Source organism: Bradyrhizobium sp. 137, assembly GCF_023074095.1.
In the GTDB taxonomy this organism is placed as follows: domain Bacteria; phylum Pseudomonadota; class Alphaproteobacteria; order Rhizobiales; family Xanthobacteraceae; genus Bradyrhizobium.
In genome coordinates this window covers 1-57,465 of the sequence record NZ_JADPKU010000046.1, presented here as the reverse complement: position 1 = coordinate 57,465, position 57,465 = coordinate 1, and the positions used below count along the sequence as shown (strand labels likewise).

At 61.9% G+C, this 57,465-nt stretch carries 50 protein-coding genes, 1 tRNA gene and 4 pseudogenes (1 of these 55 only partly in view); 27 read left to right on the top strand and 28 right to left on the bottom strand.

The features are described 5' to 3' along the window. The 7 genes from IVA78_RS11875 to IVA78_RS11845 all read left to right on the top strand — a co-directional run. Positions 1 to 88 carry the 3' portion of an AlpA family phage regulatory protein gene (locus IVA78_RS11875; RefSeq protein WP_247460061.1) on the top strand. The gene continues 152 nt to the left of window position 1, outside the view, so only the last 88 of its 240 coding nucleotides appear in the window; the start codon falls outside the window, past its left edge; its stop codon occupies positions 86 to 88. A gap of 604 nt (positions 89 to 692) precedes the next feature. Further along, positions 693 to 2,033, top strand: a complete 1,341-nt coding sequence (locus IVA78_RS11870; protein WP_247460062.1) for a virulence-associated E family protein — start codon at positions 693 to 695, stop codon at positions 2,031 to 2,033. Between the two features lie 641 nt (positions 2,034 to 2,674). After that, positions 2,675 to 3,091 carry a hypothetical protein gene (locus IVA78_RS11865; protein WP_247460064.1) on the top strand — a complete coding sequence of 139 codons (417 nt, stop codon included), beginning with the start codon at positions 2,675 to 2,677 and terminating at the stop codon, positions 3,089 to 3,091. An 84-nt stretch (positions 3,092 to 3,175) separates the two neighbouring features. Further along, complete coding sequence (locus IVA78_RS11860; protein WP_247460066.1) at positions 3,176 to 4,063, top strand: HK97 family phage prohead protease; 888 nt, start codon at positions 3,176 to 3,178, stop codon at positions 4,061 to 4,063. 24 nt (positions 4,064 to 4,087) lie between these two features. Then, on the top strand, positions 4,088 to 4,300 hold the full coding sequence (locus tag IVA78_RS11855) for a hypothetical protein (RefSeq protein WP_247460068.1): 213 nt from the start codon (positions 4,088 to 4,090) through the stop codon (positions 4,298 to 4,300). Between the two features lie 1,226 nt (positions 4,301 to 5,526). Then, complete coding sequence (locus IVA78_RS11850) at positions 5,527 to 5,712, top strand: hypothetical protein (RefSeq protein WP_247460070.1); 186 nt, start codon at positions 5,527 to 5,529, stop codon at positions 5,710 to 5,712. A 389-nt stretch (positions 5,713 to 6,101) separates the two neighbouring features. Continuing rightward, entirely contained in the window at positions 6,102 to 6,932 is an 831-nt protein-coding gene (locus tag IVA78_RS11845; RefSeq protein ID WP_247460071.1) for a transporter substrate-binding domain-containing protein, read from the top strand. A 578-nt stretch (positions 6,933 to 7,510) separates the two neighbouring features. On the opposite strand, the gene IVA78_RS11840 is transcribed toward IVA78_RS11845, so the two are convergent. Further along, a complete protein-coding gene (locus IVA78_RS11840) occupies positions 7,511 to 9,040 on the bottom strand; it encodes an OpgC domain-containing protein (RefSeq protein ID WP_247465380.1) in 1,530 nt (509 codons plus the stop codon). An 856-nt stretch (positions 9,041 to 9,896) separates the two neighbouring features. Here IVA78_RS11840 and IVA78_RS11835 point away from each other — a divergent pair. Beyond that, positions 9,897 to 10,385, top strand: coding sequence for a hypothetical protein (locus IVA78_RS11835; RefSeq protein ID WP_247465377.1), 489 nt, complete (start codon positions 9,897 to 9,899; stop codon positions 10,383 to 10,385). Positions 10,386 to 12,718: 2,333 nt separating this feature from the next. On the opposite strand, the gene IVA78_RS11830 is transcribed toward IVA78_RS11835, so the two are convergent. After that, positions 12,719 to 13,714: a hypothetical protein gene (locus tag IVA78_RS11830; protein ID WP_247460078.1), complete on the bottom strand. Its 996-nt coding sequence runs from the start codon at positions 13,712 to 13,714 to the stop codon at positions 12,719 to 12,721. A 1,023-nt stretch (positions 13,715 to 14,737) separates the two neighbouring features. On the opposite strand from IVA78_RS11830, the gene IVA78_RS11825 reads away from it, so the two are divergent. The 3 genes from IVA78_RS11825 to IVA78_RS11815 all read left to right on the top strand — a co-directional run bounded on the left by IVA78_RS11825 (position 14,738) and on the right by IVA78_RS11815 (position 16,597). Further along, the gene (locus tag IVA78_RS11825) at positions 14,738 to 14,986 is read left to right on the top strand and encodes a hypothetical protein (protein ID WP_247419389.1); all 249 of its coding nucleotides are present in this window, start codon (positions 14,738 to 14,740) and stop codon (positions 14,984 to 14,986) included. Positions 14,987 to 15,118: 132 nt separating this feature from the next. After that, positions 15,119 to 15,829 carry a hypothetical protein gene (locus IVA78_RS11820; protein ID WP_247419392.1) on the top strand — a complete coding sequence of 237 codons (711 nt, stop codon included), beginning with the start codon at positions 15,119 to 15,121 and terminating at the stop codon, positions 15,827 to 15,829. Positions 15,830 to 15,913: 84 nt separating this feature from the next. Beyond that, positions 15,914 to 16,597, top strand: coding sequence for a hypothetical protein (locus IVA78_RS11815; protein WP_247419395.1), 684 nt, complete (start codon positions 15,914 to 15,916; stop codon positions 16,595 to 16,597). Between the two features lie 65 nt (positions 16,598 to 16,662). On the opposite strand, the gene IVA78_RS11810 is transcribed toward IVA78_RS11815, so the two are convergent. Next, positions 16,663 to 16,887, bottom strand: a complete 225-nt coding sequence (locus IVA78_RS11810; RefSeq protein WP_247298986.1) for a hypothetical protein — start codon at positions 16,885 to 16,887, stop codon at positions 16,663 to 16,665. Between the two features lie 233 nt (positions 16,888 to 17,120). Between IVA78_RS11810 and IVA78_RS11805 the strand changes: the two genes are divergently transcribed. Further along, positions 17,121 to 17,411: a hypothetical protein gene (locus tag IVA78_RS11805; RefSeq protein ID WP_247278935.1), complete on the top strand. Its 291-nt coding sequence runs from the start codon at positions 17,121 to 17,123 to the stop codon at positions 17,409 to 17,411. Positions 17,412 to 17,547: 136 nt separating this feature from the next. Here the strand turns inward: IVA78_RS11805 and IVA78_RS11800 are convergent, their stop codons facing one another. The 10 genes from IVA78_RS11800 to IVA78_RS11755 all read right to left on the bottom strand — a co-directional run bounded on the left by IVA78_RS11800 (position 17,548) and on the right by IVA78_RS11755 (position 28,516). Then, on the bottom strand, positions 17,548 to 19,464 hold the full coding sequence (locus tag IVA78_RS11800) for an ATP-binding protein (RefSeq protein ID WP_247465374.1): 1,917 nt from the start codon (positions 19,462 to 19,464) through the stop codon (positions 17,548 to 17,550). Next, on the bottom strand, positions 19,461 to 20,132 hold the full coding sequence (locus IVA78_RS11795; RefSeq protein ID WP_247419399.1) for a response regulator transcription factor: 672 nt from the start codon (positions 20,130 to 20,132) through the stop codon (positions 19,461 to 19,463). The genes IVA78_RS11800 and IVA78_RS11795 overlap by 4 nt, the downstream gene beginning before the upstream one ends. Before the next feature lie 562 nt (positions 20,133 to 20,694). Next, positions 20,695 to 21,897: an alpha/beta fold hydrolase gene (locus IVA78_RS11790; protein ID WP_247465371.1), complete on the bottom strand. Its 1,203-nt coding sequence runs from the start codon at positions 21,895 to 21,897 to the stop codon at positions 20,695 to 20,697. Positions 21,898 to 21,913: 16 nt separating this feature from the next. Beyond that, complete coding sequence (locus IVA78_RS11785; RefSeq protein ID WP_247276186.1) at positions 21,914 to 23,302, bottom strand: DUF4403 family protein; 1,389 nt, start codon at positions 23,300 to 23,302, stop codon at positions 21,914 to 21,916. 585 nt (positions 23,303 to 23,887) lie between these two features. After that, positions 23,888 to 24,754 carry a prolyl oligopeptidase family serine peptidase gene (locus tag IVA78_RS11780; RefSeq protein ID WP_247465367.1) on the bottom strand — a complete coding sequence of 289 codons (867 nt, stop codon included), beginning with the start codon at positions 24,752 to 24,754 and terminating at the stop codon, positions 23,888 to 23,890. 485 nt (positions 24,755 to 25,239) lie between these two features. Next, positions 25,240 to 25,458, bottom strand: coding sequence for a hypothetical protein (locus tag IVA78_RS11775; protein WP_247279734.1), 219 nt, complete (start codon positions 25,456 to 25,458; stop codon positions 25,240 to 25,242). A gap of 906 nt (positions 25,459 to 26,364) precedes the next feature. Then, entirely contained in the window at positions 26,365 to 26,640 is a 276-nt protein-coding gene (locus IVA78_RS11770; protein ID WP_247279732.1) for a glycosyltransferase family 2 protein, read from the bottom strand. 174 nt (positions 26,641 to 26,814) lie between these two features. Beyond that, a complete protein-coding gene (locus tag IVA78_RS11765) occupies positions 26,815 to 27,048 on the bottom strand; it encodes a hypothetical protein (RefSeq protein WP_247279731.1) in 234 nt (77 codons plus the stop codon). A gap of 893 nt (positions 27,049 to 27,941) precedes the next feature. Further along, entirely contained in the window at positions 27,942 to 28,241 is a 300-nt protein-coding gene (locus IVA78_RS11760; RefSeq protein ID WP_247279730.1) for a hypothetical protein, read from the bottom strand. Positions 28,242 to 28,431: 190 nt separating this feature from the next. Continuing rightward, positions 28,432 to 28,516, bottom strand: a tRNA-Leu gene (locus IVA78_RS11755). Positions 28,517 to 28,674: 158 nt separating this feature from the next. Here IVA78_RS11755 and IVA78_RS11750 point away from each other — a divergent pair. After that, complete coding sequence (locus IVA78_RS11750) at positions 28,675 to 29,214, top strand: disulfide bond formation protein B (RefSeq protein WP_247417842.1); 540 nt, start codon at positions 28,675 to 28,677, stop codon at positions 29,212 to 29,214. Between the two features lie 2 nt (positions 29,215 to 29,216). Here the strand turns inward: IVA78_RS11750 and IVA78_RS11745 are convergent, their stop codons facing one another. After that, positions 29,217 to 30,302 carry an AbrB family transcriptional regulator gene (locus IVA78_RS11745; protein WP_247279728.1) on the bottom strand — a complete coding sequence of 362 codons (1,086 nt, stop codon included), beginning with the start codon at positions 30,300 to 30,302 and terminating at the stop codon, positions 29,217 to 29,219. A 99-nt stretch (positions 30,303 to 30,401) separates the two neighbouring features. Then, positions 30,402 to 30,689 (bottom strand): PsiF family protein, encoded by a 288-nt coding sequence (locus tag IVA78_RS11740; protein ID WP_247279727.1) that lies wholly within the window; start codon positions 30,687 to 30,689, stop codon positions 30,402 to 30,404. A gap of 196 nt (positions 30,690 to 30,885) precedes the next feature. On the opposite strand from IVA78_RS11740, the gene IVA78_RS11735 reads away from it, so the two are divergent. After that, the gene (locus IVA78_RS11735) at positions 30,886 to 31,380 is read left to right on the top strand and encodes a hypothetical protein (protein ID WP_247279726.1); all 495 of its coding nucleotides are present in this window, start codon (positions 30,886 to 30,888) and stop codon (positions 31,378 to 31,380) included. Between the two features lie 47 nt (positions 31,381 to 31,427). Here the strand turns inward: IVA78_RS11735 and IVA78_RS11730 are convergent, their stop codons facing one another. Further along, positions 31,428 to 31,976, bottom strand: coding sequence for a TetR/AcrR family transcriptional regulator (locus tag IVA78_RS11730; RefSeq protein ID WP_247465364.1), 549 nt, complete (start codon positions 31,974 to 31,976; stop codon positions 31,428 to 31,430). Between the two features lie 115 nt (positions 31,977 to 32,091). Here IVA78_RS11730 and IVA78_RS11725 point away from each other — a divergent pair, with 115 nt between their 5' ends. Further along, positions 32,092 to 32,568 carry a PaaI family thioesterase gene (locus IVA78_RS11725; RefSeq protein ID WP_247279724.1) on the top strand — a complete coding sequence of 159 codons (477 nt, stop codon included), beginning with the start codon at positions 32,092 to 32,094 and terminating at the stop codon, positions 32,566 to 32,568. Positions 32,569 to 32,666: 98 nt separating this feature from the next. Continuing rightward, a complete protein-coding gene (locus tag IVA78_RS11720) occupies positions 32,667 to 33,326 on the top strand; it encodes a DsbA family protein (RefSeq protein WP_247279723.1) in 660 nt (219 codons plus the stop codon). Positions 33,327 to 33,404: 78 nt separating this feature from the next. On the opposite strand, the gene IVA78_RS11715 is transcribed toward IVA78_RS11720, so the two are convergent. From IVA78_RS11715 to IVA78_RS11705, 3 genes and pseudogenes are all read right to left on the bottom strand, one after another. Further along, positions 33,405 to 33,611 carry a hypothetical protein gene (locus IVA78_RS11715; RefSeq protein ID WP_027573305.1) on the bottom strand — a complete coding sequence of 69 codons (207 nt, stop codon included), beginning with the start codon at positions 33,609 to 33,611 and terminating at the stop codon, positions 33,405 to 33,407. Between the two features lie 82 nt (positions 33,612 to 33,693). Then, positions 33,694 to 34,765, bottom strand: a pseudogene (locus tag IVA78_RS11710) (phospholipase). Between the two features lie 22 nt (positions 34,766 to 34,787). Further along, a complete protein-coding gene (locus tag IVA78_RS11705) occupies positions 34,788 to 35,759 on the bottom strand; it encodes a S1C family serine protease (RefSeq protein ID WP_247417837.1) in 972 nt (323 codons plus the stop codon). Between the two features lie 294 nt (positions 35,760 to 36,053). Here IVA78_RS11705 and IVA78_RS11700 point away from each other — a divergent pair, with 294 nt between their 5' ends. From IVA78_RS11700 to IVA78_RS11675, 6 genes are all read left to right on the top strand, one after another. Continuing rightward, positions 36,054 to 37,472 carry a M20 family metallopeptidase gene (locus IVA78_RS11700; protein WP_247465361.1) on the top strand — a complete coding sequence of 473 codons (1,419 nt, stop codon included), beginning with the start codon at positions 36,054 to 36,056 and terminating at the stop codon, positions 37,470 to 37,472. A gap of 257 nt (positions 37,473 to 37,729) precedes the next feature. Continuing rightward, positions 37,730 to 39,520: a peptide ABC transporter substrate-binding protein gene (locus IVA78_RS11695; RefSeq protein WP_247279719.1), complete on the top strand. Its 1,791-nt coding sequence runs from the start codon at positions 37,730 to 37,732 to the stop codon at positions 39,518 to 39,520. Between the two features lie 26 nt (positions 39,521 to 39,546). After that, positions 39,547 to 40,506: an ABC transporter permease gene (locus IVA78_RS11690; RefSeq protein WP_247279718.1), complete on the top strand. Its 960-nt coding sequence runs from the start codon at positions 39,547 to 39,549 to the stop codon at positions 40,504 to 40,506. Then, a complete protein-coding gene (locus IVA78_RS11685; protein ID WP_247279717.1) occupies positions 40,472 to 41,389 on the top strand; it encodes an ABC transporter permease in 918 nt (305 codons plus the stop codon). Before IVA78_RS11690 ends, IVA78_RS11685 begins: the two co-directional genes overlap by 35 nt. After that, positions 41,389 to 42,384: an ABC transporter ATP-binding protein gene (locus IVA78_RS11680; protein ID WP_247279716.1), complete on the top strand. Its 996-nt coding sequence runs from the start codon at positions 41,389 to 41,391 to the stop codon at positions 42,382 to 42,384. The genes IVA78_RS11685 and IVA78_RS11680 overlap by 1 nt, the downstream gene beginning before the upstream one ends. Then, a complete protein-coding gene (locus IVA78_RS11675; RefSeq protein WP_247279715.1) occupies positions 42,381 to 43,349 on the top strand; it encodes a dipeptide ABC transporter ATP-binding protein in 969 nt (322 codons plus the stop codon). Before IVA78_RS11680 ends, IVA78_RS11675 begins: the two co-directional genes overlap by 4 nt. Positions 43,350 to 43,373: 24 nt before the next feature. Here the strand turns inward: IVA78_RS11675 and IVA78_RS11670 are convergent, their stop codons facing one another. The 8 genes and pseudogenes from IVA78_RS11670 to IVA78_RS11635 all read right to left on the bottom strand — a co-directional run bounded on the left by IVA78_RS11670 (position 43,374) and on the right by IVA78_RS11635 (position 52,916). Then, positions 43,374 to 44,021, bottom strand: coding sequence for an HAD family phosphatase (locus IVA78_RS11670; RefSeq protein WP_247279714.1), 648 nt, complete (start codon positions 44,019 to 44,021; stop codon positions 43,374 to 43,376). Between the two features lie 61 nt (positions 44,022 to 44,082). Further along, positions 44,083 to 45,986 (bottom strand): annotated as a pseudogene (locus IVA78_RS11665) (diguanylate cyclase). Between the two features lie 180 nt (positions 45,987 to 46,166). Beyond that, positions 46,167 to 46,388: a dodecin gene (locus IVA78_RS11660; protein ID WP_247279712.1), complete on the bottom strand. Its 222-nt coding sequence runs from the start codon at positions 46,386 to 46,388 to the stop codon at positions 46,167 to 46,169. Between the two features lie 129 nt (positions 46,389 to 46,517). Beyond that, complete coding sequence (locus IVA78_RS11655; protein WP_247279711.1) at positions 46,518 to 47,870, bottom strand: glycosyltransferase family 87 protein; 1,353 nt, start codon at positions 47,868 to 47,870, stop codon at positions 46,518 to 46,520. A gap of 569 nt (positions 47,871 to 48,439) precedes the next feature. Continuing rightward, positions 48,440 to 48,997 carry an HNH endonuclease gene (locus IVA78_RS11650; RefSeq protein WP_008543309.1) on the bottom strand — a complete coding sequence of 186 codons (558 nt, stop codon included), beginning with the start codon at positions 48,995 to 48,997 and terminating at the stop codon, positions 48,440 to 48,442. Positions 48,998 to 49,208: 211 nt separating this feature from the next. Continuing rightward, a pseudogene (locus IVA78_RS11645) lies at positions 49,209 to 50,185 on the bottom strand (peptidyl-alpha-hydroxyglycine alpha-amidating lyase family protein). A 139-nt stretch (positions 50,186 to 50,324) separates the two neighbouring features. Next, positions 50,325 to 52,085, bottom strand: a complete 1,761-nt coding sequence (locus tag IVA78_RS11640) for an NAD(P)/FAD-dependent oxidoreductase (RefSeq protein WP_247279710.1) — start codon at positions 52,083 to 52,085, stop codon at positions 50,325 to 50,327. Positions 52,086 to 52,268: 183 nt separating this feature from the next. Then, positions 52,269 to 52,916, bottom strand: coding sequence for a DNA-3-methyladenine glycosylase 2 family protein (locus tag IVA78_RS11635; protein WP_247279709.1), 648 nt, complete (start codon positions 52,914 to 52,916; stop codon positions 52,269 to 52,271). 180 nt (positions 52,917 to 53,096) lie between these two features. Here IVA78_RS11635 and gluQRS point away from each other — a divergent pair, with 180 nt between their 5' ends. Continuing rightward, positions 53,097 to 53,966, top strand: coding sequence for a tRNA glutamyl-Q(34) synthetase GluQRS (gluQRS, locus tag IVA78_RS11630; RefSeq protein WP_247465358.1), 870 nt, complete (start codon positions 53,097 to 53,099; stop codon positions 53,964 to 53,966). 90 nt (positions 53,967 to 54,056) lie between these two features. Continuing rightward, positions 54,057 to 55,337, top strand: coding sequence for an ATP-binding protein (locus IVA78_RS11625; RefSeq protein ID WP_247465355.1), 1,281 nt, complete (start codon positions 54,057 to 54,059; stop codon positions 55,335 to 55,337). Here the strand turns inward: IVA78_RS11625 and IVA78_RS11620 are convergent. After that, positions 55,264 to 56,157, bottom strand: a complete 894-nt coding sequence (locus tag IVA78_RS11620; RefSeq protein ID WP_247279706.1) for a YihY/virulence factor BrkB family protein — start codon at positions 56,155 to 56,157, stop codon at positions 55,264 to 55,266. The two genes, IVA78_RS11625 and IVA78_RS11620, sit on opposite strands and share 74 nt — an antisense overlap. A gap of 342 nt (positions 56,158 to 56,499) precedes the next feature. Here IVA78_RS11620 and IVA78_RS11615 point away from each other — a divergent pair, with 342 nt between their 5' ends. The 3 genes and pseudogenes from IVA78_RS11615 to IVA78_RS11605 form a co-directional block, all read left to right on the top strand. Beyond that, positions 56,500 to 56,694: a twin transmembrane helix small protein gene (locus tag IVA78_RS11615; protein ID WP_247279705.1), complete on the top strand. Its 195-nt coding sequence runs from the start codon at positions 56,500 to 56,502 to the stop codon at positions 56,692 to 56,694. Beyond that, positions 56,695 to 57,267, top strand: coding sequence for a cob(I)yrinic acid a,c-diamide adenosyltransferase (locus IVA78_RS11610; RefSeq protein WP_247279704.1), 573 nt, complete (start codon positions 56,695 to 56,697; stop codon positions 57,265 to 57,267). A 124-nt stretch (positions 57,268 to 57,391) separates the two neighbouring features. Then, positions 57,392 to 57,465: pseudogene (locus IVA78_RS11605) on the top strand (electron transfer flavoprotein subunit beta/FixA family protein); the annotation flags it as partial.

Here is a 57,465-nt window from a genome sequence, read left to right as displayed (position 1 = left end):
CGCATCCGAGATCGACGACTGGATCACGGGCAGGCCGCAGCGGAAGTACAAAACTCGCGCTGAGGAGGTGGAGGCGACACAAAAGTAAGCCCCGCTGAGGCATGGGAGGAAGTGACATTGACTGACAAAGAACAGCGGGACGAAGCCGAGAGCAATCTGTCGATTTAATCAGGAGGAACGACGCCCAAAATTTCGCCGTGGAGATTGTCTGCCAAAAAGGACAATAGTTAGTGACCCTGACCGATTACGATATCGCCGCTAAGAACCTGCCAGCGGTAAGGGCGTCGGTTATGGCAACTCCTTCATCGAGGCCTGGACCAATATCACGCCGACATTGAGTGAGGATGAGCTTGACGACAACTTCACACACAGGGAGAGGAGAACATTTCAATGAAGGGATATTACCATGGACTACACAACAAAAATCCGCGACCGCGATGTCGGCCGGGTCGCGGAGAGAAAAATTACGAGGAGTCGTGAACAGCCTCGTTCTATCACCAGGTCGCACCTGAGTAAATGTACAATCTATGCGTGTCCGGCCGCCCTCGGTTGCCGGACCGCTGGCGAGTTGTTGCGGGCGTGGAGAAGGATCAATCCCCAGACGTCGCTGCATCTTGGAGACGCGTACAAGGCGCTGTGCTCTTGACGTGCAATGGGAACCCTTGCTGCCGACCTCGCGAAGGAGGTCCGTCATGAAAGACGACTCACAAGTCGTTCTGATCCGGAGACGCTATCTGGTGACGTGGCGAGAAACTGCCAAAGGCGGGTTTGGAATTCCGAGCCTCTACAACGCGAGGATCGCGATCGATGCCCTCGGCATCGAGTGCAGCTACGATACATTCCACGAAAAGCTCCTCGTGGGCTTTAAAGGGGATGCCGCAAAGCACGAGCTGACGCAGATCGAAGGAGAGGTGTCTGACCACGTCATCATCAGGCTCAGGCAAATCCTCTCGGAGCAGTACGGCTTCGACTTCACGGAGCAGTACGTCAGAGACGCGGTGATTTCCTTGGCGCTGGAGAACTGCTTCGACCCCGTCTGCGACATGCTCGATGAAGCCGAAGCCGACTGGGACGGCATCGAGCGACTCGATGCGATGGCTGTTGACTACTTCAAGGCCGCTGACACGAAGCTGAACCGGGCCTTCGTTCGCAAAATGATGATCGCGGCGGTTCGGAGGGCTCGCCATCCCGGCTGCAAGTTCGACAACATCGTGGTGTTCGAGAGCCCGGAAGGTTGGTTCAAGAGCACCGCCATTCGCATATTGGCAGGAGACGAGAACTTCTCGGATCAGAGCATTCTCGGAGCTAAGGACCGGGAGATTCAGGAACAACTGGCGGAAGTGTGGATCCACGAGAACGCCGACTTAGCAGGCATGAAGAAGGCAGAGGTGGAGCAAGTCAAGGCATACGCGAGCCGGCAAATCGACAGAGGAAGGCCTGCGTATGGAAGATTCCCGAAGAAGCAGCCACGGCATTGCATCGATGTCGGCACCACGAACAAAATGTCCGAGTATCTTCAATCACCGGACGGCAACCGAAGATTTTGGCCGGTGAAGATTACCAAGTGCGTCGATCTTGAAAAGTTACAGCGAGATCGATTGCAGCTGTGGGGCGAAGCCGCGAGGTGCGAGTCGCAGGGAGAGAGCATCACGCTTGGCGAACTCTGGAATGATGCCGTGAAGGCTCAGGAACAGCGACGCGTCAAGGATTCGTGGGAGCCTGTCCTGGCAAGCCTCACTCCTCAAAAGGTGGTGGCAGACCCCGATGGCTTCGAAAAGAAGGTGGTCCACGAGGTGAAAAAAGCGGAAGTGAACGGTCAGGTGTCTACTCAGTGGCGGGCATCTACTGCAGACTTGCTGAACTTCGCCTTGGGCCTCCGGCCCGGTCACCAGAATAGAGGTCACTCAATGAGGCTATCAGACGCAATGAGGAACATCGGCTGGGAGCGACACTCGCACGGAAAGGTCACCATCGATGATAAGCAGGTCAACGGCTACTTCTGCGATGTCTATTGCTATCCGCAAAAAAGCTGACCATCTGACCCAAATGACCTTTCTACAATCCTAGACTCCCCCGGCAGGATGCACGGATATGTACCCTTTATCCTCTATGCTCTAGAACTCTCTAAATCTTAAAGAGGTCATCTAGGTCATTTAGGTCATCTATACAGGCCTAGTTCCAGGCTTAATTTGCTAGCTGACCTCCTACATGACCTCGATTTTGAGGTCAGCCCCCCTGCCACGAGGAAGGAAAATCACCCGACCCCTGCCACATTGCGTCCGGCCCGTCGTGGTTCAAGCGCGCCGTGGTAGCGCGATGACACAGGGGGTACCCTCACCGAACCCCTGTCAGCCCGCCTGAGGGCCCCATGAAGCCAGAGGTTCCCGCATTGACGCCAGAGCAGCAGGCCGCAGCCGTAAAGCTCCGCGAGACAGCTTTCCCAGAATCGCCAGGGCCATGGCCTGCGAAGATCATCTGGGTGTTCTTCCACCCGCGGCCGCCGCGAAAGCCGCGAGCACCGAAATCAAAAAGGACCATGGGTCCAATTTGCCATCACCCCCATTTCACGGCAGCGTTCCTGTCCGCCGTGAGGTTCGTCGCAAGGACGGCTAGGCCATCAACTCACGCACGATGAGATGTATCTGAAACTCGCTGAGGCGGTAAAGAACACGGCATGACGACCAAGCTACCGTGGCACGTACCAAAAATTATTGATCGCGGAATTCGAGTACCGCCGAAGAAGAACACGTGGCCTACCTTCTTCGAAATAGTTGGCAAGCACTTCGCCTCGCACCAAACTTTCCCTGTCGTTTATCCAGAAGTGAAGATCACTCCCACCTGCGTCGTGAGAAGGCGCCTCTTAACGCGCAAGCGCGTCGGAGAGCTTCGGGCCCGCCGCCGCACGAGAGCGGACAGGCATGACCCCGTCGAATTTCGTCACATCCCGCTGCCTCGCTCGGTGATCGATCAAATTGCCGCCGACTTGAGGATCAAGCGGGCCGATGACGAGCCGGTCACCGATAAGCAATGGGACAAATTAATCAACGACGTGATCGCGACCATCGTCGTGAAGGTGGTGACCCGAAAATAATTGGTAACGCGTTACGCGAACGTGGGATTTGATGGCGTATAGTAATGATTTTAGGAAGCCGTGCCGTTGAGGAAATGAAACGCCATGAGCGCGCTAGTTCACAAGACGACTGAAAGCGATGTCGATCTTAATCGGCTTGACTTCATCCTGTCAGAACCTTTGCCTGATCATTACGACGATATCGTCGGAAATTCCAAGGATACAAAAACCGGCGGCTGGGAAATTCCTCAAAGAAATCTTCCGGCGCTTGCTTTTCATGATTCTAAATCGATCGTTGGTCGCTGGGATGGCGTGAGATGGGAGCGCGGTGCCTTGCGTGGGCGTTTGGTTCTAGCTCCATCTGGGACTTCAAAAATTGTGGATGAGGTGCGGGCTCTTATAAAAAGTGGCTGCCTAAAAGCCTGTTCAGTCGGTTTTCGAGCGCTCGAACGCCTGCCGAGACCTACTGGCGGCTGGCATTATCTTAGGCAATTATTGATCGAGTGCAGCCTTGTAGCGACACCAGCCCTGCCGAGCGCACTTTTGGAAGCCAAGCGGCTCGGCGTTTCCAATGAAACGATCAAGAAGATTTTCAAGGAGCAGAACGAGAACCGTACTATCGCCGAACGAATTAAACAGGCGCGTGCCAACGTCAAGCACTACAGCGCTCAAGAGAGAGCAGCCGTCATCCGTAAGGCGAAAGAGGTACTTGCGCGATCATCTAAACACCAGCAGAAGGCGAACTCGAAAACTCAACCGAAGTTGCTGCCGGCAAGATTACCGCCTCTGTTGTCGCCACAACAAAAGGAGAGGATCGAGCAAGACAAATACAACGCTGAAGTTCTCCGACGGGCGAGAGAGCAGGTCAAAATATACGAGAAGGAAAAGGTGGCGCGAAAGCATCAGGAATACCTGGCGCGCAGAGACCCACCGACATTAGATATAGAGTCCTACGTCACTTGGCGCGGACAGAAATTTCCATATCGCGGTTGAGATAGTCGAAAGATGAAGAGCAGCATGATAAAGAATATCATTATTGAATTCGGCGATGACCTGATGGTGGGACCTGACCTGACCGAGGAAGAGTGGCAACAATTATTGCAGGGCCACCGTGAAGCGGCGATTGAACAACTGCGAATCACGTCTGTGATTGACGAGCGCTATGCCGATATCGAACGTGCAGCATGCGGTTTGTTTTGGCATACCGATGTTGTTGGAAGGGTGCAGTGATGAATGGCGTTGTCGCGGTGATAGTTGACGGGGTTTGGCAGCCGCTCCCGCTTAGCGATGGGCACAACGCGATCGATGCAAGGAATGATTCTTATGTGGTCAATTCGTCAACCAATGAGGTTGATCAGATTGTTTCGTTTTTAAGTCAAGTCATTCGGCGGGCGCAATCTTTGTCAGATCAGGATCAGCGCAGGGTGCGGGATTTTGTTTGTGCTACTCAGTCGATGCTAACCGCGACAACGTATCTGCCCAAATGTGATCAAACGAAATTCGAGTCCGCTTTGCGAGATGTAGCAGCGAGAAATGGATAAGGTCCATGTCGATCCAAGATGCACATGTTTCGACTGAGGAAAGCCGCAACATGCTCATCGCAGAGATGCTGATCGCGGAAGAAATGCAATTGTACGAAACGAATTGGAGATGTTATGTGCCGAGATATGCACAAATCGTATGAATTCAGCGGTGTGAACTTCAGATATTCTACTCGATGCGATGCAAATCATACGAAGCATTTGAGCAATGAGTTGCGAGCGGAGGTTCGTGCACCCGTCTCGTTGAGCGCGACCTTAGCGATGATGATACCGACGAGCACGTCAACACCATCTCGCTAAGGGACGCTGCTCTTTCCTAAGTGGTTGGAGTCCGCGTGTTGAGGGCAGTTCAGGCTTCGCGAGCGGCCAGCGTTCTTTCTTCTGCCGGCCGCTCGACAAAATGACAGGGGCCAGGGGGGCGTATCAAAACAATAGACCGTTTTGGATCGCGGATCACGTGCTGGTCCAAACCTTATAAAAGGACTTTATTCTTGAGGGAATTATTCAGCGTCACAACTTAGAAGGAGCGCGTATGCTACAACGAGGACGCAAATCCGCAGCGGCGGCCAACGTACTCAGATTGAGCGTCAGTGGCGAGCCAGCCCGACTGTCCCCACCGTCATATTTGAGCAAACCTGAGAGGTCCTTGTTCGTAGAAATTGTCGGCGCTTGCGACCTGAGACACTTCGTTGAGTCAGACCTTCCACTTCTCTGCAGCTATATACAAGCCACGCTCGTAGCGAGAGCAGGGCCCGGCGAAGACCTCAAGGCCTGGGAGAGTGCCGTCAAGTTTCAGTGCATGCTGTCAACCCGATTGCGTCTGGCTCCGCAGTCGCGAAGCGACCCCGTCAAGGTTGCCCGGCAAGCTCGAGACCATACCGATCATCAGAGTCGCAAGCCGTGGGAGAATCGGTGATGGACGATCTCGGAGCCTTGATCCGTCGCGACGTGTATCTCCACTCGCTGCTGCCGCTTGACGTTGGAGAATTCACTGATGACAATCTCATCGACAAGCTCAACACCATGGAACTGGTGATGGCGGAGATCATGGCCAACACCCGTGCCATGCAGTCGATGCTAGGAGTTAAAGGAGACGGCTGATACCCAGTGACCAAAAGAGAGGCATACTTTTCATGAAGTCCGCGCGTTAAGGCATGAGCTAGAGCAGCGAGCGAAACGAGGCTTCTGAACACGACGTTTCATCCCGACCTGAGTAGGCTGAGTCGAGCGCAAGCAGTCAAACTCGCGATGTCGGCCCATCGGGGTAAAGCGGACCGCGCAACTGCGCGCCCCCAAGTCCGAAAATGACCCTAAGGCGACCTTGGCAGCGCGCTTCCGATCGCGCCTAGATGCGAACCTCAGATGTGAGGAGCAGGGCAACTGATCGTGTTGATGGCGGTACTCGGGTTGTCGCCTGACGACACCGCTACTATATTTAAGGTGGGTGAATACTTGCCTCGGCGCGCGCTTTGGAATCTGGAGCCTCGTTGATGCATCATGGTCTGATGCTTGGCATTGCCGTACTCGCGACGCTTATCGCCCCAGGCACAAGAAATTGTGCGGACGCTAGATCTCTGGCCGAGGTGCGGCAGACCGGTATCCTACGCCTCTGCGCCAACCCATCCGCACTTCCTTATTCGAACCTCACCGATAGAGGCGGTCTTGCCGGATTCGAAGTCGAACTCGCGGAAGCGTTGGCGCACGAGATGGGATTTGAGCTCGGTGTGACCTGGGTTCGAAACGCCGGTGATATTAAGAACTCGGATTGCGATATCTTGATGGACGTCGTCGCCTCCGCCGCAAGCTACGATCGGGAGGGACTTACCGGGCCGCTGACAACCCATCTACCTCTTCGCTTTTCGAGACCTTACGCAGACAGCGGTGTTGTCCTCGTCATTTCATCTCGATCTTCGGTTCGTCGGCTTAACGATTTGCACGGTCAGAAGATTGGCGTCATGGTTGGCACCATTGAGCACGAGTGGTTGGCCAAACACGACTTCCGCGTTTCGGTCTTCGCCTCTCAGGAGGACATAATTGCCGCGATCGAGGCAGGCGAAATCGAAGTCGGCGCCACAAACCCCGTGATTGTCGGCTGGTATCGGCACGAACACCCCAGCACGGCAGTAAGGATACCCGACGGATACGAGCCAGAACCGGCACTGCGCTGGAGTGTTTCAGTCGGGCTTCGCCGAGCGGACGATGCGCTGCTTGCAGCCGTGGATGCTGCGGTGTCACGAGTGGTCGAGCAGCAGATACCAGCGCAGATCTACGCGAAGTATGGCATTACCTATCTACCCCCTTCCGGCGCAGGTCTCCAGTAAGGATGCAAAGCCTGGTGCGACTGACACTACGACCACTGCTCTATCCTCACGGTACAAGCAAGGCTAGATGCCTTGATGATGTTAAGGCGTCTGCTCACGGACAGGAAGCCGCACTGTGCTTACTGAACAGTTCTTCCGCTTATCGCCCCGTCAGCGAAGTAGCGGCGCATCCCATCAAGGTCCGGTTAGTGAAGCACAGCGGAATAGATTTGCTCGCGGTGAGTTCTTCGGATTTTGACCCGAGGCGGACCCGGCGAGTGGTTGCGAATGGTCACGACATCCTGTCGAGTTCAGCAGCGCCGCTGGGGCCGTCATGCATGCCAAACGGACCTCCGACAGCGCCATGGATTCTTGAGTCTGGCTAACTGAAATCTCGAGCCGGCCCTCGGATGCGGACATTCCAGGTGCGACAGACCTCCGGGTAAGATGGCCGATTCGCGGAGTGGTTCGATCACCACGATTCGGCAGGTAGTGGTTCCACCGCAGCAATTCCACTTTGCATCTCGCGCGACATCAGCCGTTTGGTCGCCGGACCGGAGCTGCGTTATGGTGTGCATCCTCTGCAATGAAATCGGATGTCAGGAGCGGGTTGTCGTTGCCTTGGTTTGCTTAATCGAGTTGAGCATCGTCGCGGCCGTAATCAGCAGCAGGATGCCGAAGAAACTGAGTGCGATCTGCATTGCAAGCTCATCTGAGATTTTGACCAGCGCTATGTGGCTGGCAAGCGCGAGCAGAACGCCGAGGCAATAGATTGCCAGGGGGTTCTCGCCGCAGCGGATCGCCCCGCGCATCACCGGCGTCGACAGCCCTCGCCAATTGCGAGGCACAAGCCATACCGCCAAAATCGCAAGGGCAATAAAATGCAGCAATCGCAATGGATCGAGGTCCGATTTGCCCGCCAGATAAGGCAACTTCGCCAGGATCTGTGGGACAAGCACCTCCGGTGGTCCGATGCTCCAACCCAATGCGATAGTCAGGCTGAAAGCCAGATAGAGAACGGCAAGTCCAATCGCCCAGCGTGAGCTCAACCGCGGCCAGAACTTCTTGCCCTCCGTGACACACCACGCACCAAGCACAACCAGCAACTGCCAAGCAAGCGGATTGAAGAACCAAGCGTTGTTCGGCCACGCCGGAACGGTCCAGCCGAAAAGATGCACCGACGCATAAAGCAACAGCGAGGCGCCGAGCGCCACGTTCGGCACTCGGAGCATCAGCCACAGCAGTGGCGCGAACAAAAGATGGAAAATCACGAAGAGAGGCAAGACGTCGGTGTTGACAGGACGGTATTGCAGCATCGCCGCTTGCGCGAGCGTCGCTCCCGGATGTTCCAAGAGAATGCGCGTATTGGTCTCGTCGGCAAGCCGGCCGCCGCCTGCGAGGTAAACCACCACGGCGCAAGCAAGAATGAGCAGCAGAAAAGCGGCGTAAATGTCCCAGCTACGTTGCAGCGTACGGCCGAGCACGCCCGTCCATCCGCCGCGCTCGTGCGCCTTGCCGTAGGCGATCGCGCAGGTCACGCCCGAGGCGAACATGAACACTTCCGCGCTATCGCTGAAGCCATAATTTCGCAGCGTCAGCCAGCTTCCGATGTTGTTGGGGATATGGTTCAGAAAGATGCACCAGAGCGCGATGCCGCGGCAAACATCGATTCGTAGGTCGCGGCCGGGCACTTTCAGCTCCGGAAGCGCGCTCGTCCTAGGCGCAGGTGTCGCGAGCAACTCAGGTTCGAGGTGCAGAAGCCGACCGAGCAACACCTTGGCATCGGGTTCAATCTCCGCCGGCGTTCGGCGAAAGTCAGTGTTCGGCGCGGCGCTATCGCGATGCTTGTCGAGGTCGACAGGCGCTTCACGCCATCGCATCGGCTCCCGGGCATCCGAAAGATCGACCGAACTGATCGTCACCATCTCGACTGAAGGGCTGCGGGATGGCGGCGCAGGCACCTTCATCATGGTGGCGACGGGCCGAAAGGACGGCAATGACAAGCCTTCCGTCGACTCTTCTTCGGTAATAACCTCATATGAGCCGGCCGGTAATAGTCGTTCAGCGCTTGCGATCCGGAATGGGTGCTTGAACACTACCGTTTCGCTCCGCGATCGGGTCATCACCATGATCATTCTCGCAGATTGGCCACGAGGTGCCGCCGTAGCCACTAGCACAGGGGCGATGTCGCCGGGTGCAAGCGACGCCATTCAGCTCTTCGGGCGAATGCGTTCCGATTGAAAACTCAATTGGCCTCCACAGTGAGTGGAGAGCGCTGAAGCTATTTTTCTTTTTCTACGCTTCGTCCCGCTGGAGTACAGCTCCGCGCCAGCGTCACAATCGAACACTCGCAACGGTGCGCTCTTTGTGCCCGAATAGCTATCTGTTTCTTTTATTCGGGTCATCGACCAAACCCAGTCGTGAACTGGCAGCCCCCATTACTGATTCCAATCGGCTCTGGCTCTCCAAGGCGTATGCTGTTGGGCTCGTGAGCATCATGTCGACTTCAGGCAGTTTATCACGCAGAACTCAACGGCTGGGCCGCACTGCACGACGAAACAGGGTCTCCATTCAGAGCCTTCGGGCCTGAAGATCACCCTGATCGCGAGAGGTTGGCGCAAACTGACGTCTTGAAGTGCGAATACGACCTCGGTGGGGTATCGCGATGAATTGCCCTGATGTGGAAGTTATTCATTAGGTGCTCGAACGGAAACGGCGTAGCTTGTTGACTTGGCCGAGTGGATTGCTTGTCCGAGAGAGCTGCCCAAAAACGGCGACACACCGAAGTCGCCGCTTCCACCAAATGGCAGCCCAGTGCCGTCGGTAGGCACACGTCATCCTGAACATTGATATTCAAATCGCATCACGATGCGCTCAGGCAGCGCCTGCGTGCGTTGGGCGACCAATTACAGAGCAAGAAAGGCGAATATCATGAGAATGAGCATTGCAGTTGTTGTTAGCGCTTTGTCGTTTGGGGAGAGAAAGTTGGCGAAGTACGCCCGCGTCGCCACTACCACGTGGCTCGGCCCCTCCGTGCTGATCGTGGCGCACATTCTTGAAAGAATCGGACTTGCCATGGTCGGGGCCGCGGGCGGTCTGTACGTGGCCGTAGGAATGATGCGCATGGAGAACGGTTTTTTTCGAAACGAATGGATCGTCTTGTTGATGATGCTTTACGGGGGCTTTGGCTTTTACGTGGGCATCGATCTGCCTAGCCGTCTTGCGCAGACAGTAAAATCCACCAGACCGGGAGAATGGAGCTTTGGCACCGACGCGGCGGCGATAGCTAGCGGGGCCGGAACTTTCTTTGCCGCGACAGCGGTGTTTCTCTCCGTTGGCATCATTGTCTTTGACCACATCATGCGGGATGGATTCAGCGTTATGGTGGCATGCTGTTGGGTGCTAGGCACTTCGGTTCAGATTGCTGCCGGCGCCATAGGCCGCAGCAAAGTCATGGTCGAGGATGGTCAGTGAGGACCAAGATGTGGGGTAAAGATAAATCAATGTCCCTTTGGACGGCCGAGAAGCTAGGCGAGAAAGCCAAGGCAGACGCTGAGAACGACAACTACAATCCACCACATTCGTGGTGGCCCGGCCGATACAGCGTTGGTACCGAAGCCCGCGACAAGTACGACAGAGCTTTTAATCTTCATCACAGCGACAAGGACGAGTGCTAGGCCACCTCAGGCGACCTCTTTCATTCGGCCGGCAAGCTGAAATGCTATCAATGAGAAGAAGGCAGGGAATGGCCGACAAGGTGGACGGGTCTAATCTCCGCTACAGCATCGGGGTTGTAGGCGTACTGAAACGACGCTCGTCCAGAACGGACCTCCGCTCGGATGGCCCCCGTCACGTGCCTGAACTGGACCATGTGTAAGTTTGCGTGCCGATGGGTGCGGGATCACGATCTTTGTTTGGTTTGTCCGGGACGGACAGGCAGGGAAACGAGGACGCCGCATAACGCGCAGGGGAGCATGTGCATGTGGTGGAGGAGGTCGAGAGACGGCTCAATTCCATCCGACGCCATGCGGACGCGGCGCGAGATAGGTCGAGCATCCCTTCGGCTCGATCAACGCCCGCGCGGGGAACTCCGTCAAACGGCGCCGCCGCGCGGCGCTATGAATACGTTGGCCGCTACTTAGACGACCGACGCGAAAACATCGGCGGCCTGCAACGATTGTCGACCACGGCCGCCTCTGAGCTATCCGTTTCCACAAAACCAAGACCCCAAGTGGCCCTGCGGCCGTCCCGTAAACCGAGGACTAATCGTCGCCATTAATATTTGGAATATGAGCATTATTGACCAGTGAGCGCGGCACTTTGGGTGCATACTGCCACTCATCGAAGAGTGAGTTAATTGCCGTTGGTTCCATTATATTGGCCCGAGGTCCTCAAATGAGTTCTCTTAAGCGGCGCATTGAAGCCGCCGTCGACTCGCGCATTGCAGCCCTCACCGAAGTGCGAATTGCAGCCGTCGCTGCGACGGCGGCTAATTTAAGAACTCAGTTGGACGAATTGGACCAGCTGCGCGATCAGATCAGAGTGTCTGGGCTGAGATTGCGGGCGACGACTATTGGCGGACGAGGATGCGAAGCGAGACGCTCGGGTCGAGGCGACCGAAGGAAATGACCTCTCCGTTGCACTAGGCTGGCCACCTAACTATACGTAGTCATGTTCGTTTTTTTGATGCAGCGGTCACAATAGTTAACTAACGTGGTTCTATCGTCGGCCCATCTTCGGCAGCTATCCGACGACTGTGAGCAGAAGACTCGCGCCTTTTCAGCGTGAGTAGCCATGCCAAAAAACTCTCCCCGCCCGATCTGCCCGAACTGCGGTAAGCCGATGCACTTCGTTATCGTCAAGACAGGCGGTCGTAAGTTTCGGTGTATCAAGTGCGACGACATTGATCCAATGCAGGTCCCGGAGTTTCAAGCCTGGACCACCAGCGAATTGCGCCCGCCGAAAACGACATGAAGGGCACCTCGTACAACATCAGGGTATAGAGTACACCGTAGTCCAAACGGCCAATCCTTTCAGCACGATCGGCGCCATGGGACTGCGCCGCAAGGTCTCAGTCTTCCGGTGTGAACACTGCCTGCGAATAGAGAACGAGTAAGGTCGCTTCACGGCCTCACGTGGCCTGCTTTAGTGTGCAATTTTGCTCAGACCCCACGCTAGGGATGTGCAATTTGTGTCAGCATCGGGGTTTTGCTCACCCTCCCGGGGCTGGAATGCCGCCGTCCGCGCTTATTTAAGCGGGCGGCGTTTTTGCTATGAGAACGGTCGCCCGGCTAAGTCGCTTCCACATGGCACCGCGCGGGAGGAGATGGATCCGAAGAGCCGCCCAGCCGTCCGGTTCGCACAGGAGTGGCTGAGATCGCCCGGGCTACAGCCGCCGGAATAGACTCTTCGGCGTGCAGGCTTCAGTGGACGTGAGTTGGCCCGCGTATATCCGAAAACGTCCCGGCGTCGTCATGCGCAGCGTTCCCGACATATCCACCATGTAGCCTAGTGCAATCAAGCGGTCGGCGTGTGCTGCGGGGATTGGGGCAGCCCGGCCATTTACAGGCACGTTGCCAAGCAAAAGCAGCGATGCGAACTCTTCATCAGTTAACATTTCTATTTCTGATGCCATGACCCTTATGGTGGACCGCTTCGGCAATCCTGCATGTTCAATTTTGATCAGACCTCGAAATAAAACGCAGCCGCGTAAGTTGGCGGCCTCTTCATTATAGAGCTGTCATGGAACTCAAGAGTATGATGCGCGAGGTACTTCGCCTCGGTTCTAGTGATGGAATCCGAGTCTTTCACGCCCGCTTTTTCGCTCGCTTTTTCCGACCCCCACGTAGCGCCATGTTGATTTGTTGCTCGCCCTGCGTGAACTCCAAAACCTCGATGATCTTGTAGTGTGGTGTACCATCGTCGGTTGCTGCTGGAGTGATTTCCATTCTAACCTTATACCGATCATTCATGAAGGCCGCGCCACGCTTTACGGCATCCTTCGCGATGTTCGTCCCTTTAATGTCGGCGTAGATTGGCTTTCTTTTATAAATGAACCGCCAGTTCGGAGCCTTCGTGTCGAACACCGGTCCGTGTGAATATAGGACTGCCGTTACGATCTTCGGCGTTTGCTCCTCATCCTCCTCGACTGGATCTAATCCGCCAGGATCTTCACACGAGGCGATGATGGCCTGTACATCTTGCTCCTCGTAGACACTGACTGGCTTGTCGTCCTGAAGAAATTCGATCGCGTGAGCTTGGTTGTGGTTCTTGATCGGCGCGAGCGTGCCTTCTACAGCTTCTAACACGCTGGGATTCTGCGCGAGACGAAACACGTCCTTGCCGATTTGCAGCGTGTGTCCAGAACCTTCGAGCTTGATAATGAGCGCGCCTGGCGAGTCCTTTGCTTCTTGCACCGATTCGACCTTGCGGCCATTGCGCCACTTCAAATATCCGAACACGCCACCCGCGACTGTGCCACCGAGCACACCGATTTTCTGCAGAACGTCACCGGCCTTTTTCACGCCCTCGTCGTTCAGGAAATCTTTCACCTGATCCAAAATAGTTTGTAGTGTCTCGAAATTGATCAGAAAACATTTGTGCTCGAACTCGGAGTTCACCAGAACCTTCATGCGTGCCCGGTCCTGATTAAGTTCGGCATTCGCGGCGCGGATCAATTTTCCGAACGCAAGTAGCGCCGGGGCTAGTGCCTCGACATCCATACTGTGATCGCTGTCGTCATCACCGACATACGCGACTTGGAACCGCTTGCGGTTCTCCTCGCCGTCTGTGCCCTCAGCCAAGTGATTCCCCCACAAAGTCAGCCGGGGCACAATCCTACATTGAAAAGGAACCGTCTACTGAACCTGTTGACTCCGTGTTCATGGTCTGTTCTATCGTTGATTTATGGCTGTGGGGACCATCGTCGAGGCTTGGCAACTCGGCTACGGGCTCACCTGTTGAGCCGCCTACGCCCTGGGATTCTTGCGTTGGAATTCGGAGCTCACATCATGACGGGACGTGTCCCATCAGCAGGAAGTGTCCGAGCAAGTGGGCTCATGGCTTGGGCGTCGGCGCTGCCTGACCGCGATACTGGCTCTCTGTGCCCCAAAAGAAAAGCCCAGCCGGGGTTAACCGATGGGGGCCAAAGTCTGATTGGCACCAATTTTGGCACGGTGCCGATCGCATCGAACATAGAAGAGCGGAGAATGTTCCAGAGAAGAGAAGTTGTATTTGCTGGAACTAATATGCTCTGTTCATTTTTGGACAGTCGGGAACCAATTACCTCCGCACGAGTCATCTAGGATTGGTTTGGGGGACGGGACTTCGTAAATGCCAACTAACGAATACTACTTGCGACAAGCCGAAGTTACGGCGCGTATGGCATTAGCCGAGTCCGACCCGGTCAGAGCCGAAGCTCTCCATGTACTTGCGCTAAAGTACTTCGATAAAGCCGAGAAGGCGCGGGCAGGACAAATGACACCGGCGTACCAAATCCCCGGCGGAGGAAAAGATCGGGACCTAGAGAAGTAACGTCCGTGGTTGAGATGATTGGCGACGTCGGCTTCGCGATAATGGGAAACCACAGGAGCAGCGCGAGCGGGCCAAGCTCATCAAGGTTGCCGAAACAACTCTGAGGCAAGGTCGTGGGCGACCCGCCCCACCTCGGAGGAAATGAGTTAATCAAGAGTTAATTTCTGATTTGACCAGCGCAAGAAGTCGCTGTCACAGAAGGACTTCTGGCGTCCGCTACCTTAACGGCAGATTAACCATCGCCCGCCAACAATCCCGTCACGGCCGCCAATCAGGACCGAGAGGGACAGGCGATGGACTTCAACTATCTCGACGGCAAGACAGCCGCGACGCTGGACGAAATCCGCGTTCGCGTGGCCCACGCGCTCGCCCGCCACCCGCTGTGCCGCAACGTCCGCTTCGACATCGTCAGCGTCCCCCGCACCCGCCGGGGCGGCAACTGGACCGTGACGCTGCAATCGGTTGAGCCGCGCGCGGTCTGGGAGGCCTCCGAGATCGTGGCCGACATCCAGGACGCCTACGATCTGGCCCGAGCTGCCTGATTCTCTTGAGTTTTCCGGGCGATGTCGCTGTAGTACGCGCGATTGCCGCCGCAATGGCACGGTTGAGCCTTAATTATCGCCCAGTTTCCGGGCACTGATCACGTGGACTTGAAGCCGGGCGCGGAGGGACGTTTGTCCAAAGCCATCACCATCGTCGTGCTGACCTGTTTCCTGGTCCTCGGGGCTGCCACCACCGCCATTCTCGGGCGCGACAGCGTGCCTAGCGTCAGCGCCGAGATGATCTCGCAGACGCCTCCGGCCAAGCCGCTCGCGGCCAACCGCGCCGCCAAGGCGGACCGTCTGGTTCCGACGCTGGCACTGGCCTCGGCCGCGATCGAGCCGGTGCAGGTCGCCGCCGACAAGCTCGCCCAGGCTCCGGTGCTGACCGAGCCGCTGCGCCAGGCCTTTGCCGCAGCCACGCCTTCCGATTTCCCGATGCCGAAGGCAAGCGCGCACCAAGCGCCCGCCGCAGCGGAGATTCCCGCCGTCGAAGTCCCGGCCAAGCCGAAAGTCGTGGCCAAGCCGCAGCCGCAGAAATCCTATTCGCTGCTGTCCGACGCACAGATCGCGGGCATCAGGGATCGCCTGAAATTGTCCTCGTCGCAGGAATATTACTGGCCCTCGGTCGAGACGGCGCTCCGCAATGTCGTCCGCAAGATCTCGGCGAACAAGCTCTCCAATCCGAACGCGCCGGGCGTGCCGATCGATCCGAATTGCGACGAGGTCCAGCAGTTGAAGTCGGCCGCGATGCCGCTGCTGTTCCAGCTCCGTGACGACCAGAAAGAGGAAGTGCGCAAGCTCGCCCGCATCATCGGGCTGGAGAAGGTCGCGCAGCAGATCTAACCTCAGTTCCTTTGGGAACTGCTTCCGGATCAGGAACATCTGGCAATCAACGTGCGTTGCTCGCCCCAAAGAGGGAGTGGATCAATGCGCGCCTCGACAGCCTATTTCGTCGGTGCCGGAACCATAGTCGCGGCCATCGCCATTGGCCTTGGCGGCGGCATTGTCGCCGGCAACATCATGAATCCGGTCGCGCCCAAGCAGGGGCCCGATACCAGCAAGATGGCGCAACGCGCCGAAGCCGGCAGCGCGCCGGCAGCAACCAACGCACCGTCCGAGCGCGTCAATTATCTCACCGGTTCGCAAGCTTTCGGCGCGATCATTGCCGCACCGGCCGAAGCAAAGCCCGAACCCGCCAAGCCCGACACGCCAACCACTCAGGCGAACGCTGCACCGCCGGCACCGCGACCCTCGCAAGCGGCCGCGGTCGAGCCGCCCAAGGAACAGTCCAAGCCGGCACCAGCCGCGCCCAGGCCTGCGGAGCAGCAGGCGTCGACAGAGCCGGCCGCCGCGCCGGACAATGCCTATGCCAAGGCGCGGGATTCCGACGTGAAGCGCGCCGCCTCCGAACGGCGCCGGGCGGAGCGGCGTGAACGCTGGGCCGAGCGCCGCCACTATTACGAGTCCCGCGAGCCGCGCGGCCTGCGCGACCGCACCGATTGGGACGACGTCGCGCGCAATATCCGCGAAGATTCCGATGCGCGCGACTATGCCGGCCGTTCGCGCAGCGGCTTCCCGCAGATCAGGCTGTTCGGGCCTGATGACGACTAAAACATGATCCGCAAAACCGGGTCCGGGTTCGCTCTGCTGGGGCGCTCCCGGACTTGAGGGCCGGCTCAGCCTCCGTGAGATTCCACGACCTTGCGGCAGGAGTCGGAGAGCTTGGTCTTGTTCTGGCGCAGGCAGGCATTCATCTGCGGCGGCTTGCCGATATGTTCGGCGCAGAATTTGCTGGCATCGCCGCGGCAGGCCATTTGCTCCTGCGGCGTCGGACCGGATTGCGCAGCGGCGGACACGGCGGTGGCGGCGAGCAGCAGCGCGGCAAGAACCGAAATCTTCATAAAGCACCTCTTTGGGATTGTCGTTGGTCCAGTGGGATCAAGCGGGCCGGACGATGTCGCGACAGCCGGGCGCAGGTCCATGCCATGTTCATGGCACCGGGTGCGCCCTTCCGGCCGCCGCACCCCCATCTTCATGGCATGTATCCACGCGCCCTCTTTTGCCATTCAGGCTGCACGTCGGTTGCGAAACCCGGTGATTGCGCCGGGTCGCCGAACGGGAGCGGGAGAGCAAGATGTCGAAAAGAGCGGGAGCGCTGAGCGCCGGGCTGACGATCATGGCGCTGGCGGGTGCGGCGATGGCGTCGCTGGGCACGAGCCCGGCGCAGGCCGTGGTCTATTGCAAGACGGTCGGCGTGCCCAAGGGCTGCGTGGTGCGGCCGGCTGCGGCAGTGGTGGTTGCGCCGGGAGCTCCGGTTGCGCGGGCTGCAGTCGCGACACCCGGTGTCGGCGCGCCCGGTGTCGGCGTGCGCGCAGGGACGCCGATGAACCGCGGCGGCCCGGTCAATCGCGTTGGCGTGCGCTGATCGTCCATTCGGTTGATTTGATTGCATTGCTTCGGGCCGACAGAGCCATGCGGACGAACACCCCGGTCTTCCGCAGAGGCAATCACCCGGCCCGTCCCTCTCTCCGTGCGCCCCACACGTTCGGGGAGGGGGCCTTTCAGCCCGCAGCCGCGTCGCTGTCGGGAAAGCGCTGCGGCAATTGCAGCCGCACGCACGTGCCTGAGGCGTCCGAGCTCAGATCGAGCACCGCGCCGCAGCGTGCGGCGCGGCTCCGCATGTTGCGCAAGCCCCGCGCGGTCTGGCCGCCGCTCGCACAATTGTCGGCGCGCGCAAAACCCTTGCCGTCGTCCGTCACGCTGATCACGCCATACGGCCCGTGATCGTCGTCGAGCGTCTCGATGCTGACCGCGATGTGGCGCGCCTCTGCGTGCTTGACGGCGTTGGTCACGGCTTCGTCGAGGATGCGCACGATCTGGATGACGTGCCATGGCCGCAGTTCGGGATGCAGCGGCAGCCCCTGCGGCGTTGGCACGCGCCAGTCGAGCGCGATATCGTGCGGGCGCAATTGCGCCGTCGCGCGCTCGCGCCAGGAGCCGAGCGCGAGCATCAGGTCGCCGCCGATGTCGTCCATGGAATCGATGACGAGACGCAGATCTTTCAGTGCTGCGCGAGCGGCCTCCGTGATGGTCGCGCCCTCGTGGCCGCGCTCGGAGAGCGCGACGATGCTGACGAGCTGGCCGCCGAGGCCGTCATGCAGGTCCCGCATCAGCCGCGTGCGCTCGTTGGCGAGCGCTGCGGCGCGGGCGCGCGCCTCCTCGCGGGCATAGCTCGCCTTCAGCCGCTCCTCTGCCTCGCCCACCCGTGCGACGAGCTGGCCGGCAAAGCTGTCGACTTGGTTCAGCGCGCGGGCGAAGCGCCAGGTCAGCCCGGCGCCGATCGCGACCAGCATCGCCGAATAGGACAGGCGCGAGACGAAGATGCGATCGTTGCTCACGATCTCGAGCACCGTGAGCATGTCTTGGACCCAGCAGACCAGCACGATGGTCACGGCGCAGCCAATCGTGAAGCTTGCCGCGTCCTGGCGCCGGACCAATGCGGCTGCGGCCACGCAGGCCATCAGGAACAGGCAAAGCCCGACCGTGGGAATGCCGAGCACCAGAAAGAGTATGCGCGGCAGCGGCGGGCCCCCGATCAGCCCGACCACGAAGACGATGACGCCCGGCACGAACAGCAGTGTGCCGTAACGCGGCCAGCGCCAGCCGAAGAACAGCACGCCGAACACGACGATCAGCGCGCTCTCGATCGGTGCGGATGCCAACAGCACGGCGGCGAGCCGCGACGTCGTGGCCGGCGGCACCGGCGGGGGCACGAATGCCTGCACCACGCCGAGCACCATCGCCACCGCCAGCACGCCGTAAACCGGCTCGTGGCGCCGCATCAACCACATGATCGCAAGGATGACCGCGAGAATCGATTGCCAGGCGGAGAACACGACCGGCAGCGTGACGAACAGCAGCGCGCGCGTCTCGTAGGCAGGACGCAAGGCGGCATCCGGTCCGAGATAGACGCTGTCGAGAAAGCCCTTCAGCGGCCCCCATACGAACAGCCGTACCGTGATATCGTTGGCGCCGTCGCGCAGCAGCGAGGACGGAATCGCCGCGATCTGCGGCGTGTTGCGGTCCGGCCGGTTGGCATTGGCGTCACGCCGGGAATCCAGCACCACGACGCCGTTGACGGCGACCTCCACCGCGTTGCTGAACCGCGGCAGATACACCGACCACCCTGATCCCACATCGCTCCGCCGGAATGTGAAGGCCGCGGTGTAGAGCGGCGGGTCGGCCAGCGAATAGCGCGATGCGGTGAAATGCGGCAGCGTCACCGCGTGCATCGTGCCATTCTCGCGCGCCGAAAAGTCGCTCACGGCGAAGTCTTCGGGATCGCCGGGTTGCAGCAGCCGGAGCCCAAGGATGGTGACGATGACGATCAGGGCCTGGAGCAGCAGATAGGGCACAAGGCGCGACGCAATCAGCCGGCGCCGCGGGCGCGTGAGTGTCTTCGCCGCAATCTCGCTCACAGCTTGATCAGGCCCTGCTGCACGGCTTCGAACACCGCCTCGCTGCGGGTGTGCACCTCGAGCTTGCGATAGATGTTCTTGATGTGGCCCGGCACGGTCTGCCTGGACAGGCCGAGATGGCTCGCGATCTCGGCGTAGCTGAAGCCTTTGGCAATGCCCCAGAGGATGTCGATCTCGCGCGGGGTCAGCTTGGCCGTGTTGAGCACGGGGCCGGGCGAGGGCTCCGCCGAACTCTGCGTACGCCGGACGATGAAACGGGCGATCGAGGCCGAGATCGGCGAATGGCCGGCGACAAGATCGCGCACGGTGCTGGCGATGTCGGTCGGGAAGGCATCCTTGAGCAGATAGCCGGTGGCGCCGACCGTGATCGCCGAGATCACGCTTTCCTCGTCGCCGAGCGCGGAGATCACCATGATCTCGGTGTCGGGAAAGCGCTGCCGGGTTTCGCGAATCAGCTCGATGCCGTGCCCGTCGGGAAGTCTGAGATCGGTCAGCAGCACGCGAGGCGCCGCCTTCCCGAACGCGGAGCGAGCTTCTCCGAGCGTGCCGGCACTGCGCACCTCGTAGCCGGCCTTGACCAGCGCGTCGTAGAGCCGCCAGCAGGTCGGCGCGTCGTCCTCGACGAGGAGGATGGTGATGGCCTCACCGGTCTCGTCCTGTTCGCTCATGTTCATCGTCCCGCGACCCGCGTGTCCCCCGCGGCGCGAGCCAAGTCTAACCGCGGCACGGACGTCGTGACACCCATAATCATGGGGGCGGCAATAACTCGGTCCCGCGTCAGGCGCAGATAGACGGTTTTGGGATTGGGCCTAAGCCAGAGCGCGTGCTCATCATGGGCGCTGCCCTGACGGCGCGAATGCGTCCGCTCTGCCTCTGACACCAGCCCATTACGGCAGCTCACCAGACGTCCGAGTTGGGCCAAAAGCGGTCGTAGGGTCTAGTCAATCTACCGAAGTAGACGCGATCGGTTCCATCAAAAGAAGAATGGATTGCTTCTCCATCTAAGTGTCTTCCACGCGATTACACCCCGATCAGCGTACTCGATATGCCATGACCGACGTGGTTTGTTCTGATCGTCGGATCGACACGCGCTAGTTCGGCGCTGGAGATCGCGCTCAAGATTTTCCGGAACTTTCGTCCGCGCCCAAGCCCGAAAATTGGAACAGCGCCGCACGTTGAAGCCGAAGCCAAAGAGCCGATGGCTAATTCCTTTGGCGTTCTGGGCAAGCTCTATCTGACGCAATCGTCAGGAGGTCTTTTTCCGGTGAAGCGGTCAGTCATCCAATTTACCGCCGCCATCGCGCTCGCCTGGGCTGCGCGTCCGTGGCCGATACCGGGCAACACCACCATCCTGACCTTGCTGCCGGCTTTGCACAACTTGTCCATGTAGGCCTGCGTGACCGCGGACTGGATGACCTGGTCGTTGGCCCCCTGCGCAAGAAAGATGGGGATCTCAGGGGAGAGCACCCTGGTGCTGTTCTGTTCGAGAAGCGATCGCCAAGGTTCTGCCTTGCTCGGATCTTGCACGGTCAGGAAATATTGCTCGAGTGGCCGCCCTGTCCTCTGCCTTACGATCAGGTCGAAAGGGCCTTCGATGCATTCTTGCGCCAGCCTGTCGATTGCAGGCATGGCGCGCGGATCGACGACGTTGTCTATGGCGGCTCCGTAGACTCGGTGCCACGACCAAAGCGTCATCGCTGTGATGTTCTTGCCGCCGATCGTGTTGATGTCGTCGCTCATCAGCTTCACGAGGTCCGTTGCCGGGGCCGCTGCAGCGACACCGAGAAGCTTCAGCTCAGGAGCGTAGGCGTTTGCGATCATCCCGGCGAAGAGCGCGGCCTGCCCGCCTTGTGAATGCCCCCAAACCGTGAAGTCCTTGCCATCGCCTGCGCGGGGAACGGAGCGTGCCGCGCGCACAATATCAATCACGGCTCGACCCTCGCTCTCACCGACCAGGTAAGGATGCGGGCCCGGCGTACCGAGCCCTGGATAATCGGTCGCCGCAACGACGAAGCCACGGGAGATCATCGAGCGAAGTCCCTGGATCTGCTGGAACAGAAAAATGGCGAGCGATGGGGCGCAACGCGGGACGATACCCGAAGTCGGATGTGCCCAAGCAACGATCGGACGTCCGCCGAGCGGGGGCGTGCCTTGCGGAACGATGACGACGCCGGACACAAAGACCGGCCGACCGTTCAGCCCCGTCGAGCGATAGAGCACGCGATAAGTGGAGGCGCCGAGCGGAGCACCGTCCATCGGCTCCTGCCGCACTAAGGTGCCCGGGGCGCCGTTGAGCAACGATTCCGGCGCATCATAAAATGTCGTCTGGCCCGACGCTATTCCCGGAAGGCCAAGCACAGCCGTGGCGATGAGCGCGGTCGACATCCACCTGCGCGGCCAGCCACCAAAGAGATTGCTGGTGAAGTATCGCATGGTCGAGCTCACGTGCTTACAGTCCGTAAACTATCTTCAGACCGCCGCTGGCATGAAGGGCAATCAGGATGCCTTCGCGCAGCAAGTGCACTTTTCCAAGCCTTGCGGAGTCAAGGTGGCCCTCCATGCGAAAGCCGTCCTTCAGCGGGCGCGTCAAGCGTTCGTTCGCAGCCATGAGCAGGTTTTGGTAGGAAATGCCGTAGTCGAGATTAGAGCCATTCTTCAATTGCGCCGCGAGCTGTTGCACGGCAGATCCAATCTGGCTGTCCTCTGACGAGGTCGTCAGGCCAATTTCGGAAAGGCCAAAGGTCCTATTGTCGGCATCGACGTTTGGCTGGGCCGAAAGATAGATCCATTGACCCGCGTTGGGATCGGCGTCGGAGCTCTTTGCTATGCGAAGGCCGACCACGAGTTTGCCCGAGGACGGGTAGATCTGAACCTCGCGCACGGACGTGTTCTGCGCCGGAACGGCTGCAATTGCCTGGCTTACCTTTTCCTTGACCGCCTCGTAGTTGATGCGCACGGGAAGAATGACATCGAAGGTGCCCGGCTCAGCCACCGCGGCGCCGAGCGGCGGGAGAGCCGTTGCCGTGACAGCTGGCGGCTGCTGCCCGATTAGAGTTTCGGCGGAGCCGGTAAGTTCAAGCGATCCCCACAATACCTTGCCATCGGCGCGGACACCCGCGAACGCCGCGGTCTGCGGGATCAGCTGCAGCCAGATCGGCGGATCCTTCGAGATTTTAATGGGGTCAAACGCGTGACGCCATGCCGTCTCGGCCTTGCCGTGCAGGTCGAGTGCCCGCGCCGCGGCCAGCGCGCGCGACCGGATGCGGCCCAGCTGGGTTCGAATATTGGGCTCGACATAGGGGGCAAGGTCAAACTCGCGACCCAGCACGTGAAGGTAGGGATGCTCACTCCAGTGGAACGAGTCGCTGATGTTGAGCTGGAGCGATCCATCCCTGCGCAGCTCGGGGCGCGCTTCAACCTCGATCGTCGCGCGTGCCTCGGTCTCGCCCCGGATGCGCGCCGTGAACCGATTAGCTCCCTGACCTTCGGCAGCACCATGTATGGAGACCGCGCCGAAGACGCGATCGCCCCGGCCATACAGCGAGACCGGGCTAGTCCGGTCGACAAATCCCCATACGTCGCAGTTGGCGTTGACCCGGAAGATGAAAACATGACGATGAACGCAGTTGATGCGTTCGTCGATGGTGGCAAGCCGCTTTGGAATGTCCCGCTCGATCGCTGCAGCGAGAGCCGGCAGCCCGAGCTCGACCGTCGCAGAGATGCGTGAAGTCGTTACGAGTGGCGTTGCAGCGTCCGGGCTATATGCCGGCTTCTCAGCGGCGAACGCGATCGACGGGAGCACTAAGACAAGGAGTGCACCTAGGCCGACGATATCCATGTGTGATCTGCTAGCTATCGAAAAGCATTCCGGCCCATATGACCATGATGGAAACATCATTCTAGTGCTCCAGCTTCAAGGAAAACCAGAACCACAGCAGCATTCGGTGGGCGGGCGAGTGCTAACGGTCCTGTCCGTCAGGGGGAACGACGCATGCTGCTTCGGACCCGGCAGACACCGGCAATCAGCCATTATCCGTTCCGTCAGGTGTTAGGCCGATCCCCACGCGCTTGAGAACATCAGAGGCAACTTCAAGATGAGCCCCTTACATCGCGCAAGTCAAATGACGAATGAGGCAAATGCTGCGACCTTGGTGGGGTGCTTGTCGGCGATGAATTTCGCGGTTGTCCCAGGGGGGGTGATGCCGTGGCGTGGAGGACAATCAGGTACTGTTCTTCGGGGCCGCTACGGGTCAAAGTCGGCGGTGAACGCCGCCTCCGAGCGGCTTCCGGTCTACACCAGACAGCCGACTCCCGGGCGGATTTCGAGTTAGGCAGCCTAGGGCCACGCGCGGAAGTCGTTTCCGTCGGACATCCCTGCATCGGCCCTTATCTCAATCCAATCAGGCTGTGCAGCTCTATGTGATCAGTTCTGCGCCTTCTTGGCCTCGTTCAACGCAATAATGATGGCCTTAATGGTACCTTCCGCAGCTGCGGCATTGTATCCGACATGGTAGCTATGGAATACGTGGATCGGCTCGTGGTCTTCGAAGCTGTGGTTCGCCCCCTTCCACAGCACCGACTTCACGGGGATCGAACGCTTGCTCTCGGCCATCTGGCCGCAGAGGACGGGACTGGTGGCCTCGTCCTTCTCTGCCAGGAAGAGGTGAACTGGAGCGTAGAAGTCGACGCTCTTCATCAAATAACAGGACGGCTGCATTGCGAAGCCGCCCGCGAACATGTGCTCGTGGAGGTCGCCGATCGCGCGGTTCATGATAATCAAAGACGTGGTCGCACCGTTGCTCCGGCCGAGGACGTAAACCTGTTTGGGATCGGCGATCTTTTGCTCGATGAGCCAGTCCAGAGCCGCATACGCATCGTCGGCTCGGCGCCGCGCCCAAGTCAGCTGGCTGGGATCCGAGCAGACGCCGTCAGGTCCCAAGCCCCGGCTGCCGAAGCTGTCAAGCAGCAGAACACCGTAGCCCGCCCCGACCAATCTACCGCCGTAGTCGCGTCCCCGTTTCTTCTCGACCCGGCCGAAGCCGTCGCAGCCGTGCAGCATGATCACGAACGGGATCAGACCCTTCGCGCCTTGCGGCCGCATCATGTCGGCCTGCAGTTCGCCCTCCGCCCTCACCTTGCGCTTCTCCTCGACGGTGCCGTCCATAAAGTTCTTCGACCAGCCGTCGATGTAGTCGTTGCCGGGAATCCAAGGAGAGGATTGCGCTGAGGTATGCCAAGGTATCTTGACCATCTCAGCATGTGCAGATGAGAACGACAAAACAGCGGCCATTGAGCGCTCGTATCGTTCGTTCGCGGCGCGCATGTCCGCATTGGGTCATTCGCGTCGGTTTGGCTGGGCGCCGCCGCCTTCCGCACTACCCCTACAAACAGACATCGTTACCGTGCGTCGGCATGTTTCAAGTGGGCCAGTCAGATGATTGCAGCGGCGATTCCAGCACCGGTAAGCGCTTCATTCACTACTTCTTGGAGGGCGGGTTCGACCCGACAACCAGGATCAGCGTTTTACACGGCGACTTCTCCGCCGCCTCAGCGCGGCATGAGGAACGAACCGCACACAACAGCTAAACTCGCCGCTGCAAGATCGTTCAGGCTGCGGAGGTCCGGAATTCAGGAGTGCCCTCGGAAAAGCACAGCGAGAAGCCCGGCAGCAACGATCGCAAGCCAGATTAGCGAAACGATGAAAGAGGCGAAGTGCCAATCAACGTCGCGGCGCCTGGACTGCATTGTGTCTCCTTCCGGCGACTGTGCGCCGGCTCAACGATTGCTATCGTCCTTGCCGTTGGGGGTGCCGTCACCGCCGTCGTTGCCATAGCCATTGTTGCCACGAGGGCCGGCCGGTCCGGCGCCAGACCTTGCAATGGCATCCGACGTGAGGGACGTCGACAGCAGGAGCGTCATGGCCGGAGGCGTCACGGCGGCGAACTTTCCGCACGTCTTTAGGAATTCGCGTCGGTCATCGTCCTGGTCTGGCATGGCGTTGTCTCCCAATAGCGGAATTAAATCACATTAACCAAATTAAATCAATTAAATTTCGTTCCAAGATAAAGCGCACCCCTCGTCCGCTCTCTCAATGGCGAAGCGCCGCCTTTCGGTGGCGGGGAACTCAGATGAGCAAATCTAGCCCGCTATGTCCCGACGAGCGGACCTTCCTCAGATGGCGCGCCACATGTTTAATGGGCCAGAAGGGGGTAACGCCTCCAGCCGCTTTGGCAGCCTCTCAGCTGCCATCCTCGCAACCCGAGAACCCGCTTGCAGGCGAGCAACCACCAACGACGCGTTCGTTGAACGCTCGGATCAAAACTCACTGCAAGTTTTGAAAGGCCTGCTGAGCTTTTCATCGCTCCTTCGTTGAAGGCAGCGCTAGCGCAGCCGACGGCATCAAGCGCCAATAGGTGGTGCCAACCGGTCGCGAAGATGATCAGCGTTTGTGAGCCTGGCGGCGCTACTATTCAGGAAATGTTCAATCGCGGCCTTGCGTTGCAGCAGATCTTGCTCCCGCGAAGGCTCACTTGACATATTGCCCGCGTGCGCACGATAGACGGCTTGGTCCGCGGCAATGACCCCGACGACGCCGTGTGCGGCGAGCCGTAACCACATTTCCATATCAGAGGCATAGGGTAAGTCGGCCAAATAGCCCCCCAATCTCTTCTGCAGGCTGGTGCGGACCACTACAGTTGGTGACAGCACAATGTTTTTCGCGCCGCTAAGTGCAATGAAATCAAATCCGGACAGAACGCGGGTTGTCGATCCACGCCTGGTCTGTGGCGAGTACGCTTCCCCCACCGATCAAGAACAATCGCGCCTCCGAAGGTGAACGCGACAGAAGGATGCTCGTCCATTAGATCGACCGCTCTCGAAAGGGCGCCGGGCAACAAGTAATCATCGCAGACAGCAGAAGCATGTAGTCGGCTCTTGCCAGGCGATGCCTTCATTGGCAGTAGCAATGAGCACTCGATTCGAGACGTGCCTGCGGTAGTCGACGCGAGCGTCGGAGCGTACTAACTCCGCGGCAACTTCCGCTGTATCGTCTGGCGACGCATCATCTATAATCAGCAGGCGCAAGCGGGGGCCCGATTGCGCCAAAACGCTCTGGACGCACTCTCGCAGGAAGTGCTCGTACCGGAAGCAGGGAACAACGACGTCTACGGAGCTCATTTCTCGTCGGATTCCACCGACTGTCACAAAGAGCGTCGAGATATGTCTGTTCAAGAAAATACGATGGAATGGGTTCCTGGCCGGCCGCTTCGGGTTATACGCCCCCGATCACGCTCAAGCGGGGGTGGCTTTCGCTTTGCCTTGCGGAGCCGACGAGGACACACCGTAGCCCGGCTACGAAAGATCAGCCCGCGGCGGCGGATAGCGCCGGGCCAGCACCGACAAGGATAGATGCCGCCCGTCTTCCGGCAGTTCCAGATAAGCCAGAACGAGCGGCCGCTTCCATTCGCCGACGCCGAACTCCATCGTCATCCATTTCTGCGGCTCGGGGCCTTCCAGGCCTCGGACCCAGACGAAGTAGCGGGGAAGGTCGTCGGTGTCCGCTTCCGTCATGCGTCTCTTTGCCATCGAAGCTGCTCACTGCTTCAGCAACCGTTGCCGCACGATATAGGTAGTGGCGGAGCGAAGTCGAACGCCATGCAGGGCGATTGAGGAGTGGCTTTCCAGCCGCCCTTGCTTCGACCCGCCCGCCCCGGGGCGGGCGCTCAGGACCAGGACGGAGGGCGCGGCAGCGACTTCAAGGCGTAGGTGCCTTATCCCGAGTACACCATTAGAAGCATCGTCACGGAAGACAAGGCGCGCGTTGCGGCCGCCGCGAAGGACATGCGATCGCCGCCGCGCTCGGGTGCGGTGAAACCGGGAGCTCGGTCGCTGAGATTCCGATTAACAGAAATTCGGAAATGCCGTATGTGATCTGCCGTCCCGGCCCATGGATAAGGGGCGTTTCGCGATCGTCACGATACGCGGGCCGGGTGGCGGTGGGCGTGGAGCGCATCGGCGCGCAGGCAATCGCAGGGCGGGTTTGGCCCGTGAGCGGTTGAGCAGCGCGCGCACGACAGGTGCAGTCCGCGTACGGCAAAAGCGTGTGGTCCTGGCGCCCGGGGTCTGTGCGTCAAGGCTTGCGGTGATGTTGCGGCCCGACCGGGCGAGCGCATCAGCTATCTCGCAAGGCGACGGGGGCAATAGTGCATCGCTCCCCGGGGAGAGCGCGCCATAAGCCGTTAAACCACTGCGCAGGGAAGGCCGGGATGTCCAGGCTGCCCTGTATGCCGCTGTGCATTTGTCTTCGCGCAATTGCGCACAGCGGACCGCGGGTGCCAGCTGGCACTCGGTCTTCCCTGCGCCCTTTCCAAGGACGGGGCGTCAAGAGAAGCTCAAGACTCGGGCGTTATGCGTCGCGAGGCTGTACAGGCGCGTCTTGCGCTGCTTGACAATTGAAGCGTGCACGGTTCGCCTGCCGATCACCGCCACAATTCGCAGGCCGCGACGCGGTTGATGTCGGCGAGCCGCCTTGCGCCATCTCCGTGGAGATCGAGGCTGCCGACCAGCGTCAGCAGGCGACGATAAGCGGTGTCGGCAATTTCGACCGGCAGCGGGGCCTCGAAGGCCTCGACATAGCTGCCGACGACACCGCTGAGCAGACGACACAGGCCGCGCTGGGCGGGATCGTCCCGGCCGAGTGTCTCGAGCTTCTGCTGGAAGATTTGGAAGGTCCGCAAACCGTGGTGCTGCTGGGAAAGCCACGCGTGCAGATCGTTCATGTGAGCTCCTTCGAGTTACAGAAGAAGCTACCGGCTTATACAGTGGGGAGGGGACGATGGCTAGCGGGGGAAGCGGAGGTTCGTTGCGCCAATCCGCCTTCGCCAAGGCTTCGGCGGGACAGCCTTCGCTGCTTCGCGTGGATAGACCGGCGCCTCGCTCGCCTAGCCGTAGGTGCGAAGCAGCGAAGGCTGGTGCCCCTGGCCGGAATCGAACCAGCACTCCTTGCGGAACTCGATTTTGAGTCGAGCGCGTCTACCAGTTCCGCCACAGGGGCCCTCGGTCGGCCGCTCGGATGAGGGCGTCGCGAAGCCGGCGGACTATAGCCATGGACAGGACGGGGTCAACCCGCGCCAAAGTGATCCCCGCCGTTCTCGACAGCCACATAAGCCGGAGTTAGAGGCTTGGAGCGCGACCCATCGGAGAGAGGCTGCCGTGACGACCCAGAGTGCCGCAATACCAGCGTTCAAGTCGGCCAGCGCCGGTCCCGCGCTGACCGCCTCGCTGCTCGTCACATTGATCGCCGCGGCCACGATCGCGGGCGCCTGGTTCTTCCAGCTCGTGCTGGAGATCCTGCCCTGTCCGCTCTGCCTGGAGCAGCGCTACGCTTATTACCTCGCGATCCCGCTCGGTGCCCTCACGGCGCTCGGGGCCAGAAGCGGCGCGCCGCGGCCGCTGCTGCTCGTTGCGCTAGCGATTCTGGTGCTGGCGACGCTCGCCAATGCCGGTCTCGGCGCCTATCACTCCGGCGTCGAATGGGGATTTTGGAAGGGGCCGACCGATTGCTCCGGTCCCGTCGTCAATCTCGGTAACGCCGGCGACCTTTTCTCGCGGCTCGACACCGTGAAGGTGGTGCGCTGCGACGAGGTGCAGTGGCGCTTCCTCGGCCTCTCGCTCGCCGGCTACAACGTGCTGATCTCGCTGCTGATGGCCGCGATCGCCGCATGGGGATTTGTGCGGACGGCGAAGCGCTGAGCTCAATCATCCACGTCATCCTGCGTGCGCCCGAACAAGTGCACGATGCCGGGTGTCGCGATCGTCACGAAGACGAAGCGCGACAGGTGATGGGCGCCGACGAAGATCGGGTCGATGTGCAGTGTCAGGGCCAGCGCCAGCATCGCGTCCATCGCGCCCGGAGCGAAAGCAACGACGACATCGGAGAATTTCACCTGCGTGGTGAGCGCGACGATGCCGACGAAGATGGCGGAAACGGCAATTGCGACCGCGAACGAGCCCAGCGCGGCGTTGATATGGCCGGCCAAAGTCTTGATCCGCATCCGCGCAAAGCGGCTGCCGATCAGGGCGCCGATGCCGACCAGCGCCACGCCGCGCACCCAGTCCGGCAGGCCGCCCTCGACCCAGCCGGCGCCATGCAACACGCCGGAGGCGATCATCGCGCCGAACATCCAGCTCGCCGGAAATTTGATCAGCCGCAGAAACAGAGCCAGCGCCAGCGAGGCTGCGGCCAGCGCCACCAGGTCGAGCGGCGAGGCGATCGTCGCCGTCAGCGACGGTGCGGCCGAGGGCGCCACGCCCGCGATCGCCAGCACCATCGGCAGCGCCGCGGTGAGGATGATGACCCGCATGGTCTGCACCACCGCGATGCCCGGCAGGTCGGCGCCGCGCTCGACCGCCAGGATCGTGATCTGCGACAGCGCGCCGGGGCTGCCGGCGAGGAAAGCCGAGGTGCGGTCCCAGCCATGGACGCGCTGGAGGTAATAGCTCGAGCCGAAGGTCGAGCAGAACGTCGCGAGCGCAAGCAGGCCGATGGTGACGGGATAGGCGCTGACCTGCTGGATCAGATGGCGCGAGACCACCGAGCCCAGCGAGATGCCGAGCAGCACCAGCACGGTCTGGGTCAGGATGGGCGGCAGCATCAGCTGACGACCGGCAATTGCCGCGATCCCGACCGCGATCATCGAGCCCGAGATCAGCCCGCCGGGAAGGCCGGCGACGAGAAATACGAGGCCGCCGGCGGTGCCGACGACAAGCGTCTCTATCGTGCTCAAGACGTTGGCACGGCTCGGCCATTCGAACGGCAGGGAGGCGACGATTTGCTTCACGCCACCTTATCGCAAATCAGCGAGAGGCGCACAATTGCAGGCTCGTCATGCCGCAATGCGCATGTCTCTCACTGATGCTGGCGGAGGATCGTGATGGGCTTACTTCTTGTCGGCGGTGGCGGGGGCGGCAGTGCCGGCCTTCGCTTCCTTCATGCATTCGCGGCGAAATTTCTTGCGCTCCTTGCCCTTCAGTCCCTTGGCGTCCGCCTGCTTGGAGCATTCAAGCGATTCGGCCGAGCGCTCCTTCGGCGCCTTCTTGTCGGCGGTTGCAGCAGTGTCGGTCTTTGTATCGGTCTTGGCGGCCGGCGCGGCGGTCTGGGCGAAGGCAGTGCCGGTGGCGAGCAAGGAGACGAGAGCGAGGGCGGCAAGGCGGGAGGTGACGGTCATGTGTTGCACTCTTCTTGAATTGCGAGGGGCTGGGAACGTCGGCCCGCGTTGCTGAACGCGACATGAATGAGTCGAACGGCGGCACCACTAAATTTTGCCGGCGCAACCCATCGCATCCTTGTCGCAAGCCACCGACACGCTAGGATAGCAATCCTCGTTTCACTTTCGTCGGGAAGACCAAGGAGGAGACCCAGGGATGACCATTCAGGCAAAATTGTTGTGTGCGATTGCAGCGGCGTGTGTCGCGGCATTGGTGGCGAGCGCGCCGGCGCAGGCACTGACCGCGCAGGAGTGCAGCGCAAAATATCAGGCGGCCAAGAAGGACGGCTCGCTCGGCACCATGAAGTGGAATGACTTCCGCAAGGCCCAATGCGGTGCAGACGCAACCCCCGCCGCTGCGCCCACCGCGGCTGCTCCGGCTGCGCCCGCCGCTCCTGCCGAACCGAAGCAGGCGAAGAAGGAAGCCGCGCCCGCCGCTGCGCCGACGCTGCCGGCTGGACCTGCGATCTATCCGAACGCGGTCGATCCGAAATACGCCAAGGAGACGCCCGGCAAGGCGCGGCTCCACACCTGCGTCGACCAGTACAATGCCAACAAGGCCACCAACGGCAATGGCGGCTTGAAATGGATCCAGAAGGGCGGCGGCTATTACAGCGAATGCACCAAGAAGCTGAAGGGCGCAGCCGCCTGAGCTTCGAAAGCAATGCGATGGCCGGGGCAAAGCTCCGGCCATTTCGCTTAGTCGAGCAGCTTCTCGGCCGATTTGGCCACAAGCTGCGACCGCTTGCGCGGCCCGCGCTCGACGAACAAGAGGCTTTGCCCGAAGATGAAGCAGTAGAACAGGAAGGCCTGCGCCTCGGCCTCCTCGGCGGCAAGGCCGGTCGCGCGATAGAGCTCTGCGACGTGCTTGAGCCGCGCGGCATCCACGCTCGCCACCGCCGCCGCCGCGCCCTCATCCGAACGGGCCCATTGCCGGATCGCGAGCTCGATCGCCATGCCCTCCGGATTGACCCGCTCGGAATAGAGCTGGATCAACGCTTTCAGCCGCTCGCGGGGCTCTTGTCCGTCGAGACTCGTCTGCTGCGCGATCGCCGCAGCGCGTCCCTCGCGCCAGCGTTCCAGAATTGCTTTGAGCAGTGCGGCCCGGTCGGCGAAGCGGCGGTAGAAGCCGCCCTTGGTGACGCCGAGGTTCTTGGCGAGCACCTCCACCCGCACGCCCTCGACGCCCGAGCGGGCGAGTTCGGTAAACCCTGCCTCGACCCAGACATCGCCCTTGCCGTCGCTCATGAAGGAAGCCTCGCCGGTTCTTGATACGGTGCCGTATTGCTAGCGCGACGCAGCTCTGATACGCTACCGTATCAACAAAGTCGGTAGAAAAAGAATAGGGCGGAAGGCGTGAACGATGATGGCATTCGAGCCAAAAAACCCGGATTACCGCGCTGCGGCCACGGCGATGTTCGCGGCCCAGCCGGCAATGCACACGCTCGGTATTTCGATCATCCATCTCGCCCCGGGCGAGGTGGAGCTGGCGATGCCGCATTCGGCTGCCTTCACGCAGCAGAACGGATTTGTCCATGCCGGTATCATTACGGCAGGCCTCGACAATGCCTGCGGAGTCGCCGCCTTCACCCTGATGCCGCGTGAAGCGGACATCCTCACCGTCGAGTTCAAGACCACGCTGCTCGCACCTGCTCGCGGCGCGCGCTTTGTCTTCAAGGCCGCGGTGGTCAAACCCGGTCGCACGCTGACCTTCTGCGAAGCCAGGGCTTTTGCCGAGCATGAGGGCAAGGCGACGCTGATCGCGTCCATGACCGGCACGCTGATGGCGATGCTGCCGCGCGGTGCGGCTTCGCCGGCGCCGGCCGCAATCCGCTCATAGCATGGCGATGACATCGCGCCCGCGACGCTCTATATGAGCGGTAACACTTCTCGGTCCCGAATCGTATTTGCAGCGATGGGACCGAAACGGGACGAGATATGGCTGGATCTGGCAATAAGGGCCTAGTGACGACGCGGCGCGCGGCGTTGACGTTGATCGGGGCAGGCGTCTTGGCGGCTGGTGGGATCACTTTCGCCCGCGCCGCCGCCGATGGCGACGAGGTGCTGACCGAATCCAAGGTGTTGCGTGATCCCGAGACGCCGGTTGCCGGCAATCCCGACGGCAACATCACCATCGTCGAATGGTCCGATTACAATTGTCCCTATTGCCGCAAGCTCGAGCCTGAGCTGCGCCAGGTCGTCCAGGACGACGGCAAGGTGAGGCTGGTGATGAAGGATTGGCCGATCCTCGGGCCGGTCTCGGTCACGGCGGCGCGGACCGCGCTGGCGGCGAAATTCCAGGACAAATACCATCAGGCCCACGACGCCATGATGGGCGTCAGCTCGCGCCTGACCGAGCCGCGCATCAACGAGATTCTTGCTGGCGCAGGCGTCGACATGGACCGGCTGAAGCGCGATCTCGCCGGCCACGCCAAGGACATCGACGCCATCCTCAAGCGCAACAACGAGCAGGCCGAAGCCTTCGGCTTCCGAGGCACGCCGTCCTTCATCGTCGGCAAATACCGCGTACCCGGCGTGCTGAGCATGAACGAGTTCGAGCAGGTTATTGCCGACGCACGCAAGGCCAAGATGAACTGAGCCAGGCGATAGTCATCACCTAACACAAAGGCGCCGCCGCGGAGTTCGCGACGGCGCCTTGTTCATGATACCGCGTCGCTACTTCGACGAGATCCGGACCCAGTCCTTGTGCGCGCGGTCCCGCAGCGCGTCCCAATCGGCCTTGGCGACATCCCAGTTCACGATGGTGCGATTGGTGATCGCGACCTCGCCATTGGCGACCGACGACGTCTGCATGGAATCATAGACGTAGACCCCGCCCGCAAGCAGCAGCGCGCCGAGGATCATTCCGAAAAAAGTCTGCATGGCGAACCTCCGGTGACGAGCGATAACGTCGGTGCGGAGCGATTGTTCCCGCGGCGGTGCGGCGCCGGTAAGGACGGATCGTTCATCTCCTATTCAGCCAATCCAGCAGCTCCGCGTTGATCTCGCGCGGATAGGTGTGACTGAGGTCGTCGATCTCCCGATAGGTCACGTCGGCGCCGGCGGTAGAGAGCGTCGCCTGCGTCTGCCGTGCGGTCTGCACCGGAAACATCCAGTCGAGCTTGCCGTGGGTGATGAAGACCGGCAGGCGCTGGAGGCGCTTGGCGTTCGCCACCTCCGCCATCAGCGGATGGAAGGTCGCCGACACCGGCGCAAGATGGGTGAAGGGCGAAGCACCGTCGAGCCCCGGTGACGTAGCAGAAGGTGCCGCCGTCGCTCATGCCGGTCAGCAGCATGCGCGAGACATCTATGCTCCAGCGGCTGCGCACGGTCTCGAGGATGCGCATGAGATTCGGCGTATCGGCGTCATCGCCCATTAGCGCCCAGGTCGGGCCGATTGCGGTCGGCGCTACCAGGATTGCGCCGAGGCTGCGCGCATCGCGCAACCAGCTCCACAGGAAACCGCGCCCGTTGCCGCTGCCGCCATGCAGCGCCATCACCAGCGGCATGGTCCGATCGGGCGTGTAATATTCGGGCACATAGACCGAGAAGCCGCCGCGGCTGCCCGGCTCGTTGTGATCATGGAAGATGCCGGTATTTTCGCTAGCGCCACCTTCGAGCCGGGACAACAGCTCGGCATTTCCGCGATTGGCAGCGTTGAGAAAGAAGCTGCTCACGGGAGGAAACTGCACCGCCAGCGGATAGAGCGCCTCTTGCGCGCGCGGCAGGTGGCGCAGCGCGCGGAACACGGCGACGAGGTCGCCATTGCCGCGCTCGACCTCGCGGATCCCGGCAAAGGCGGCGAGCGTCTCGTTGCAAGCGCGATCGAGCCGCTCGCGCAGCCCGGCGAACTGCTCCGGCCAGTCGCCGATCGCTGCCCGCGCCGCTTGCAGCGCCTCGTCCGGCGAGCCGATCGCGTTCATCACCGAGGCGAAGGCTGGCGGGTGCAGATGCCGCTGGAAGAAGCCGAGCGCCTCCAGCGCATTGAGCAGCGGCGGCAGCACGGCCACGATGTCGTCCACGACGGCCTCGGTCATTGCCGCTTCCTCAAGCCTTGCGTCAGTGCAGCTGCGGCGCCTTCAGGAGCTTGAAGCGGTCGGTCGAGGTCACCGTGACGTCGAAGGTGACGCCTTCATGATGCACGGTGAGCGGCACGTCGACGCCGGCGGCGCCGAGCGCCCACATTTTCCGATAGAAGCCGGTCTGGCTCGTGACCTTCTCGCCGTTCACGGCGAGGATGACATCGCCAGTCTTGAGCTCGGCGCGCGCGGCCGGGCCGTTGGCGGAGATGCCGATCACCACCACGCGGTTGTCGATCTCGGTCGAGTAGAGCCCGAGCCAGGGCCGCGCCGGCTTGTTGACGCGGCCGAACTTGCGCAGGTCGTCGAGGATCGGCTTCAAGAGGTCGATGGGCACGATCATGTTGACGTGCTCGCCCTTGCCGTCGCGTTCGCGCTCGAGCTGGAGCGAGCCGATGCCGATCAACTCACCGCGTTCGTTGAGAAGCGCGGTGCCGCCCCAGTTCGGATGTGCGGGATAGGTAAAGATGGCCTCATCCAGCAGATATTCCCAATAGCCGGCGAATTCCTGCTTGGCCACGATCTGGCTCGCAACCGAGCGCGTGCGGCCGCCGGCGCCGCCGACCACGACGCGATCGCCGATCCGCGATTCCGCCGAGGTGCCGAGCGGCAAGGGTTCGACGTCGAGCTGGCCGAGCGCCTGCACGAGGCCGAAGCCGGTGACGGAATCGAAGCCGAGCGCATGGCCTTCGACCACGCGTCCGTCGGCCAGGTGCAGCCATACGGATTCCGCCTCGGTGATGAGGTAGCCGATTGTGAGCACCAGCCCGTCGTCGATCACGACGCCGTTGCCGGCGCGTTCGGTGCCCAGCGTCTCGGCGCTGAAGGCGTCTGGCGGGATGATGGCGTGCAGGCCGACGACGGACGCGAGCGCGCGGTCGAGATCGAAACCATAATCGCTTGCACGCGGCTGATTGGCCGGTGGCACTCTCCATTCGGTCAGTGCGGGCATGGAGTTCTCCTGGCTGAGAGCATCGCTCCGCCGTCGCCGGGGGAACGAGGCGCGAAGCACGGATAATTTAGGCCGGAGGACGCCGTCTTGAAAGCCTCGTTCCCAACTATTCCAGAGAACGCCGCGTGAAATCTTCGAAAGGCATAACGACGGTTCGTGCGCAGGTGGCAGGTGACAGCCGGCCCTTCGACCCGGCAGCCGTCGCATGGCTGGTGTCCGGCGAGGTGCTAGGCGCGGTGCAATGAAGCTGCTAACCATTGCCGCTTCGTTTGACCAGGGATCACGGATCGAAGCATGGATAACCGCAGCGACATCTGGCGTGGCGTCGACACGATCAAGGCGCGTTTCATCGACCTCAGCGATAAGATCTGGGGCACGCCCGAGGTGTGCTACACCGAGGCGCGGTCCGCCGCCGAGCATCTCGCCGAGCTGCGTCATCAGGGTTTCCGCATCACCGAGAATCTCGCCGGCATCCCGACTGCGCTGATGGGCGAGTGGGGCGAAGGCGGTCCGGTCATTGCCTTCATGGGTGAATATGACGCGCTGCCGGGATTGAGCCAGGAGGCAGGTGTCGCCGAGCACCGTCCGATCGAGGTCGGTGGCCATGGCCATGGCTGCGGTCACAATCTGCTCGGTTCCGCTGCGCTGCTCGCCGCGACGGCGGTGAAGGACTGGCTCGCCGAGAACAAAGTGCCCGGCCGCGTGCGCTATTACGGCTGCCCCGCAGAGGAAGGTGGCGCGGCAAAGGCCTTCATGGTGCGCTCGTGTGCGTTCGAAGATGCCGACATCGCCATCACCTGGCATCCGCACAGCTTCTGGGAAGTGGCGGTCACGCCCTCGCTCGCCAACACGCGCGCGGATTTCATCTTCACCGGTCGCACCTCACATGCGGCGGCCTCGCCGCATCTCGGCCGTTCTGCGCTCGACGCGGTGGAATTGATGAACGTCGGCGTGAACTACATGCGCGAGCACATGCCGAGCGATGCGCGCGTGCACTACGCCTTGCTCGACACCGGCGGCATCGCGCCCAACGTGGTGCAGGCCCATGCACGGGTGCGCTATTCGATCCGTGCCCGCGATCTTCCCGGCATGAACGAGCTGGTCGAGCGCGTGTCCAAGATCGCGCAGGGCGCGGCGCTGATGACCGAGACCAAGATGGAAATGAAGATCATCTCCGCGGTCTCCAACATCCTGCCGAATACCCCGCTGGAGCAGGCGCTACACCGTATCATGGAAGACCTCGGACCGCCGCATTTCGACGAGGCGGACAAGGGCTTTGCCAGCCAGATTCGTGCGACGCTGAGCGACAAGGACATTTCGTCGGTTTACTACGCGATCGGCATGGAGCCCACCGATCGGCCGCTGGCCGACTTCCTGGTGCCGCTGGATGCCAAGCGCAACCCGCTGGTCGGTTCGACCGACGTGGGCGACGTGAGCTGGGTGGTCCCGACCGTGCAGGTTCACGCACCGACGGTTGCAATCGGCACGCCCTTCCACACTTGGCAGGTAGTGGCGCAGGGCAAGAGCCCGCATGCCCACAAGGCGATGGTGCAGGCCGCCAAGGCGATGGCCGGGCTCGGTATCAAGGCGCTGACGGAACCGGAGCTGATCAAGTCTGCCAAGGCGGATCTTCAGAAGCGGACGGCCAAGATGCCTTACGTCTGTCCGTTGCCGGATCACGTCGCGCCGCCGCTCGATATGTCGGTGACGTAGAGCGTCGATACTTAAGTCTGATCCGACGAACAAATTTTCCGCAGTGCAGCGCGCAATCCAGCGTGTTTTGATGCTGGATTGCCGAATGGATGGGCTCACGGAAGGCAGTTCTGCCCAACGGACAGCCAGAAGACCGTTTGCATACATACGGTCCCAGTTGACGCGCCCCCCATTCGGTGTGCCATCTACTGCCAGCTAATTGGGCGGCAGCTCTGACGGCCGTCGTCATCACGATAGGAACCAGACGGGGGACAACCATGCTGGATAAAGAACTGCGTTCGATGATCGGCCAGGTGAAGGACGGGCGGATGGATCGCCGCGGCTTCATCAAGCACATGGCCGCGGTCGGTCTCACCGCTCCTCTGGCCAATCAGATCCTCGCGCTCGGCGGCGTCGCCATGGCCGAGGGCGCCTCGACTTACAAGCCGACGAAGCGCGGCGGCGGTGGTGCGCTGAAGCTGCTGTGGTGGCAGGGCCCGACCCTGCTCAATCCGCACTTCGCCACCGGCACCAAGGACCAGGACGGCTCGCGCCTGTTCTACGAGCCGCTCGCCTCCTGGGACCCCGACGGCAACATGAAGCTGGTTCTTGCGGCAGAAATTCCCTCGATCCAGAACGGCGGGCTCGCCGCCGACGGCAAATCGGTGACCTGGAAGCTCAAGCCCGGCGTCAAATGGCACGATGGCAAGCCGTTCACTGCCGACGACGTTGTGTTCAACTGGGAATATGCAAGCGATCCTGCCACCGCAGCAGTCACCATCGGCACCTACCGCGACATCAAGGTCGAAAAGATCGATGATCTCACGGTACGCCTCCTTTTCGCCAAGCCGACCCCCTTCTGGGCCGATGCTTTCGTCGGTGCACCGAATTGCATCATCCCCAAACATCTATTTGCGGACTACAAGGGCGCCAAATCCCGCGAGGCGCCGAACAACCTGTCACCCGTCGGCACCGGTCCCTACAAGTTCGTGGAATTCAAGCCCGGCGATCTCGTGCGCGGTGTGATCAATTCCGACTACCACATGCCCAACCGCCCCTACTTTGATACGCTTGAGATGAAGGGCGGCGGCGATGCCGTTTCGGCGGCGCGCGCGGTGATCCAGACCGGCGAATACGATTTCGGTTACAACATCCAGGTCGAAGATGACGTGCTGCTGCGCCTGGAAAAGGGCGGCAAGGGCAAAGCAGTCTACGCCGTGGGGGGTGACACCGAGTTCATCGCGCTCAATTTCACCGATCCAAACACCGAGATCGATGGCGAACGCTCTTCGATGAAGACCAAGCACCCGCTGTTCTCCGATCCGGCCGTGCGCAAGGCGCTGTCCATGCTGGTCGATCGCGAGTCGGTCAAAAAGGCCATCTACGGCCGCGCCGGCCGCACGACCGCTAATTTCCTCAACGGTCCCGAGAAATTCGTGTCCAAGAACAACACTTGGGAGTTCAGCGTCGAGAAGGCGGCGAAACTTCTTGATGACGCCGGCTGGAAGCCCGGCGCGGACGGCATCCGCGAGAAGGACGGCAAGAAGCTGAAGCTGCTGTACCAGACCTCGATCAACGGACCGCGCCAGAAGACTCAGGCGATCGTCAAGCAAGCCTGCCAGAAGGCTGGCATCGATGTCGAACTCAAATCCGTTGTCGCCTCCGTGTTCTTCTCCTCGGACGTCGGCAATCCCGACACTTATCCGAAGTTCTATGCGGACCTGGAGATGTTCCAGATTCCCATGAGCCAGCCGGATCCTTCGCAGCACATGCGCCGCTATACGTCGGACAGGGTGTCAACCAAGGAGAACAAGTGGCAGGGCACCAATTTTCCGCGTTGGGTCAACAAGGACTACGACGCGATCATCGCAGCGGCAGAAGCCGAAATGGACCCGATCAAGCGCGCCGCGCTGTACATCAAGGCCAATGATCTCTTGATTCAGGAGGTCGTATTCATCCCAGTGCAGCATCGCCTCAAGGTGGAAGCCGCGGCCAACAACCTTGTCTGCATCGTCAGCGGTTGGGCCAACGAGACCGACAACCTGTTCGACTGGTACCGGGAGGCATGATCCCGAGGGCGTAGACGGATTTCCCTATGAGCCAATACGTCCTGCGTCGCCTGCTGATCGCGATTCCGAGCCTGCTCGGAATCTCGGTCGTGCTGTTCGTCGTGCTCGCGCTCGCCCCCGGCGATCCGTTCTCCGAGCTGGCGACCAATCCGAACGTGCCGCCCGAAGTGCAGGCGGCACTTCGGGCCAAGTTCGGCCTCGACGATCCGATTCACCTTCGCTACCTGCATTGGCTCAACGCCATGCTGCACGGCGACTGGGGCTTCTCCTTCGTCAGCCGGATGAACGTCGACACGCTGATCCTCCAGCGCCTGCCCGCGACCCTCTACGTGATCGGCTCGGCGCAGATCCTTGCGCTCCTGATCGCGATTCCCGTCGGCGTGTACGCGGCGACCAGGCCATATTCGCTATTCGACCAGATCGCGAATACGCTCGCCTTCGTCGGCTTCTCGCTGCCGACCTTCTTCACGGGCATCCTGTTCATCCTGATCTTCTCGGTCACGCTCGACTGGCTGCCCTTCGTCTACACCACCGACATCAAGGGCACGGGAATCCACTGGGTGCTGGAGATGATCCGCCAGGCGATCATGCCGGTGGCGGTGCTCGGCCTGTTCCAGGCGGCGTCGATGACGCGCTTCGTGCGCTCGGCGATGCTCGACGTGATCCGGCTCGACTATGTCACCACGGCGCGCGCCAAGGGCCTCGGACAAACCAAAGTTATCGTCAAGCACGTGATGCGCAACGCCATGATCCCGGTCGTGACGCTCATTGCGTTGCAGATGCCGGCGGTGTTCGGGGGCGCCATCGTCACCGAGCAGATCTTCCGCATTCCTGGTATCGGCTCGCTGCTGATCTCCTCGATCCTGTCCAACGACACGCCGGTGGTGATGGCCGTCACCTTCGTGTTCGCGTGCCTCGTCGTGCTGTTCAATCTCATCGCGGACATCCTTTATGGCTGGCTTGACCCTCGCATCTCCTTCCGCTGAGCGGCGCGTCTACTCGCCCTGGCGCGAGACGTGGCGGCGCTATAGTCGCCACAAGCTCGCTGTGGTCAGTGCGTTCCTGCTTCTCGTTCTGATCCTGGCGGTGGTGATTGGCCCCTTCGTCTGGCGGGTCAAGATCGACGACATCGACATCGTCGCGGGTATGCAGGGCCCATCGCTGGCCCATCCTTTCGGCACCGACGATCTCGGCCAGGACATCCTGGCCCGCATGATCTATGGCGGGCGCATCTCGCTCGCGGTCGGTCTCGCCGCAATGCTGGTCTCGGTCTTTGTCGGTGTGCTGATCGGTGCGCTCGCCGGCATGTCGCGCGGTGCGCTCGGTCATGGGCTGATGTGGCTCACCGATCTCTTTTTGTCGCTGCCGCAATTGCCGCTCCTGCTGTTGCTCATTTATCTCTTCCGCGACGGGCTGAAAGCCGCGTTCGGCCCGGAGGGCGGCATCTTTATCCTGATCGTGCTCGTGATCGGCGGCCTCCGCTGGATGCCGGTGGCGCGCCTCGTGCGCGCGCAGTTCCTGTCGATCCGCGAGAAAGAATTCGTCGAGGCCGCGCGGGCGCTCGGCGCCAGTCCAGTGCGGCAGGTGGTGCGCCACATCCTGCCCAATGCGCTCGGCCCCGTGATCATCGCCGGCACCATCGACGTCGCTGCCGCCATCATCGCCGAATCGACGTTGTCGTTCCTCGGCCTCGGCTTTCCGCCGGATACCCCGACTTGGGGGCGGCTGCTGTACGACGCCAAGGATTTTCTCGACATCGGCCCGCATTGGGCGCTGTTCCCGGGCGGCGCGATCTTCATCGCGGTGGTAGCCATCAACTTCATCGGTGACGGCTTGCGTGACGCGCTCGATGCGCGACGGGTGATCTGATGGCGCCACTGCTCGAAATCAAGGGTCTAAAAACCCACTTCTCCACCGACGACGGCATCCTCCAGGCCGTCGACGGCGTCGACATCTCCGTCAATCGCGGCGAGACGCTGTGCGTCGTCGGCGAGTCTGGCTGCGGTAAGACCGTGACGGCGATGTCGATCCTGAAGCTGATCGCTATGCCGCCGGGCCGGATCGCGGCGGGCCAGATCATGTTCGAGGGTCGCGATCTCGTTCCTTTGACGAGCAATCAGCTTGACGAGGTCCGCGCCAAGGAGATCGGCTTCATCTTCCAGGAGCCGATGACCTCGCTCAATCCGGTGCTCACCATTGGCGAGCAGATCGCCGAGAGCCTGCGGCGGCACGAAGCGGTAACCAAGAAGCAGGCGCTCGAGCGCACCATCGAGATGCTGAAGCTGGTGCAGATCCCGAACGCCGAAGGCCGCGTGCACAACTATCCGCACCAGTTCTCCGGCGGCATGCGCCAGCGCGTGATGATCGCGATGGCGCTCGCCTGCAAGCCGAAGCTGATCATCGCCGACGAGCCGACAACCGCGCTGGACGTCACCATCCAGGCCCAGATTCTCGACCTGCTCCAGGACATGAAGGACCGCTTCGGCATGGCGGTGATGCTGATCACCCATGCGATGGGTGTCGTCGCCGAAACCGCGCAGCGTGTCGTCGTAATGTATGCCGGCAAGGTGGTGGAGGAGGCGCTCGTCGACGATCTCTTCGGCGATCCCCGCCATCCCTATACGCAAGGGTTGATCCGCTCGATCCCGCGCATCGATCTCGACAGCGAGCACAAGACGCGGCTGGAGGCGATCGGCGGCTCGGTGCCGATCCTGATCAATCCGCCGGTCGGCTGCCGCTTTGCCCCGCGCTGCAAGTTCGCCATGAACGTGTGCACCGGGAAGGAGCCGCTGCTGCGCGAGATCGCGCCCGGGCATCGCGTGGCCTGTCACTTGGGAGATACCAGTCTGGGAGGCGCGGCATGAGCCAACCGTTGCTGCGCGTCAGCGGCCTGAAGAAACATTTTCCCGTGCTCGGCGGTCTGCTGTCGCGCCAAGTTGGGACCGTCTACGCGGTCGACGGCGTGTCTTTCTCCGTGAATCGCGGCGAGACGCTCGGCCTCGTCGGCGAGTCCGGCTGCGGCAAGTCCACGACGGGGCGTTGCGTGCTGCGCCTGATCGAGCCGACCGACGGCGAGGTCACCTTCGACGGCCAGGACGTGCGTAAGCTCGGCGGCAACGATCTGCGCGCGATGCGGCGGAACATGCAGCTCGTATTCCAGGATCCGTTCGCCTCGCTCAATCCGCGCATGACGGTCGGTGCGATCCTCGGCGAAGCCTTCACCATCCACAATCTCGCCTCGTCCGCGAAAGAGCGCGAGGAGCGCGTCGCGGGTCTCCTGGTCAAGGTTGGGCTCAAGGCCGAGCACATGCGGCGCTACCCGCACGAGTTCTCCGGCGGCCAGCGCCAGCGCATCGTGATCGCGCGGGCGCTCGCGGTCGAACCGAAGCTGATCGTCTGCGACGAGCCGGTCTCCGCGCTCGACGTGTCGATTCAGGCGCAAGTGATCAACCTGTTGGAAGATCTCCAGGCCGAGCTGAACCTCACCTATTTGTTCGTCGCGCACGATCTCTCTGTCGTCGAGCACATCTCCGATCGCGTCGCGGTGATGTATCTCGGCCGCATCGTCGAACTCGCGAAGGCGAGTGATCTCTACCGCAACCCGCAGCATCCCTACACCAGGGCGCTCCTGTCCGCGGTGCCGGTGCCCGATCCCAAGTTCAAGCGCGAACGCATCCGCCTCAAGGGCGACGTGCCGAGCCCGATGAAACCGCCATCCGGCTGCCACTTCCACACCCGTTGTCCGATCGCCCAGCCGCGCTGTGCGGAAAGCGCGCCGGAGCTGAGGGAAGGGGCGGGCGGGCACTTTGTGGCGTGCCATCTGGCTTGATGCCGGCGGAAAGCGGAGCGCGAGTCATTCGTGAAGCAGGCCGTGCTCCGAAAGGGCCTGCTTGAAAGCCTGCACCGACGTATGGTGATGCGCGGAGAGACCCGCCTCGCGCGCGCCGGCAACATTGGCCGCGACATCGTCGACGAACAGGGCCATCTCCGGCCTCACGTTGAGCTCGGACAGGCAGCGGCGGTAGCAGCGCGGGTCCGGCTTCGCCGTCTTGAACTGGGCCGAGGTGTAGATTTGAGAGCCGAACAGCGGGCGCAAGTCCGGCAGCAGGGTGTCGATATGGTCAGCGACCAGCGTGGTGTTGTTGGTAAGGACGGCAATGTCGACGGTCTTGCGCAAGCTGTCGGCAATCTCCAGCATCGCGCGTTTGGCCTGCATTGAACGGCGCCGCGCCTCGACCCATTCGTCGAGCGATAGGGAATAACCGATGCGCTCGCCGAACCCGCGCAGATAGTCTGAGGCATCGAGCGCGCCAGTGTCGCCGAGAAATTCGAATCCGGATGCCCAGATCGCCTTGTAGACGGCTTCACTCGTGATCCCGGCCAGCTCCGCAAGAAAGGCGACGCGCTTTTCCCTCTCGTAGTCACAGAGGACGTTGTCCATATCGAAAAGGACGAGCTTAATCTCGCCAGTCACCGCAGCACTCTCGGATCGGCCGAACATCCGGCCGCGGTGCAAATCATATCCCGTCCGGACCCGACGGACAAATCCAGAGGAGAGGTCGTCACGCGCTCTTGGCCGGCCACGGAACGACCTGTCCCGACATCACCAGCCGGTCACGGCCGCTGTCCTTGGCCGCGTAGAGCGCGCGGTCGGCGGCCGCGACCAGCGTGCTGCAGTCCATCGCGGTCTGGGACGGAAGAGCCGTCGCGCCGCCAACGCTCGCAGTCACCAGCCGGGAAGGTGGATTCTGTGCATGCAGCATGCCGAGACCGTGCAGCGCCTGGCGAATCCCTTCGCCGATCTCGGTGCAGCCATCCGGGCCGGTGTTCGGCAACAGCACGGCGAATTCCTCGCCGCCGTAGCGCGCGGCGAGGTCGGCCGGGCGCTTGGCCTGGGCGGACAGGATCCTGCCGAGCGCGCGCAGGCAGGCGTCGCCCGCCTGATGTCCGTAATGATCGTTGAACTTCTTGAAATGATCGACATCGACCAGCAGCAGCGAGAGCTGCGTGCCGTCGCGCCGGGCGCGCGCCCACTCATCGGCGAGACGTTCGTCGAATGTGCGTCGGTTGGCGAGGCCGGTAAGGCCGTCGGTCGTTGCGAGCGAGGCGAGTTTGTCCTGAAGGTCCTTCTGCTCGGTCATGTCGCGCACCACCGCGACGACGCCGTCGATGGCACCGCTGTCCGAGGCAAGGGTCACGTGCAGCGCCGCCTCGGCCCAGATCTCGCCCTTGTCGCGATGACGCTGGCGATAGACGAACCGCGCTTCCTCGGCTTCGCCATTCTTCAGCGCAATGATCGCCTGCTCGACCCGTTGCATGTCGTCCGTGTGAATGCCGGCCAAAGCCGACGTGTCCAGCAGTTCCTCGGCGGACCAGCCGGTGATGCGCGCGCATGAGGGAGAGACGTAGAGCAGCCGGTTATCGAGCCCGATCCGGGTCACCATGTCGCTGGATTGCTCGGCCAGCAGGCGGAAATTCGCTTCCTTGGCAACCAAGGCCTGGGCCATGAGCTGCCGCTGCACCAACTGACGGACCAAGTAGAAGCCGATCACCGCGATCAGCAGAACGAGGCCGAGGACGAAGGTCATGCGCGCGGCCGCCGCGCGTCGCCAGGGCGCCAGCACGTCGTCTTGCGACTTGCTCGCCAGCACCATCAGCGGATAGCGGCTGCTGCGCTGGTAGTAGCTCAGCCGCTCCACGCCATCGAGCGGCGATTTGAAATAGTAGACCGAGGCGGCGGGGCGGCTTTTCCAGCTTCTGAACAGGGGCGCATTGGACAGGTCGCGTCCAACGAAGGCGCCGCTCTCGTCGCGACTGCGCGCCAGCATGATGCCGCTATTGTTGAGCAGCGATGCCGAGCCGTTCGGACCGATGTCGAACCGCTCGTAGAACTTGACGAAATAGCTGACGTCGATCGTGAGCAGGGCAACGCCGGCGAAGCCGCCGTCGGAATCGTTGATCCGGCGGGATGCGGTGATGATCCATTGGCCGCCGGCTCTGCTCTTGACGGGCGGTCCGATCAGCGTGCCGGTTGCAGGCGAGTCGCGATGGTGGCGGAATAACCGCGATCGCTGTTGTTAAGGTTGGAGAAGTCGAGGCGTTCAGTCGTGGCAAGCCAGCGGCCGGTCGCGTCGTAGACGAAGATGCCGCGGATGCGGTCCGATGATTTGCGTGTCGGCAGATAAGCCTGGAGTTTCGCAATCGTGTCCGGACCCGTCCCGTCGATTTCGAGCCGATGGACCAACCCGACCAGGATCGTGTCGACCAGTTCGAATGTATCGTCCGCGTGCTGGATCAGCGAATGCGCCAGATTGGTGACGTCGACTTCGGCTGCCCTGAGATCGGCATTGCGCGCTTCCCATTCACGCCAGGCGCTCAAGCCGAGGATCGCCACGCAAGTCAGCGCGACGAAGCCCGCCGCCCAAAGCGGAAGGCGCGTCTTGCCGAGTTCGCGGCTCGTGACCATCAGGCTTGCTCCAAATCGGTGCAAACCTCTCACTTTGGCCTTAACGGCCTGTTGCAACTTCTGCGATGATTTTGTGCGTCCGTAGTCAACCGGACGGGTCGACGAGATCTTGACCGACTCTGCTCGGCGGTTGTTAACCACCTCGCCGCAGCGTGACAGCCTCATCCTGCGTCCGCTGCGTCATCCCTCCAGCGTGAAGCCGACGCGCAGCGTGACCTGATAGTGACGGACAGTGCCGTTCTCGATGTGGCCGCGCGTCTGCACAACCTCGAACCATTTCATCTCGCGAACGGTCTTGGCGGCGCGCCCGATCGCGTTCTGGATCGCATCCTCGATGGAGGTCTCGGATGATCCGACCAGTTCCAGGATCTTATAGACGTGATCATGTTCGGCTGTGGGCATGATGAGCCTCCCTCGGTTGCGCTGCGGCATGCATCGCTTGCGCTCTGATCTGAACGAGCGCCAATGCTTCAGGTTCCGTCTTGCGATGGCCGGCATACGCCCGGTGGTGGAGGGGGCAGTCTCCTCCTGCTAAGCGCTGCCCACGGATTCCGCGCGGCGCGACAGGACGTAGCGCTCACACTCGGCGGCGTCAGGCTGGCGATGCGGTGGACGCAGGCTATCTGCAGCCTGCTGCACGATGGGCGCAGGTTGAGTGGCTCGCCAGAGCAGGCGCAGCAGCAGGGCCAGCAGCACCATCATCGCGAAGCCGCCGATGGAAGGTACAAATTTGTCGTCCATCCCAGTCAGATCCGCTTCATTGCCGAACTGCGCTGCGAGTCTGGCCGATTGCAGCATTCCATAGGCGCCGGCAAGCAGGATCAATCCGTAGAGGAAACTGCGCTCCCGGGCGTTCGCCACTTGTGCAAGATCAGGAAGCATCAACGCAAGGCCGATTCCGATGATCGGCAGGTCGTAATCATAGGCGTAGGGGCTGATCATCACCGACACCATGGCAGCGACACCGAACGCGAAATTGGGTGAGGCCCTGCGCGCCGTTCCAAGCCAGACCGCAAGCACGACCGCAAACAGGGCGAGGCTCGCCGCAGCCGCCTGCATCCAGAAGGCAACGCTTGAGGGAAGGCCGGCCCGGCCAAGCGCAGCGTAGGTCGAGACCATGCGGAACAGCGGATAGAAGCCGCGCTCCAGGAAGATAGCCGATTCCCGGATTGCGCCGAGCCATGCGGTCCAGATCTGCCATCCGAACACGAGCGTGCAGACGAGCGAGCTTGCGAGCACGACTGCAGCGGCGGTCGCGAGCGCCCCCCAGCGGCGCGTCGCCAGCATGTAGACTCCGGCGGCGATGGCCAGGTGCGGCTTGATCACCATTGCCCCCAGAGCAAGACCAGCGATGATCTGACGCCGCTCGACGTTGAGGCAGACGATGCCGATTAGGGTGCCGGTCAGGAAGCCGTTCTGGCCGCAGCCGACCGTGATCGCCAGCGCAGGAAACAGCACGACCAAGACGAGCGCGAAATTCTGCCCGGCGATGGCCCGAAGCGTCAGGAGGTAGGCAACCAGCGTGGCCGTGATGAACAGCAGATAGGCGATGCCGGCCGGCAGCAGCGCGAATGGCGCCACCAGAAGATCGAACTGCGGCGGATAAGTCCAGGGCATGAAGCTGGTTGAACCGGCAAATGCCTGCTGAAGCTTGACCAGCGTCTCGAACCGGTAGACCAGATCGAGCTGACCGTAGCAGATCTGCTGTGCGACGATGTAGAAGGCGTCGAAATCTGACAGTTCGCGGACTTGCCAGGCGCTCCAGCGGCCGAACCTGAACGTCTTGAACAGGACCATCACAGCGAGCGTCGCAAGCACGAAGCGGACATAGATCGTCCGCTTCGACGGTGAGGATTGAACCGCTTCCAGCGTCTCGGCAAACATCGGCGACGACCTCGAACCCTGATAGATCGCGGCCGGGTACGCGGTTCCGCCGATCCCCGGCCAAATTGCCACCAGAGGTTTAAGGGAGAGTAAGGACTGTCGCAGAATTCAAGCAAAAGGTCGCATTGGTGCGGCCGAAGCCGATGCCGGTGGATCCGAGATCCCGCTCGGTTGCCCCGCAAAGGCCGTCGCATAGGACATCTTGGCTGATTCCAGCGGGTGCCTCTCCGGTGCTTTCAAAATCGCCCCGAGAAATTCCTTCTCGGCGTCCATCCGGTCGGTGCGGAAACGCCATTAAGTGTCGCATTCGAGATCGACTGGATTTCAGCCAATCAGATCGACATGGAGCAGGCGCACAGACAGCGATGTCCTGATGAGAGGACCGCCTGGCCTATTCATCGACTGCACCCCGCTCTCCGACATCAAGGTGCCGATCGGCTTCGACCATCCCAGTCCACAGTCCAATTCATGGACGGTGACGGGCCACGCAAGTCCAAAAGCAACCAGAAGGACCGCCAGTTGAACGCCGCGGGGAAAGCCGAAGAGCCATCGTCAACACGCTCCCGCCTCTACGGATCCAGCTCCGTATCCCAATATAGATAGTCCAGCCAGCTGTCGTGCAGATAGTTCGGCGGAAACAGGCGGCCGTTGCGGTGGAGTTGGTGTACGGTCGGCGCGAACGCACTCTGGCGCGGAAACATTTTTGCTTGCGCCGGGGTGAGATTGCCCTTGCGCAGATTACAGGGCGAGCACGCCGCGACCACGTTCTCCCAGGTGGTCTGGCCGCCTTTGCTGCGCGGGATGATGTGATCGAAGGTGAGGTCTTCAGGCGAGCCGCAATATTGGCAGGCGAAACGATCGCGCAGGAAGACGTTGAAACGGGTGAAGGCGGGATGGGTGGTCGGCTTGACGAAGGATTTGAGCGAAACCACGCTCGGCAATTGCATCTCTAACGTCGGACTTCGAACCGCCTGGTCGTAATGCGCGACGATGTTGACGCGGTCGAGGAACACCGCCTTGATCGCGTCCTGCCACGACCACAAAGACAGTGGGTAGTAACTCAGCGGCCGGAAGTCCGCGTTCAGCACCAACACCGGCCAACTGCCTTGCGAGACATGTGCGTTCAAGTAACGCTCCCGGCCTCCAATGTACGCTGCGAAGCAGCAAGTACTGACATACTACATGCAGCGTGACGGGATTGTGAAGCCCGTTGAGCGACTTATTCAGTCGCAAGCAATGCGGCGGCGAGGTGGCAAAAGCGCTCAAAAAGCCGCGATCCCCGGGGACCATGCAGCCGGCCCGGAACCGCCTTCACGGTGCGTTGCAGCTCTATCTTCGCTACTCCCGCACCCGCTCGAGCTTCTGCAAACATCGCGTGGCGCGCACCGCGGGCGGCATCTCCTCGTCCGGAAAGCTCGTCTTCCAGTCGGTAACACCGACTTCACCGACATAGATGGCGCCCTTCGAATCCAGGGCGATGCCGTGCGGCGCCAAAAACTTTCCGCTGGCCACGCCGGGCCCTTCCTCGCCGCCAAGCCGCGCGATGCGCCTGCCCTGCGCGTCTCGATCGATAGCCGCGGCCCGAGATTGGGCACCTTGCGGTTGACGGCCAGGCCGGGGCCGAGCTCGCCGACCACGAAGGTCGGGCTCTTAGCCCCACCGCAGCAGCACAGCGCGCAGGGGCGGTGCAAGTTGTTCCACTGCGTCTCGTATTTGCCGTCTCCATCGAACACCTGCACGCGGTGGTTCTCGCGGTCGGCGACGTAAACCCAGCCGTGGGCGTCAGTGGCAATATTGTGCACGATGTTGAACTGACCGGGATCGGTCCCCGGCTCGCCCCAGCTCCTCATCAGCTTGCCGTCGGGGGTGAACTTGTGCACGCGCGCATTGCCATAGCCGTCGGAGACGTAGATCTCGCCCTTCGGCGACAGCGCGGTGTGGGTGCAGCGGTGGAAGGGATCGCCGCTCATGAACGGCGCTGGCTTCTCGGGAATGCCGATCGTCAGCAGTACCTTGCCCTCAGTGGTGCATTTGCGCACGGTGTGGTCGCCGTCATCGGTGCAGTAGAGATTGTCCTCCGCGTCGATATGCAGGCCATGCGCGCGCGAGAACAGGCCTTCGCCCCAGCTGCGCAGGAAATTGCCTTCGCGGTCGAGCACCACCATCGGATGAGCGCCGCGGTTGAAAACGTAGATCTGGTCCTTGCTGTCGACCGCGACCGAGGCGACGTCGGTGAGTTGCCAGCTGTCCGGCAGCTTGGCGAAGTTTTCGACCACGCGGTAGCGGTGCTCGCCGCTGCCGAGAATGGCTGGCATGGGTTCCTCCTCCTGTCATTCGGGGGCGCGCGTTATCGCGAGCCCGGAATCCATCCATCCGCCAATATGCGACGCAATGGATTTTGGGCTCGCGACTTCGTTGCGCCCCGGAATGACGGCTGGATCATGTGGCACCACCTCACGCCCGCAATATCCCCTCCTCGATCGCCTTGATCTGGAGCGCGAGATATTTCGAGTTGATCCGGCACTGCGCGAGGCTGCCTGCGATGAACCAGAGACCCGGCTGCTTCGTGCGTGTGTACATGTTGCGCAGCTCGAAGCCATCGCCAAAACCCCAGACCGGCCCGACGCGGTCGGCGATGGCGTCCCCAAACAATTTGCGCACGAGATATTCCTGTGGCTTGTAGCCGGTGGAGAGGACGATGAGATCGGCCGGAATGATCGAGCCGTCCTTCATCCGTGCTCCCTCGGCGACCAAGCTCTCGATGTCGGTAAACTGCTTCAGCTTGATCGCGCCCTCGATAATCAGGTTGGAGCAGCCGACGTTGAAATAATAGCCGCCGCCGCGGGTGAGGTATTTGAATTGCCAGCCGGTGCCGGCCTCGCCGAAGTCGAGCTTGAAGCCGACGCGCCGCAGGCCGTCCAGCAGCTCCTTATCGAGCTCCTTCGACTGCTCCGTCAGCATCACATGGGTCTTCCGCGCGAGCGGTGTCGGCATCGAGGCCGCGATCAGATCGTTGTCCTCGAGCGTGCCCTCATTGTAGGTCGCGTAAGCCAGTTGCGCCGACGGCTCGATATTGGTGACAAGCGTCGGCGAGCGCTGCACCAGCGTCACCTTCGCGCCGCTGGAGTGAAGGTCCTGCGCGATGTCGTGGCCGCTATTGCCGGTGCCGATCACGATGGCGCGCTTGCCCGTCCAGCTCTCGCCGTCCTCATAGCGGCTGGAATGCAGCAGCGTGCCCTTGAAATCGGCAAGGCCCGGAATGTCGGGCATGTTGGCGATGCCGCTGACTCCGGTCGACATCACCACATGGCGCGGATGCATGGTCCGCTTGCTGCCGTCGGCGCGGCGCAGCGTCACCAACCAGCGCCCCTTCGCCTCGTCATAGACGCCGCCCTCGAGTTCGGTGCCGGTCCAGAAATTCAGCTCCATCGCCTCGACGTAAGCTTCGAACCAATTGGCGAGCTTGTCCTTTGGAATATAGACCGGCCAGGTCGGCGGGAACGGCATGTAGGGCAGGTGATTGACCTGCACCTGGTTGTGCAGGGTCAGCGCATGGTAGCGCTTGCGCCAGTTGTCGCCGATCCTCATCTCGCGATCGACGATCAACGTGTCGACATTCAACTGCTTCAACCGCGCCGCGATGGCGAGCCCGGCCTGGCCGCCGCCGACCACCAGCACGGCCGGGTCGCGATCGGCGTAGTGACGCGAGGCGTTGCGATGGTCGAGCCAGTTCGGCCCGCGGAAGTCGCGCGAATAGGCCTGGCCGCGGGGCCGTGACGTGCCGAGCTGCTCCTCGAACCCCTTGAGCTCGTCGAGGGCGGTGAGCAGCGTCCACGCCTGCAGGCGGTCGCCATTGGCAGTATCGGGAACGAGCCGCACGATGCCGCTGCCGCGTCCGATCGCCGTCTCGAAATCGAAGATCGCTTCGATGGTGTTGGTGCCGGCGCGCGTGACCCAGCGCGGCGGCGCTCGGTTTGGCGCGATCTTGAAACCGGTCGGTGCCGCCTTCGGTGCGACGATGGTCAACTCCCGTGCGATAGCATCGCGGCCTGCGAGCGTCTGCAGATTCCAGCTCAGTGCCAGCACATCGCGCCAAAAGCTGTCGGTGAGAAAGAGGCGGTCCAGCGCAGCGGGCTCGGGCCGGCCCAATGTGCGCTCGAATTCATCGAGCCAAGCCTGTGCGGAGACGGAAATATCCTTCGTCCTGTCCAGCATGCGCGACCTCGTGGCCGTCTTCGCGGCGTTTGCTCGCGAGCATGATCCGGAAAGGTGTGTAGCGGTTTTCCGAACAGATCATGCTCTGATATAGAGCTCGACGCTATACTGGATGAGCTTTCGTCGAAAGCGGTTTACCCGAGCAGCGAAAGCATGTGGCCCTGCTCGGGCGGAATACGCCCGTCAGGCCGAGAGCACGCCTTCGCGCTTCTTCACCGCGCGATAGTAGCTCCACCACAGATGCGCCGCGGCGCCGCGCAGCGGACGCCAGGGTTCGGCGAGCGGCGCCATCTGCTTCTCCGTCGGCCGCATCTTCAGGCCGAGCCCAATCTTGATCCCCTCCTGCACAGCGAGGTCGCCGGCCGGCCAGGCGTCGCCATGGCCGAGGCAAAACAGCAGGTAGACGTCGGCAGTCCAGGGCCCGATGCCGGGCAGCGAGATCAGCGTGTGATGCGCGGCGTCGGCATCCTCTTCGGCGAGCACCTCGAGGTTCAGCCGCTGCGCGCCGATCTCGCGCGCGAGGTGTTTCAGCGTCTTGATCTTGGCGGCGGACAGGCCGAGCCGCCCCAGCCGGTCGGTGCGGGCGCGCCGGACCGCCTCATGGTCGAACGGATCGAAGGCGGCGGCCAGCCGTCCCCAGATCGCCGCCGCGCTCGCCGTCGACAGCTGCTGCCCGCACACGATATGGGCAAGGCCCGCAAAACCTGGCTCGCGCCGCCGCAAGGCCGGCATGCCGGCAATTTCCAGCACGGGCTTGAGGCGCGGATCGCGCTTGATGAGCGCATGGACGGCCTCTTCGAGATCGGACTGGGATTCGAGGTGGATGGCCATTGCTTTGCTCAACTCGTCATGCGCGGGCTCGCCGTTTCTGCTACAGCTACGCCGGCCCAATGCCGTAAAGCCCGCCGAAGCCTTCGGCGTAGGCGGGACCGGCGCATCGATCTCCTCACAAGAGTCCTGGAAGATGCATTGCCGGGTCAAGCCCGGCAGTGACGAATACACCGAGAACTCATGCCACCCGTTTTCCGATTTGCCCCGAGCCCGAACGGCTTCCTGCATCTCGGCCACGCCTATTCCGCGCTGCTGAACTTCGAGCGCGCACGCGAGACCGGCGGGCGGCTGTTGCTGCGGATCGAGGACATCGACGCGACGCGCTGCCGTCCGGACTATGAGTCGGCGATCTACCACGATCTCGCCTGGCTCGGGATCTCCTGGGAGACACCGGCACGGCGGCAGTCGGAGCATCTTGCCGACTATCGCGCCGCGCTGCAAAAGCTCTCTGCGCTCGGTCTCGTCTATCCCGCCTTTGAAAGCCGCGCCGAGATCGCAAGGCTCGTCGCCGCGCGCGAGGTGGATGGGCCGTGGCCGCACGATCCCGACGGCGCGCTGCTATATCCCGGCGACGCCAAATTGCTGTCGGCCGGCGAACGCGAGCAACTGATGACGTCCGGCGCGCCTTATGCGCTGCGGCTCGACATGGTGGCCGCCTGTCGGCGCGTCGCCGGCCTGACCTGGAACGAACTCGGCGCGGGACCGGATGGCGAGCGCGGCATCGTCCCGGCGCGACCGGAAGCCTGGGGCGACGTCATTCTCGCCCGCAAGGAGACGCCGACCAGCTACCATCTGTCCGTCGTGGTCGACGACGCCCTCCAGGGCGTCGGCGAGATCGCGCGGGGTCAGGACCTGTTTCATGCCACATCGGTGCACCGCCTGCTGCAGGTTCTGCTTGGCCTGCCGGAACCCGCTTATCGCCACCATGCTCTGATCCGCGACGGCGAGGGGCGGAAGCTGTCGAAATCGAGCCGCTCGACCGGCCTGCGGGACTTGCGCGCCGCGGGCGCCACGCCGGCCGATATCCGCCGAACGGTGGGATTAGGTTAAGTTTCTCTGGGGGTTAGCCAAACGCCGCCGTGACTCCGGGCGTTCTGCCGTGCCATGCTTCCCCCGATAGCCCGGGGTTCGAAGGGGATCATGGCGGCGAAAACGCGCCCAGTGCGCACCACGCGGACGTCCAAGCGACCGCCTCGGAAGCGGTCCAGGGCGGGCGGCCGGTTGCGCAAGCGCAGCACCAAGGCGGTGGCGCCGGACGTGTTCCAGGCCGCGCTCGCCGCCTTTGCCCATGAGGTCCGCACCCCCCTGACCGGAATACTGGCAATCAGCGACCTGCTCGCGACCTCCGATCTTGGCGAGCGGGAGCGGCGCTGGGCCGACACCATCAAGGCCGGCGCCGAACATCTGGCGAGCCTTGCCACGCTGTTTGTGGACGCGGTCCGGACAGGAAAGCGGGCCGGGAAGGGTGGACACGCGCTCCGGCAAGACCTGTTCGACCTGCGGACGCTTGCCCGCAGCGCCGGCGATTCGCTGGCCGGCCGCGCCGCGGCCAAGGGTCTTCGGGCCCAGGTCGTTATCTCCGAGAAGTTGCCGGGGCTGGTGGTCGGCGATCCGGTCCGCCTGCGCGCTGCGCTCGAGAACCTGATCGACAATGCCGTGAAATTCACCGACCAGGGCGGCGTGGCGCTTGCGGTGGCGCCCTGGCGCCCCGTCAAGGACGAGCGCAAGGGCAAAGCAAAGGGTAAAGGTAGGGTCGGCATCGCCTTCGCCGTGTCTGACAGCGGCATCGGCCTTACCATGGCCGAGATCAAGCGGCTGTTCCGCCCGTTCACTCAGGCCAATGTCACCATTGCCTCGCGCTTCGGTGGCGCCGGCCTGGGGCTATCCTCGGTGAAGCAATTGGCGCGCGCGATGGGCGGCGACATCACGGTCGCTGCGCGGCGCGGCGGCGGCGCCACGTTCACACTGACGGTGTCGCTGGATGCGATGGTATCGGGTAAATCGCGCAAGGCGAAGGACGGTAGTGAGCCCGAGGCGATGGCCGCCCTCCGCGTGCTCAGCGTCGAGGACAATCCGTTCGGCCGCGTGGTGCTCAACACCATTTTGACCGAGCTCGGCCATCATGCCGAGTTCATCGGCCGCGGCGAGGACGCGGTGGACCGGCTCGCGCAGGGCTCCTTCGATGCGGTGTTGATGGACATGGTGCTGCCCGGAATCGACGGCGTCGAGGCCATCCGGCGGATACGCAGCATGGCGCCGCCGCTGGCGCAGATTCCGATTATCGGGGTGTCAGGTCGCGGCGAAGACGAAGCGGCGTCGCGCGAGGCCGGTGCCGACGCCTTCCTGGTCAAGCCTGTGTCCCCGCGGGCCTTAGCGACTGCGCTGCTTGAAGCGACACGCCGTGAGGCAGTCGCGACTTGATGATCGCCGCGTTGAGCTCGCCGCCGTACACGAAAATCGCGGCGATGAAATACAGAAACACAAGCGCGATGATCACCGAGGCCAGCCCAGCATACATCGTCACATAGTTGTTGGCGAAGCGCGCGAGATATTGGCCGAACACGATGCTCGAGATCAGCGACGCCACGATGGTGAAGACGATGCCGGGCAGGATCTGGAGAAAACTGCGGCGTCCCGCCGGCAGCCAGGCGTGCAGGATGAGCAGCGCCACCACCAGCGCGCTGATGGAGATGCCGTAGCGCAGCCAGGTGAGAATGCTTTCGTTTGACTCGACGAACAAGGGAATGTGGCGCCGTGCCGCTTCGATGATCAGCGGACCGAGCACGATCAGGAACGCCATGGCGAGTGCAGTGAAGGCGGCAATCAACGTGTAGGCAATCGATTCCAGCCGCAGCCAGTACCAGCGCCGCATCTCCACCACCGCATAGGCGCGGTTGAGCGCGACGCGGAGCGCCTCGACGCCGTTGGAGGCGAAATAGACCGACAGCGCTGCGCCGATCGTCAGAATACCGGTGCGGGTCGTGGTCAGCACGTCGTGGACCTCGCCGGAAATCGAGTCGGCGACCTGCTTTGGCCAGACCTGAAGCATCAGGCTGGCGGCCTGGTCGGCGAGTTCCTTGGAGCCGAAGAAGCCGGCGAGCGAGGTCAGCACGATCAGGAACGGGAACAGCGCCATCAGCGTCGACAATGCGATGTGACTCGCGATCGCCCAGCCGTCGTCGGCGAGGAACGTGTAGAAGGCGTCCATCACGACGACGTAGATGTAGCGGATCGCTTTCACGTGCCACCCGTACTGGTTGTCGGCCTTGGCCTACGCGCGCGGCGTCGTTCGCCTCGCCCCGCCTGCGGGGAAAGGTCGACGCCCTCGGCAGCGCAACTGCGGGCCAGAGCGCGGCGGGTGAGGGGGAGCCTTCGCGGGGACGGTGAGAGTTGGATTCGCGGAGAGCCCGCCTCACCCGGATTCGATCTGCGATCGAATTCGACCTTTCCCCTCAAGCGGGGAGCGGCGAAGGGCGGCTGCATCGAATCCAGGATCATCCAGCTAGCTTCTGATATTATTGGGTTAAAAGCCAGATCGGCGATGCCATGGCGGACCGGCGCGCACGGTGTTATCTACCCTCGGATGGCATCTATCTTGAGTACTTTCATCCTGCCGATCGCGGTCGGCGCCGTGGCTCTCGTGCTGCTGCTCGGTCTCGTCAACATGATGCGCGGCGGCTCGCCCAACACCTCGCAGAAGCTGATGCGCTGGCGCGTGCTGCTTCAGTTTGTGGCGATCATCATTGCCATGCTCGCAGTCTGGGCCATGGGGCGCTAAATGGTCACGTTGAATCGCATCTATACGAAAACCGGTGACGACGGCACGACAGCGCTCGGCTCGGGCGAGCGTCGTCCGAAATACGATCTGCGCATCGAGGCCTATGGCACCGTGGACGAGACCAATGCCGCGATCGGCGTGGTGCGGCTCCACACCTCGGATATGCCCGAGCTCGACGCGATGCTCGGCCGCATCCAGAACGATTTGTTCGATCTCGGCGCCGACCTTGCGGTGCCCGAGCGTGAAGGCAAAGCGGAGCGGCTGCGGGTGGTGGCGAGCCAGGTCGAGCGGCTCGAGCGCGACATCGACGCACTCAATGACAAGCTCGCGCCGCTGACTTCCTTCGTGCTGCCGGGCGGCACGCCGGCCGCGGCTCATCTCCATGTTGCCCGCACAATATGCCGCAGGGCGGAACGAGTGATGGTAGAGCTGGCGGCCCGGCCCAGCGAACCGGTGAGCGCGGCTGGCATCCAATATATGAACCGATTGTCGGACTTCCTGTTCGTGGCCAGCCGAGCCGCTAATGGGGACGGTGCCGGCGACGTACTCTGGGTTCCCGGCCAGAACCGCTGACCCATTTGGGCGGAGCGTTTCTAAGGTCTAAAATTTGGCCCTTCGCGCGTTGACCGGGCCTGATCAGGCCTTTAGGTTCCGCGCCAGTTGATAACCCCTTCCCAAATTGAGTGAAAGAGGATCGATGAAGGTCTTAGTGCCGGTAAAGCGGGTGGTCGATTACAACGTCAAGGTCCGCGTCAAGGGCGATGGATCGGG

Coding starts and splice junctions, on each gene's coding strand:
- IVA78_RS11870 (WP_247460062.1), top strand. CDS start 693: ATGAAAGACGACTCACAAGTCGTTCTGATCCGGAGACGCTATCTGGTG.
- IVA78_RS11865 (WP_247460064.1), top strand. CDS start 2,675: ATGACGACCAAGCTACCGTGGCACGTACCAAAAATTATTGATCGCGGA.
- IVA78_RS11860 (WP_247460066.1), top strand. CDS start 3,176: ATGAGCGCGCTAGTTCACAAGACGACTGAAAGCGATGTCGATCTTAAT.
- IVA78_RS11855 (WP_247460068.1), top strand. CDS start 4,088: ATGATAAAGAATATCATTATTGAATTCGGCGATGACCTGATGGTGGGA.
- IVA78_RS11850 (WP_247460070.1), top strand. CDS start 5,527: ATGGACGATCTCGGAGCCTTGATCCGTCGCGACGTGTATCTCCACTCG.
- IVA78_RS11845 (WP_247460071.1), top strand. CDS start 6,102: ATGCATCATGGTCTGATGCTTGGCATTGCCGTACTCGCGACGCTTATC.
- IVA78_RS11840 (WP_247465380.1), bottom strand. CDS start 9,040: ATGGTGATGACCCGATCGCGGAGCGAAACGGTAGTGTTCAAGCACCCA.
- IVA78_RS11825 (WP_247419389.1), top strand. CDS start 14,738: ATGGACTTCAACTATCTCGACGGCAAGACAGCCGCGACGCTGGACGAA.
- IVA78_RS11815 (WP_247419395.1), top strand. CDS start 15,914: ATGCGCGCCTCGACAGCCTATTTCGTCGGTGCCGGAACCATAGTCGCG.
- IVA78_RS11810 (WP_247298986.1), bottom strand. CDS start 16,887: ATGAAGATTTCGGTTCTTGCCGCGCTGCTGCTCGCCGCCACCGCCGTG.
- IVA78_RS11805 (WP_247278935.1), top strand. CDS start 17,121: ATGTCGAAAAGAGCGGGAGCGCTGAGCGCCGGGCTGACGATCATGGCG.
- IVA78_RS11795 (WP_247419399.1), bottom strand. CDS start 20,132: ATGAGCGAACAGGACGAGACCGGTGAGGCCATCACCATCCTCCTCGTC.
- IVA78_RS11790 (WP_247465371.1), bottom strand. CDS start 21,897: ATGCGATACTTCACCAGCAATCTCTTTGGTGGCTGGCCGCGCAGGTGG.
- IVA78_RS11785 (WP_247276186.1), bottom strand. CDS start 23,302: ATGGATATCGTCGGCCTAGGTGCACTCCTTGTCTTAGTGCTCCCGTCG.
- IVA78_RS11780 (WP_247465367.1), bottom strand. CDS start 24,754: ATGGCCGCTGTTTTGTCGTTCTCATCTGCACATGCTGAGATGGTCAAG.
- IVA78_RS11775 (WP_247279734.1), bottom strand. CDS start 25,458: ATGCCAGACCAGGACGATGACCGACGCGAATTCCTAAAGACGTGCGGA.
- IVA78_RS11770 (WP_247279732.1), bottom strand. CDS start 26,640: ATGAGCTCCGTAGACGTCGTTGTTCCCTGCTTCCGGTACGAGCACTTC.
- IVA78_RS11765 (WP_247279731.1), bottom strand. CDS start 27,048: ATGGCAAAGAGACGCATGACGGAAGCGGACACCGACGACCTTCCCCGC.
- IVA78_RS11760 (WP_247279730.1), bottom strand. CDS start 28,241: ATGAACGATCTGCACGCGTGGCTTTCCCAGCAGCACCACGGTTTGCGG.
- IVA78_RS11740 (WP_247279727.1), bottom strand. CDS start 30,689: ATGACCGTCACCTCCCGCCTTGCCGCCCTCGCTCTCGTCTCCTTGCTC.
- IVA78_RS11735 (WP_247279726.1), top strand. CDS start 30,886: ATGACCATTCAGGCAAAATTGTTGTGTGCGATTGCAGCGGCGTGTGTC.
- IVA78_RS11730 (WP_247465364.1), bottom strand. CDS start 31,976: ATGAGCGACGGCAAGGGCGATGTCTGGGTCGAGGCAGGGTTTACCGAA.
- IVA78_RS11725 (WP_247279724.1), top strand. CDS start 32,092: ATGATGGCATTCGAGCCAAAAAACCCGGATTACCGCGCTGCGGCCACG.
- IVA78_RS11720 (WP_247279723.1), top strand. CDS start 32,667: ATGGCTGGATCTGGCAATAAGGGCCTAGTGACGACGCGGCGCGCGGCG.
- IVA78_RS11715 (WP_027573305.1), bottom strand. CDS start 33,611: ATGCAGACTTTTTTCGGAATGATCCTCGGCGCGCTGCTGCTTGCGGGC.
- IVA78_RS11705 (WP_247417837.1), bottom strand. CDS start 35,759: ATGCCCGCACTGACCGAATGGAGAGTGCCACCGGCCAATCAGCCGCGT.
- IVA78_RS11700 (WP_247465361.1), top strand. CDS start 36,054: ATGGATAACCGCAGCGACATCTGGCGTGGCGTCGACACGATCAAGGCG.
- IVA78_RS11695 (WP_247279719.1), top strand. CDS start 37,730: ATGCTGGATAAAGAACTGCGTTCGATGATCGGCCAGGTGAAGGACGGG.
- IVA78_RS11690 (WP_247279718.1), top strand. CDS start 39,547: ATGAGCCAATACGTCCTGCGTCGCCTGCTGATCGCGATTCCGAGCCTG.
- IVA78_RS11685 (WP_247279717.1), top strand. CDS start 40,472: ATGGCTGGCTTGACCCTCGCATCTCCTTCCGCTGAGCGGCGCGTCTAC.
- IVA78_RS11680 (WP_247279716.1), top strand. CDS start 41,389: ATGGCGCCACTGCTCGAAATCAAGGGTCTAAAAACCCACTTCTCCACC.
- IVA78_RS11675 (WP_247279715.1), top strand. CDS start 42,381: ATGAGCCAACCGTTGCTGCGCGTCAGCGGCCTGAAGAAACATTTTCCC.
- IVA78_RS11670 (WP_247279714.1), bottom strand. CDS start 44,021: ATGTTCGGCCGATCCGAGAGTGCTGCGGTGACTGGCGAGATTAAGCTC.
- IVA78_RS11660 (WP_247279712.1), bottom strand. CDS start 46,388: ATGCCCACAGCCGAACATGATCACGTCTATAAGATCCTGGAACTGGTC.
- IVA78_RS11655 (WP_247279711.1), bottom strand. CDS start 47,870: ATGTTTGCCGAGACGCTGGAAGCGGTTCAATCCTCACCGTCGAAGCGG.
- IVA78_RS11640 (WP_247279710.1), bottom strand. CDS start 52,085: ATGCTGGACAGGACGAAGGATATTTCCGTCTCCGCACAGGCTTGGCTC.
- IVA78_RS11635 (WP_247279709.1), bottom strand. CDS start 52,916: ATGGCCATCCACCTCGAATCCCAGTCCGATCTCGAAGAGGCCGTCCAT.
- gluQRS (WP_247465358.1), top strand. CDS start 53,097: ATGCCACCCGTTTTCCGATTTGCCCCGAGCCCGAACGGCTTCCTGCAT.
- IVA78_RS11625 (WP_247465355.1), top strand. CDS start 54,057: ATGGCGGCGAAAACGCGCCCAGTGCGCACCACGCGGACGTCCAAGCGA.
- IVA78_RS11615 (WP_247279705.1), top strand. CDS start 56,500: ATGGCATCTATCTTGAGTACTTTCATCCTGCCGATCGCGGTCGGCGCC.
- IVA78_RS11610 (WP_247279704.1), top strand. CDS start 56,695: ATGGTCACGTTGAATCGCATCTATACGAAAACCGGTGACGACGGCACG.